Source organism: Bacteroidota bacterium, from assembly GCA_017303975.1.
Classification (GTDB): domain Bacteria; phylum Bacteroidota; class Bacteroidia; order JAFLBG01; family JAFLBG01; genus JAFLBG01.
Genome location: JAFLBG010000002.1, coordinates 1 through 57,671 on the forward strand (window position 1 = coordinate 1; position 57,671 = coordinate 57,671).

The window sequence follows — 57,671 nt, forward strand, 5'->3', positions numbered from 1 at the left end:
GGATGTATGATTACAATTTTAAAAGACCACACCAATCTCTTAATAATAAAACTCCGATGGAATTTTTACAACATATTTAAGCTAATTTTCTATTTTTGATTGGCTCATAAAACAGGGGAGCTTACAAATGGAAGTGTCTGTCATTTTTTTCTAAGCATTGCCCTTAACGTTTTGCGGGCTTGTGCAGTAGCGGATTCAAAGCGACTACTTGTCCCGAGTGATAAAGTTAAATAAATGCACCACTGTTCACAAGGCTTGCAGAAAAAAGATGCGGGGCGTCAGCCCCACATTAATCATTGCAAGCCTTACTTGCACAAAACCCGCTATTGCACAAGCCTGCTGTTATGCCTTGTTTTTATCCGGTCTGCCTTATCCAGTCTCTGATGTTCATTCCAATCCGTTCAATGTCGGCTCTTGAAACAATGCCACCATGCATTATTATATTTCTCGATCGTTCTAGTGTCCCAAGTACCGATTTCGACCATTCCATATCCGTCAATAGGTCTTCAAACAATTCCCAATTTGTGACAATAATTGATGAGAGGTCTCCAAAATCACAATACATAATTTGTTCTCCGCCTCTACTACCATGCCATCTAAACTTGAGATCATCTTCTTGCCTAGTTTTAACTTTTTTCTGTATTCTATCGGGTACTTTCTCCCACCACTTTTCTTGATACTTTTCCGCTAGTGCTGCCTTTACTAAATTTCGAACTGAATTCTCAAATGCGTGAAGAGCAATATATACAACAGACATTTTTCTGGCTTCTTGAATATTATCTTTGTCAAGCATTTCGAATGAGAGTGCCTTCATTAAGGCATACTCTTCTTCCTTTCCAAAATTGGATAGTTTTCGTCTACCAACTTTGTCGAGGCTTTCTTCAGTCAGTACACCTCTAAAAATAAAATTATATAAGTCGTCCATTATCCAAGATGATCTCTAAGACTTTTGAAAATTGCATCATAAATTGCTTGATCTCTCGTCTCGGGTAGTACAATATTAATATGGTACTGTAATCCTTGTAATTTTATTTTTTTATGAATGCCAGAACTTTGTTCCTCTGCCTTGTCTTTCAATTCGGAGTTTTGTTGTTCCTGTTCCTCTTCCTTCTCCTTTTCAACTTTCTTTCTCACTTCAGGTTTGCTAGATTCAAAATCTGCTAATTCACATAGGCCCGAAAAACTTTTAGCAATTAATTTTACTAGGTTGTCCTTCTTTGAGCCAGCATATAAAGTTCTTAGTTTATTATATGCTTCATCAGAAGTCATTTTGTTCGCATCTTTTTTTATTGCAAACAAATCTGAAAACATTTCTCGAATGCCTTCAGCTAATACCCTTGGTGCGGCAGCTTTGTCTAAATATTCGTAATATCTTTTTGTAGGAACATTGTTACTGTCTAGAAAGCCAAGCTCTCTAAGTATCCCAACTAGAGCTCTGTCATTCGTACTTTTGAACTCAAGATTCTCCAAAAATTTTACTGAAAATCTTTCAGGAGGTTCTGCGCCTTGAATGGCGTCAAAGTATGCTGCAAATGAGCCATACTTTACTGTGTAACTATCTGGTAAAGCCATTTAATTTATATTTAATTGTTAGTTTTTAATTCTTTTAAAAATAAGGCATAACTCGTTTATACCCCAGACATTACCCTGCAAATCCACCCCAATTGGGGTGGATTTGCAGGGTAATGATATTCTGTTATTTTCTAAATATACCCCAATTTCTATTCCCCAAAAATATTTTTTGCGTTTTTATTTTTCATCTAGTATATTAAACGTATGCAACAACAAAAAAAATTAACACGTATTTTAAGCCTAGATGGTGGCGGCATTCGGGGTATATTGCCCGGGCAAATTTTGGTAAGCTTAGAGAAAAAATTGCAACAAAAAACAAATAATAGCAATGCACGCCTAGCGCATTATTTCGATTTTATTGCAGGCACAAGTACCGGTGGTATTTTAACGTGTGCGTATTTGTGCCCCAACGAGGAGGATGCTACTATGCCCAAGTTTACTGCACAAGAGGCGGTTAATTTATATTTGCTAAAAGGAGGAAATATTTTTCAAACCAATGTATTTCAAAAAATAAAATCGGTCTCCGGTTTGTCGGACGAAAAGTATTCTGCCAAAGACCTGGAAGAAAGCCTGCACACTTACTTTGGCAGCAAGCGCTTGAGTCAGCTGTTAAAACCTTGTATTATTACCTCCTACAATATTTTTAGTCGTACTACGCATTTTTTCACACAACACGATGCTGTGCAAAAGGAAGGATACGATTATTATTTGCACGAAGTGGCGCGTGCTACTGCTGCGGCACCTACGTACTTCGAGCCTGCACTGGTGCATTCCATGTCGGGTGTTTCGTACCCGCTTATTGATGGTGGTATTTTTGCCAACAATCCCGGCATGGTAGCGTATGCCGAAGCTCGCCAATTGTTTGATAGCCCTGCAAAGCCTTCGGGCAAAGTAACTGCGGCCGATATGTTTATGTTGTCTATTGGCACCGGCACAGTTAAAAAACCGTACGATTACAAAAAGGCAAAAAACTGGGGTGCCATAGGCTGGGCAAGCCCAATTATAGATATGATGATGAGTGGTGTGTCCGAGACAGTCGATTTTCAATTAGGTAAATTGTTTGATGCAGATGGTGCTGCCCAAAATTATATTCGACTTACACCCGAGCTGGGAACCGCGCACAGCGAGATGGATAACGCTACCCCCGAAAACCTTCTTGCATTAAAGGAAGCAGGCATTGCTGCTGCCGAAAAATTTGATGACGAGCTGAATGTAGTTGCTGATGTGCTTATAGCCGGAGAAAGCAACAGGTCTCTTGCCTAATTTCCAACATGGTATTTATTTTTTTAAAATCCCAAATTCTTTTGCCACGTGATACGTGGAGTGAAATCCTTTATCGGTTGCAAACATCATCATTCTTCCACCCTCTTCCTCTTTGTTTCCGGGGTGTATAAGCAATCGATGTCCTAAGTTCGTTATTTGGTAAAAGCTAACTAGTTGTTCTCCTTTTGTATTTTGGTATTCTAGTCTGGTTATTTCCGGAATACCGGCAAACGACTTTTCGGTTTTATCCGGAATGGTATCGCAACCCTGTATTCCTGCCCATTGCTTGAGTAGTAGTGTTGCGTTGGAATAATTTACTATGCCATCACCGGTGCCATGGTAAATTATTAGTTTGCTGTAAGCTCCTTTGTATAAAGAGTTTTGAGATGTTACCAGTTTTACTAATTCAGTTTGTGATACTGTTTTTTTACCGCGCATTACTTTAAATCCTTCTACTACATTTTGAGCTACACCATAGGCGGTGCCAGCAAAAACAGCAGCGTTGTTGAATTTGTTTGGATGTGTGGCTGCCATTGCCACACTCATAGCAGCTCCGGCAGATAGACCTGTTATAAATATTCGCGTACTATCAATAGAATATTTTTTTTGAGCATATACAATCATCTCAAAAATAGATTGGCATTCGCCTTGGCCCTTTGTAATATCTTTCTCTTCAAACCAATTGAAACAATGGTTGGAGTTATTGATAAATTTTTGTTGAGGATACAAAACAATGAAGTTGTGCAAGTCACTCAATTTATTCCATCCTGTAAGTTCGGCTACTTCGTTGGCCGTTTGGCTGCACCCATGCAAAACAATAACCAAGGGCCTTTTAAGAGTATCTGAGTTGTTGGGTGTATGAACGAATAATTTTAGATTTCCCGGATTACTACCAAACTCAGGTATTTCAAGGAGTTTAGACTGAGCAATATTTACACTACAGTAAACAAGTAAAAAAAGGAAAACAAGCCCAAGCTGCTTACTCATCTAGAAAAAGATTAGTGATGGGCGCTACTTCTACGCCCCAAACTGCGTTAGGTGATGGTCTAAATGTTTATAAAACATATTGTTCCACTCCGCTTTATTAAGTACACCAAACGAATGAGATTCTTTCCCATCAAAATGTGCTTCACCCAATTGTTGGGTTTTAGTGATGTATTCTACTAATCGTTTTTTTTCGGTTTCAAATTCTTTCGCAGATGTAATAAGAAATTCCGGTGCCGTTGGACTTCCCTTTTTATAAGGCTTTTCGTTTACAACAATATTCTTAACAAATAGCTTTAGAATAAATTTTTTAAATCCTGTAGGCTTAGGATGTTTGTTATCGTAAACCAATTCGTATGTAACATTGCAATGAGCAAGCATTTGACTAACATTCATTTTGCCCCAAGTTGGTTTAGAAGCTGCAGTTAGTTTGTTTATACGAGCTATTAATTCGTTCGAATCGCTTAGATTAAATACGTTCTTCATCGCTTGTTTTTTATTAAATCAACATTCCGGCAATAGTAGCAGAAAGATAAGATGCCAGTGTACCACACAACAAGGCTTTCATACCTAGTTTAGCTAAATCGGTTCTGCGTTCAGGAGCCAGTGCGCCAATACCGCCAATTTGCATACCTACGCTGCTAAAGTTTGCAAAGCCGCAAATAGCAATACTTATAATTAGTAATCCTTTTTCGGTAAGCACAGGTACCGCTTTTGTTGTTAAATTTTGAAATGCAACAAATTCATTCACTGTTAATTTTTGTCCTAGTAAGGTAGCGGCACTACCCACATCTTGCAGCGGTATTCCCATTGACCAAGCAATAGGATAAAATAATTTTCCGAAAATAAAATCAAGTGTCAATTCGGGATAAATATGTCCTAATATCCAATTAATCATCGCGATTAATGCAATAAAACCAATAAGCATAGCCACCACATTCATGGCAATTTTAAATCCATCTGCAGCACCGTGGCTTATCGCATCAATCAAATTACTATAATTACTTTTTACCTCTAGCTTTACATTGCCCATGGTTTGCGACTCTTCTGTTTCGGGGAAAACAATTTTAGAAATAACCAATGCACCCGGAGCAGCCATCAAACTAGCTGCAATTAAATATTCTGCTTTGGCACCCATGTTTGCATACACAATTAAAATACCGCCTGCAATACACGCCAAACTACCGCTCATAGAAGCAAGCAGTTCGCTCTTGGTCATCGTTGGTAAATACGGGCGAATCATAACTTGTGCTTCTACTTGTCCTACAAATGCACTGGCAACATTGCTCAATGCTTCGGCACCGCTTACGCGCATTACAAAGTTCATAGCCTTAGCAATAACAGAAACAATGCGCTGCATAATACCTACATGGTAAAAAATTGCTACCAATATGCACACTAAAATAATTGTGGCGGTAATATTAAATGCAAATACAAATGTATGCGGCATAGAATAGTTTTGTACGGTGCCATCATAACTTGATGTAGCAATACCTCCGTACACAAAGTTGGCGCCTTGTTTGGCAAAGCCTTCTATTTTTTGCATACCGGTTCCTAATAACTGAAAGAAACGAGTTACGGGAGGAACTTTTAAAACCAATACCGCAATAAATAATTGTAAGCCAATGCCACTCAGTACCAATCGGTAATTAATAGCTTTGCGGTTGTTAGAGGCCAAAAAGGCTATTCCGAGTATTAGTAATACTCCAATAATTCCGATAAATCTTTCCATTAGTATGGGCTGTTAAATTGAATTAGGATTTTTTACGCTTGTTTAATTCATCGCGTATTTTCGAAGCTCGTTCGTACATTTCATCATCAATGGCAGATTGAAGCATGTCGGTTAATTCTTCTGTTGTTCTTGTTTGAAAATCAGATTCGCTTACCGCAACGGAAACTTCTTGCTCCTCTCCGCTTACCAATGCCGGATCTGCTTGTGTAGAAGGAGTTCCACCTTCTTCTAAAATTATTCCTGCTGAAGATAGTATAAACTCGTAGGTAAAAATAGGACATTGAAATCGTACCGCAAGTGCAATGGCATCAGATGTTCTTGCATCTACCTCAACTTCCTTTTCTCCGTCAGTACAAATAAGTTTGGCAAAAAATATTCCTTCTACCAAATTATATATAATTACTTCCGACACTTTAATATTAAAGGTATCGGCAAAGCTCTTAAACAAATCGTGTGTAAGTGGGCGACTTGGAGTCATTTTTTCTAACTCAATAGCAATGGCTTGAGCTTCGAAACCTCCAATAATAATAGGCAATCTGCGTTTTCCTTTTGATTCGCCAAGTACCAACGCATACGCTCCGGTTTGAGTTTGGCTATAGGATAAACCAACAATATCTAACTTAATTTTTTTCAAAATAAAATGTGCGTTATTTAATTATGACTTGCTTTAAACTTTTTTACTGCCTCTACTAATTTAGGTACAACATCAAAAGCATCTCCAACTATACCGTAATCAGCTGCTTTAAAGAAAGGAGCTTCTGCATCACTGTTAATCGCAACAATTACTTTTGACGAGCTTACGCCTGCTAAATGCTGTATAGCACCTGAAATACCAATAGCAATGTATAAATTAGGACCAATAGTTATTCCGGTTTGTCCAACGTGTTCGTGGTGTGGTCTCCAGCCGATATCCGAAACGGGCTTAGAACATGCAGTTGCAGCGCCTAATAGGTCTGCCAATTGCTCTACCATTCCCCAGTTTTCAGGACCTTTTAATCCACGACCTGCAGATACAACTAATTCGGCTTCGGTGAGTGCAATTTTTCCTGCTGTTTTTTTGGTTTCTACCGAGCTGTAAGTTCCTGCATTGGTAGCAACTGCAAAGTCTTCAATTGCAGCAGCTGCATCGGCAGCAATTACTTGAAATGCATTCGGTGTTAGGCCAATTACTTTATTCGCAGAGCTTACAACCACATCAGTTAATCCTTTTCCGGAGAAGCATTTTTTACGAACAGTAAAAGGGCTTGTACTGCTTGGAAGTTGAGTAGCACCCGCAACAAATCCGCCTTTTAAACGAACCGCCACTCGTGCAGCAATTGACTTGCCTGTATATGTTTGTGAAATTATAACGATAGATGCGCTCACTTTCTGAGCCGCTTCTGCAATGATTTGGGTATAAGCAGCAGGATTCAATTTTGCCAACGATTCATCACCTGAACGTAAAATTTTAGCTGCACCGTATTTTCCCAATGTTTTTAATTCATCATCAGCAATTTTACCAATTGCTACAGCACATACATCAGTGCCTGTTTGTTTAGCAATTTCGCTTGCATACGATACTGCTTCGTAGGTTGATTTTTTAAATTTACCATCCCAATTTTCTGCAAAAACTAATACCGACATATAGTTGATTTTATTGTGTTAGTGATTGATTTATATTAAATAACTTTTGCTTCTGTGTGTAATAGATTTACCAACTCATCTATGTTATCTGCTTTTATGTATTTACAAGCAGATTTTGCAGGAGGAAGTTCGTATCCGGCAGAAGATGTAAGCATATCTGCTCCAACAGGCTCAACAACTGTAAGCGGCTTGGTGCGAGCAGTCATAATTCCACGCATGTTTGGGATACGTGGCTCTGCCATTCCTTTTTGAGCACTTGCAACAAGAGGCAAAGACATTTTAACAACTTCTTTTCCACCATCAATTTCTCTTTCTAAAGTAGCTTCTGTACCTGCAACATCTAATTTTGTTGCAACAGAAACAGAAGGCATACCAAGTAATTCGGCAATCATACCGGCAACTTGTCCTCCATTGTAATCAATAGATTCGCGACCGGTTAAAATAATATCGTATCCATTTTTTTTAGCTACCTCAGCAATTTGGGTTGCCACAAAATAAGCATCAGTAGGCTCTGCATTTACGCGTATTGCATCATCAGCACCAATAGCTAACGCTTTACGAATATTTGGCTCTGTAGTAGCAGCGCCTACGTTGATAACGGTAACAGTTCCACCCATTGCTTCTTTCAATTCCAAGGCTCTTGTCAAGCCAATCTCATCATATGGATTGATAATAAACTGAACACCTGCTGTGTTAAAATCCTTGTTATTGTTAGCAAACGTAATCTTTGTAGTAGTATCCGGAACGTTGCTTATACAAACTAAAATTTTCATATGTAGTTGTTTAAAAGTTCGTTTAAATTGTATTTGTAGACTAGAATTAATTTAAGCCTGGCAAAGTTAATAAAATACGTTTATTATTTAGTTTAATTCATTAAAATTTGGAATAAAGAGCTACCATAGCAATTAACTGTAAATCAATAATTTAAATTGATTTAAGGGTTGATTTTGATTAGTTAAAATAGAAACAAGACGTTCTATTAATTTCTATTTAGGGGGATTTCGGACATAGAATACAAACCCATTTTTTCTACCCACTTCCTGCAATTGAGGAAAATTGTTCCTTACGTTTTCTTCGTTTGTTATTTTCGTTGAGAAATAGCACGGCTTATCAATCTCTCCATCTACCAGCCAATCCATATAAATACTCATAGGATGATCGGTTGGTTTTTTTTGAGCATAAAATAATTGAGCATAGCTTTTGTATCTCATGCTAATGGCATAGCATTCTTTATCCTTTAAGGATTTAAAGAATTCGATGGCGGCATTTTGTGAATACTGCTCAATTTTGGGCAAAACTATCAAAAACACCAAGTTAAAAGCAATCATGGTGCCAGCAAATAACAACAATATCGCCTTTTGAATTTTATTTTTACGCACATAAAACACGTACGTGATTAGGGTAGCTAGAATTAGCGCCCCAATCAACGATTCAAACCCTCTCCAGTGCACATCTGCTTGCAGATTGGCTTCGGCAAAGGGGTCCTTAATTAGTTTAGATTTAATTATCTCTTGTTTGTATTTATCAACTAAAGGAAGTACTGCAAACGATATTGTCAACAAACTACCAATAAAAACAAGTATTCCGGAAATCCACTTATTCCATTTTTTTTGTTCGTGTATAACCTGATAAATAAAATAGCTTGCTAAATAAGTAAGCGGAAAATAACAAAGAGACGAATAGTGAATAATCTTTGTTTTTACTATAGAAAACAAAATCAACACAACCCAAAACAGTATCATCATCCATATTTTAACATGTTTTTGAGTAGGAGAATTGGTCGCACTATTCTTAAATCCAAAAATTGCAAATATGGAAGCTGGAAAGCATCCAATAAATAAAATAATGAAATGGAAAAAGAATGGCCCGCCATGTCCTGCATCCTGCGTGGTAAGCAAACGAATTTGGTATTCAAAAAAGTCATAAATGATTTGTTTATTGCCGGAAAGAAGTAAGAACAAAAACCATAAACCACCTATAGATAATGCAGTAGCGAAAAACAAAACAAGATGTTGGAATTTGATATTGGTTTTAAAGCGGTTGACTACTAAGTAACACAATAGACAGGTGCAATAGATTAGTAAAGCAACGGGACCTTTGGTCATAATGGCTAATCCAATAAATAATCCGCTTAGTGTAAGTCTATAATTAGAGGGTGTTTGAGAGGTATCCGTAAAAACTAGTAGCTGATAAATACCCAAGAAAATAAACAGATTGAACCATGGGTCTATAATGCCCGATTTGAAATAGAGTTGAGGCAATAACGAACCAGCATAAACCAATACCCAAATTAATCCAAATGTAGTTGAAACTATTTTTCTGCCAATAGAAAAAAGCATTAGAAGAACAGTTACACCACAAACCGCATTGGGGAATCGAGCAGCAAACTCATTTACCCCAAACACTTTCATGCTAGCAGCTTGCAGCCAAATAAAAAGTGGAGGTTTTTCCCAAAAAGGCTTAAAATTTATTTGAACGGTTTTGTAATTATTCGTAACGAGCATCTCACGGGCGCACTCTGCAAAATTGATTTCGTCCCAATCAAATAGATGGGTGCTTCCCAAAAATGGAAATGATAGCAATGCCCCCAGCACAAACAGCAACAAATAAATTAAATAGATATTTTTCTTAAGATAATTTGTTGAAAATAACATTCTCTAATTTGCTTTTTCCAATGCAAAAAGTATGTATTTCTTTTCTTTCCCAAACATTACCGGATCTATGGATGCAATTTCTTTTGTAATTTTCTTATCTATAGATTCTCTTATATCACCCGTTAAATAATATATCCACGCCTTTTTAAATCTTAGCTTCTCGAAAGCAAAATGCTTGATAGGAAGCATAAATCGCTCTACATATAAATTAACCAAATGTAGTGTTGGCAACACATTGGGCGTGATGTCTTGTTGATGAACAATTTTCCAGTTGTTTGATTTTATTTTTTCCAAAAAATCGCTGAGCATGTGTCCCGATTTATTAATGGTATTGGTGCTTGTTCTAAAATAATCTACCACAATCCATCTACCTCCCGGCTGCAGATGCTTATCTACCAACGCAAAAGCTTCATCCAATTTTATATACTGCAGCGACTCGGAATTAATGATAGTGCCGTATGTATTTGTGGTATTAAGCTCTTCGAATTTACATTTGTAGCAGGTTAGCGTAGGATACTTTTTACTTATATGCTCTTTTTGATTTGCATTAGGAGTGAGCGCTTCCGGCTTAAATCCTTGTTGCATCAACATAGCAGATAATCCACCCATTCCACAACCTACATCTAAAATAGGTTTGTCTTTTGCCGTAACTAAATCAATAATATTTTGTGCATATTTAATTTGAGCTTCTTCCACCTTTCTAATGGAAATAGTGTCGGGAGCAATTGTTACATCTTCAAAATAGCCATAATGAAGCATGTCGTTTTTTAAAATCTTAGAGTAAAGAAACAACTCCAAATCATACGAAGATTTGGAGTATTGAGCGTTTTTTTTCTGAAAATTATAGGCTCGCACCCAATTTATAGGATTAAGCAATTTAAATATGGTTTTCTTCATCTAGGTATTGGTTAATTTTAGCTAAATGGAATGCTATTTTGAATGCAATAATACATAATCTAGCTGATTAAACAGGTTCAATAGCAGTATTTTAAGAGAAATTTATTTTAGACAAAATAGCTTGCTAATTGTGCTGTGCGTACTATATTTGTGTCAACCTCCAAAATTTAATAGGAGTTACACTTATAAACATTGTTTAAGATTAACTAATTGATATGAGAACAATTCAATTTAGAGAAGCATTGCGTGAAGCGTTAAGTGAAGAAATGCGTAAAGATGAGCGCGTATTTTTAATGGGCGAAGAAGTGGCAGAATACAATGGTGCTTACAAAGTAAGTCAAGGAATGTTGGCAGAGTTTGGACCCAAACGCGTAATTGACACCCCCATTGCAGAGCTTGGTTTTGCTGGCATAGGGGTGGGAGCAGCCATGAATGGATTGCGTCCGGTAATTGAGTTTATGACATTCAATTTTTCGTTAGTGGCTATTGATCAAGTAATCAACTCGGCCGCAAAAATGATGTCTATGTCTGGTGGGCAGTTTACTGTTCCTATTGTATTTAGAGGTCCTACAGGTTCGGCAGGCATGCTTAGCTCTCAGCATTCACAAGCATTTGACAACTGGTATGCAAATTGTCCGGGATTAAAAGTAATTGTGCCATCCAATCCATACGATGCCAAAGGCCTTTTAAAATCAGCTATTCGCGATAACGATCCAGTAATATTTATGGAAAGCGAGCAAATGTATGGCGATAAAGGAGAGGTGCCGGAAGGCGAGTATTTATTGCCTATTGGCGTTGCCGATATTAAAAAAGAAGGAACGGATGTAACCATTGTTTCGTTTGGAAAAATTATGAAAGTGGCTTTGGCTGCTGCTGCAGAGTTGGAGAAAGAAGGTATCAGCGCAGAAGTAATAGATTTACGCACTATTCGTCCGATTGATTATGCTTGCATAATTAATTCGGTTAAGAAAACGAATAGATTAGTAATAGTAGAGGAAGCGTGGCCATTGGGTTCCATCGCTACCGAAGTTGCATTTAAAGTACAACGCGAAGCTTTTGATTATTTAGATGCTCCTGTATTACGTGTTACAACTGCTGATGTACCATTGCCGTATGCACCAACTCTAATAGAGGCTTCGTTGCCAAATACAGCAAGAGTTGTAAAAGCGGTAAAGGACGTGATGTACGTGGAGAAATAAAATCGATTCCCTTGCTTTAATCTTGAATGAAGTGGCTAGCTTAGAAGAAAATAAGAAAAATAAAAAAACCTCTCAAACATATGAGGCGCGTTTCTTTTTTTTGATGCGTTTGATTCGAATTAGTAAGATGCTTAAGGGAGCTACTATTATTCCCTCTCCAAAAGACAAATGAAGCCAAGATCCATTTAATAATGAAATCGCCTCATTCAAGAATTAAGGTGGTGAATTTGTTTTAGTTGTTGATAACCTTACGCTACTTTCAACTTGTTTAAAATAGCCTTAGAAAGATTTTCCTTAATAAAGTCTAATGTAATTACAATCTCCTTGGTAGCAGGAGTAGATGGCGTTTCAAACATAGTGTCCACCATCAAAGCTTCGCAAATAGAACGTAATCCACGAGCGCCTAATTTAAATTCAACGGCTTTATCTACAATAAAATCAAGTGCTGCAGGTTCGAATGAAAGTTTTACACCATCAATTTCAAACAGCTTTGTATATTGTTTTGTAAGTGCGTTTTTAGGTTCGGTTAAAATTCTACGCAACGTTGGTGCATCTAATGGATTGAGGAAAGACAGTACCGGCAAACGACCTATCAATTCAGGTATTAACCCAAATGATTTTAAATCTTGCGGTGCAATGTATTGTAATAAATTTTGTTTGTTTACAGCTTCTCCTTCTTTGTTAGTAGAGTATCCAATGGTTTGAGCTTGCACTCTACGTGCAATAATTTTATCAACCCCGTCAAACGCGCCACCGCAAATGAATAAAATATTTCTGGTATTTATTTGAATCATTTTTTGTTCCGGATGCTTACGTCCACCTTGCGGAGGAACGTTTACCACAGAACCTTCCAATAGCTTTAATAATCCTTGTTGCACGCCCTCGCCCGATACATCGCGCGTAATAGAAGGATTATCGCCCTTGCGTGCTATTTTATCTACTTCATCAATAAAAACAATTCCTCTTTCTGCTGCTGCCACATCAAATTCGGCAGCTTGCAACAAACGAGTTAAAACACTTTCTACATCCTCGCCCACATAACCAGCCTCGGTAAGAACCGTTGCATCTGCTATACAGAACGGCACGTTCAATATTCTAGCAATAGTACGCGCCAGTAAAGTTTTTCCGGTGCCGGTTTCTCCAACTAAAACAATGTTCGATTTCTCAATCTCTACATCATCAATATCGGTAGTACTTTTCGATGTTTTTTGTAAAATACGTTTGTAATGGTTGTACACCGCTACCGACAATACTTTTTTGGCTTCATCTTGACCAATCACATATTCGTCAAGATGTTTTTTAATTTCGGTTGGCTTTAAAAGTGTAAGTGCCGAAACATAGCTAGTATTGCCCTTTTCAAGCATTTCTTCCTTTACAATTCGCTGTGCTTGTTCAATGCACTTATCGCAGATATGCCCATTGATACCCGCAATAAGTACTACTGTGTCTTGCTTATCTCTATTGCAAAAGGAGCAACGAATAGCGTCTTTTTCAGCCACTAAATTATTTATTAGTTCTAATTAAAATCTCATCAATCATTCCGTATGCTTTCGCTTCTTCGGCTGTCATCCAGTAATCACGGTCGCTATCAGCCCATACCTTATCGTATGTTTGGTTGCTGTGCTTTGCAATAATTTCATACAACTCTTTCTTTAATTTTTGAATTTCGCGAGCTGTAATTTCAATATCGGATGCTTGTCCTTCGGCACCACCAAGCGGTTGGTGAATCATGATACGCGCATGTTTTAAGCTGGTACGCTTTCCTTTTGCACCTGCACACATTAACACAGCGCCCATAGATGCTGCCATTCCGGTACAAATAGTTGCTACATCGGGTGCAATGTATTGCATCGTGTCATATATCCCCAAACCTGCATAAACAGAGCCTCCTGGAGAATTTAAATAAATTTGAATGTCTTTTTTAGCATCAACCGATTCTAAGAAAAGTAATTGAGCTTGAATAATATTAGCAACTTGGTCGTTAATACCTGTGCCCAAGAAAATAATTCTATCCATCATCAAACGAGAGAAAACGTCCATTTGGGCAACGTTTAACTGGCGCTCCTCAATGATATAGGGAGTTAAAGATGATCTGTATTTATCTAGTGTAAGGCTATTGATGCCCATATGCTTTGTAGCATATTTTTGAAATTCGTCTTTTGGAAACATAGTTGTTGTAGTTTATTTTTTATCTAATTTATAGAAATCTTCGTAAGAAACCTCTTTATTTACAATTGTAAATGATTCCTTAAATAGTTTAAGTACTTTATCGTTGTATAGCTTATCAAACACGCGTTTTACCTCCTCTTCGTTTTCCAATACACGTTTAGCAGTATTATCAATCTCTTCATCGCCCATTCCTAAATGTCCCATTTTTGCTAATTGTGCGCGAACAGCCCCTTTTACATAGTCTGTAGCTTCATCGGTAGAAACCTTAATTTGAAAATCTTTTAAAATTTTATTCTCAATCAATTGCCACTTCAAGCTTTTTGAATACATATCGTATTCCTTGCTAACCTGCTCGTACGTTAACGGCTTCTCGTTAACAGTCATTAACCATCTTTTCAAAAATTCATCCGGCAAATTAATATTTAGCTTACTTAGTAAATCTTCTGCTATGTCATTTTTTAGCTTGCGATCGCTGTCTTCGATGAAGGTTAGGGCCAGTTCCTCCCTAATTTTATTGTGAAACTCCTCTACACTAGTTACTGCACCCGGACCATACAATTTATCAAACAACTCTTGATTAGCGTCTGCCGGAAATACACGACCAATATTTTTAATCGTCAGTTGGAAATTTGCATTTATATTTTCTGCTTTTGCTTTATCTATGCCCAACATAGCGGATATGTCGGTTGTATTATTAGATAAATCTCTAACATTCGCAACCACTTTATCGTCTTTTTTAAGACCAATGAATTTAGCTTTGATTGTAGGATTAATAATTCTGTCAGTAGCAATGGATGAGGTTTTGAAAATACCTCCTGCTAAAATTTCGTTGTTTGCATCTAATTCCACAAAATCACAAACCACCAAATCTTGGTCTTCTATTTGCTCGGGGTTTTGGATATTTCCGTAACGCTTGCGAATATCTTCTGTGTATTTGCTTAATAGAGCATCGTCTATCTTAATTGTTTCGTAATTGTAGGTGTGTTTTTTAGAAATATCTACGGCAAATTGAGGAGCCAGTCCTAATTCGTATAAAAATTCAAAATCTTGCACTACATCAAAATCTTTGGGCTGCTCTTCGGCCTTAGGAAGCGGATTTCCAAGTATTTCAAGGTTGTTTTCTGAAATATATTTTTGCAGTGAATTGCTAAGAAGCTTATTTAATTCATCAGCCAAAATTGCTTTGCCATACATTTTTTTGATCATTCCTGTAGGCACTTTACCTGGTCTAAAACCGGGCATTGCAGCTTTTCTCTGATAATTCTTTATAGCTGTTTCATATTGAGGTAAGTAATCGTCCTTTGCTACTTTTACTTTAATAACCGCATTTAATGCATCTACATTTTCTTTTACAATATCCATGTGATAAATAAATTAGGCTGCAAAGATAGCTAAATACCTATATAATAGAAAATTTGGAGCTATTTGTTTTACTAAGTAAAGCGCTCCGAGACAAACACTACAATTGCGGTAACTATAATGTAATGAGGGGATTATGAAAAAAGTATGTTATTCTTTGTACGGCAGCCAAGTTTGCGTTCTATATACAAACAGCACATATCCGCGTACTTTTAAATTGCCACCTTCAAGCCATAATTTGCAATCGTAAACAGTACCATTATTCGGATCCATGATTGTTCCGTCTTCCCATTCATCACCATCTTTTTTCATATCGCGGATTATTTCCATGTTAATTATTTTTTTGTTTTTGCGGTCGTCATCGCATTTGTCGCAAATAGGGTCTTGGTCTTCTTGTGGCGTGCGAAAAAGCTTAATTATTTTGCCATACAACTTTCCATTTTTCTCAAAAATTTCAACCACTGATTTTGGTTTCCCTGTTTTGTCGTCTATTGTTTTCCATTTGCCCACCACCGATTGAGCAGACATACCTAGTGTGACAAGAACTATGATTAGTAAGGTGTGTATAAATTTCATTTTTACTTATTATTTCTGTTTATAAATGCCAAAATTATGAAATTACTAGAATTACGACAAAACATTAAATGATGTAGGAATAACGCCTAAAAAGGCACCTACTACGTAAAACATTTTTTAAAGTTACACTAAAATTGAATAACTATTTTTTTTTACAAACGTACAATTGTGTAAAAACTTCAAAACCATGATGAACCAATCTAACACAACAGATTTAGTGCATTGGCTAAGCAGTCAAATAGACAATGCAAACGAGATAATTAGCGAATCTCACAGAACTAACAACTACGGGAGAGAAGCACTCTACGAAGGCATGAAAAACGCCTATTTGAATTGCCTAAATAAATTAAAAAAGGACAATTTTGACGAAACGAACTTGGCTGCTTAGAAAATTACTACTCACCAACATTATACTTTAACAGGTCCGATTGACTTACTGATACAACTCTAAAAAAAACTACGAGCTTATTTAGGATTCGCTCAGATTTATGATTTGTTAGTCTTTCTTGTAAATAAGTCTTTCTACCCTTTCAATATTTCTCGGGCAATTACCAATTTTTGAATTTCTGATGTACCTTCTCCAATGGTGCAAAGTTTAGAATCTCTGTAATATTTTTCTGCCGGAAAGTCTTTTGTATAGCCATATCCGCCAAAAATTTGAACAGCCTCGTTAGATACCTTAACAGCTATTTCGGAAGCATAATACTTTGCAAAAGCCCCTTCTTTGGTAACTTTCATGTGCCTGTTCTTCAAATCAGCTGCCTTAAAGGTAAGCAGCTCTGCGGCTTCTATTTGAGTAGCCATATCAGCTATTTTAAATGCAATGGCTTGGAAATTGGCAATAGGTTGACCAAACTGTTCTCTCTCTTTAGCATATTTTACAGATGCTTCATACGCACCTCTTGCAATACCGCATGATAACGATGCAATAGAAATTCTACCACCATCTAATACTTTCATGGCTTGTATAAAACCATCCCCTACATTGCCCATTATTTGGCTTTTGTGAACACGGCAATTTTCAAAAATAAGCTCCGCTGTTTCGGAAGCACGCATACCCAATTTATTTTCTTTACGCCCGCTTTTAAAGCCTGGCGTGCCTTTCTCAACAATGAATGCTGTCATTCCGTGCGAATCGCCTTTTGCACCGGTACGTGCAATTACCACAGCCACACTGCCTGTTATAGCATGTGTAATAAAATTTTTAGACCCATTCAACACATAATAATCTCCATCAGGAACGGCTGTAGTAAGCATTCCTCCTGCATCAGAGCCTGTGTTTACTTCTGTTAAGCCCCAAGCACCAATCCATTCGGCACTAGCCAGCTTTGGTAAATATTTTTTCTTTTGCTCTTCGTTTCCAAATTGCAAAATATGGCCTGTACAAAGCGAGTTATGAGCCGCCATGGACAAACCAATGGAACCGCATATTTTAGATAATTCTATGATTGCTGTAACGTACTCAAAATAACCAAAACCAGAGCCTCCATATTCTGTTGGCACTAAAACTCCCATTAATCCTAGGTCGCCAAGTTTTTTAAAAACTTCGATAGGAAATTCTTGGGATTCGTCCCATTCCATTAGTTTAGGCTTAATATGTTCTTCCCCAAACTTACGAATCATATCAGCTATCATTTGCTGATTTTCGCTTAACTCAAAATTTATTCCTACAGATGTTTCGGCAATAGTACTCATGTGGTTATTTTTTTATAAAAATACGAAATCAATAATTAACTAAACTAACAATTTTCGGAGAATAGTTGTTCAATTTTTCGCGACCTTTTAAGAACCCTAATTCTATTAGGAAACAGAACCCAATTATATTTCCCTCTTGTTGATGAATAAGTTTTGCAGCTGCTTCGGCAGTACCGCCAGTGGCAAGTAAATCGTCATGAATTAAGACATTGGCTCCTTTTTTTATTTCGTCCAATTGCATTTCTACTGTTGCGCTGCCATATTCCAAATCGTACGATTGAGCAATTTTTTTATAGGGCAACTTACCCGGCTTGCGAACCATTACAAATGGCACATTGAGCAATGTTGCTAATTTAAATCCAAACAAAAAACCTCTGCTCTCGATTCCCACAACCGCATGTATAGGCTGTTCTAAAAATCTATTTTTAAGTTCGATAGTTATGTCTTCGCAAAGAACTGTATCCTTTAAGATGGGTGTAATGTCTTTAAAAATAATTCCTTCTTTTGGGAAATTAGGAATGTCTCTAATGGTTGATTTTATTCGTTTTTCAAGCATATTTAGTTTACTAGTACTGTTATTTTATCTGATTTTTTTCAGACAAATCGGGTAAAAAAAATAAAATTATCGTGGCAATGAATGGAAGCACTAGCGATATAAAAAACCAGGCTAGTGGATTTCGCCCCATTCGTTTAGCAAAAAAGTATGTCGACAAAGGAACAACCATCGCAATAAAAAGACCCATTAAAACCAATGCTCCGTGTGCCATATTTTACAAGCTAATATAAGGGGCTAATTTACTGTAAATACTGTCATTTATCACAACAATATTCTTTATATCTTCTTTTGTATGGTAGTTGCCATGTTGAGTTCTGTATAGTATGAGCAAATTTGCAAGTTTGTATTTTATGTACGGATGCTTTGCCAATGCGTCTTTTTCGGCTGTATTTATATTTAACTTGGCAAGCCCTTCAACACTTACAGTAATAGAAGGTTCTATTAGGTTATAGGTATCTGATGTGATTCCATACACTTCTTTAAGTTGTGTTTTTGTATAAAACCCACCTAATGAATTTCTGTATTTAATAATTCTGTCGGCCAATTTACTGCCAATACCTTTTAACGATTTTAATTGATTGGTATCGGCCGTATTCACATCAATTAAATTTTTAAAACTCCCCTTTTTGTCCAATGGAATTCCGGCTCTTTGCGCAGTTAATGTAGAGTCGTTTTCGATATAAATGTATGGCTCCAACTTGCAATACAGTTGTTCTGAAAACCCGTATATTTTTTTTAAATCAAGCTTATTTTTAAAACTACCTCCCGCTTGCTCGTATTTTTGAATGTTGTTTACAATGCGCTCTGAAACTCCTAATTTACGCCACTCTTCCTTGGATAGATGATTGGGATTGAATCTAAAGTAATTGTTGTTAGCTCCTTCTATAGAAGTGGAATCTGTTGGAGTGGCAGCTTCTTGCTCATCGACCAATTCTTTCGTTCTTTTAAGACTATTTATCTCGGATTGAAAGGAGGTGTCTATAAGAGTTGGATCGGATGAAGAAGAAACATAGTCAGAAAAAAAATAAATTGTTGCTATAGAAATTACGATAAGCAATGCAATCCAAATACCCCGTTTCTCTTGGTTTGTATAGCTAACGTATTTTCTAAAAAAACTTTTCATCACTTCGCACTGTGCTTAAAAAGCACATCCCATCTTTTCTTATTATTTTTTATTCCCTACTTTACTGTGTTTACGGCTATATCCAAAGTAGATTGCCATTCCAATTGCCAACCAAATAAATAGACGCATCCAATTTTCGGTACCTAATCCGTAAATCATGGCCAAACAAACCAGCACACCCAATATTGGAACAATAGGAACCAAGGGCGTTTTAAACGGACGAGGCATATCAGGGTTTGTTTTACGCATTACCAACACGCCAATACATACTAGTACAAATGCAAAGAGTGTTCCTATACTTGTCATATCTCCAACAATATCGCCCGGAACAAATGCTGCAAAAACACCTACAAACAAAAAGAACAAGAGGTTTGATTTGTGCGGTGTACGGTACTTTGGATGTAAATCAGAAAATATTTTTGGTATCAATCCATCTTTTGACATAGAGTAAAATACACGCGATTGACCTAACAACATCACTAAAATTACAGACGAAAATCCTGCCAAAATAGCTACGGTTACAGAGGTTGCCAACCAACCGTACTCGGGCATGTAAGTGTTTATAACATATGCAACAGAAGCTTCTTTTCCTGCCACTTGAAATTCTTTGTAGTTAGCAATCCCGGTAAGAACGTGCGCAAACAAAATGTACAAAACAGTACAAATGGCTAATGATACCAATATTCCTATTGGCATGTCTCTCTTAGGATTTTTTGCTTCTTGTGCAGCAGTAGAAACTGCATCAAAACCAATAAATGCAAAGAATACAATTCCTGCGGCACTCACAATTCCACTCCAGCCAAACGAACCAAAAACACCCGTATTTTCAGGTATATACGGTGTGTGGTTAGCCGGATTGATATAGCCCCAACCAAGAGCAATGAACAAAATAACAATCACCACTTTTACTATCACAATAAGGCCATTTACAAAAGCAGATTCTTTTGTACCCCTTATTAACACAAGAGAGAGCAAGAATATAATAACTAATGCAGGAATATTAATTATTCCACTTACGCCATCTAGCGATGACTGAAAAGGAGAGTGGCACCACTGATAGGGTATTGTAAAGCCAAATACATTGGTACATAAATTATTCAAATACTCTGACCACGCAATAGCCACCGTAGCCGCACCCAATGCATACTCCAACACCAAATCCCAGCCAATAATCCAAGCTACAAACTCTCCCATCGTTGCATACGAATAGGTATAAGCGCTACCTGCAATAGGAATCATTGACGCAAACTCTGCGTAGCATAATCCTGCTAGGGCACATCCTATAGCGGCTACAATAAATCCGATAGTAACTGAAGGTCCGGCATGATCTGCTGCTGCTGCTGCTGTTCTAACAAACAAACCTGCTCCTATAATAGCTCCAATACCTAAAGCCACAAGGCTTGTTGCGCTTAATGAGCGCTTTAAGCCTCCTGTTTCATCAGATGCCTCGTGGAGTAAACTCTCTATAGATTTTTTTGCAAATAATTTTGACATGTGTGAGTGTATTTTTTTTAAACCTACATGATTTTTTTTATTAACCCAAAAGTATTTTTTCCATATATTTAGCTTATGCAGATATTGCTTATATCCATATTTGTTATCGGTTATTTAGCCATTGCGCTAGAGCATACCATAAAATTAAACAAGGCCGCTAGTGCACTACTAACTGGTGTATTGTGTTGGGCTGTGTTGGCTCTAACGATGAATACGACTGAAGGCACACACGCTGCATCAGAAAAACTTGTAGAACATTTGGGCGAATTATCGGGGATTTTGTTTTTCCTGATGGGCGCTATGACTATCGTTGAATTGATAGATGCACACGATGGTTTTATGGTTATAACAGACAAAATCAAAACCGCCAATGCTCGAAAAATGCTGTGGATAATAGCTCTTGTGAGTTTTGTGCTTTCTGCAGTGTTAGACAACCTTACAACAGCCATCGTAATGGTTTCTTTATTGAAAAAATTAATTGACGATAAAAAAACACGCTTGCTTTTTGTTGGAATTGTTGTGATTGCCTGCAACTCAGGTGGGGCGTGGAGTCCTATTGGAGATGTTACCACTACAATGCTTTGGATTGGCGGGCAAATTACCAGTACCAATATTATGCTAAAACTCATTTTACCTAGTTTAGTATGTTTACTTGTACCGTTGAGCGTACTAACATTATTGATAAAAGGAAATGTAACCCGTCCGATAGCTGTATCCGGCACTAGAAGCACTTCATCAACACATAAGGAAAGAAATCTTGTTTTTTTTGCTGGCCTAGGTTCTTTATTGTTTACCCCGATTTTCAAATCGATTACTCATTTGCCTCCATTTATGGGCGTTCTGTTTGGCTTAGGTATTTTGTGGATTATTACCGAATACATTCATCATGGTAAAAATGAAGAAGACAAAGACAATTTTTCTGTAGTGCATGCTTTGCGAAAAATTGATGTCCCTAGCATCTTGTTTTTTCTAGGAATATTAATGGCAATATCGGCATTACAAACTGAAGGCATTTTGTCGGAATTGGCAATGTTTATGAATACTACAATTGGAGACAACACCGTTATTGTACTCTTAATTGGGTTATTGTCTGCTATAGTAGATAATGTTCCGTTGGTAGCTGCAACTATGGGAATGTACGATTTAGCTACATTCCCGACTGATAGTTTTATGTGGGAGTTTATAGCTTATTGTGCCGGCACAGGAGGCAGTATTTTAATTATCGGCTCTGCTGCAGGAGTTGCTGCCATGGGAATAGAGAAAATTGATTTTATGTGGTATCTAAAAAAAATAGGCTGGTTGGCAGCATTGGGTTATTTCTCGGGTGCGCTTGTGTATATTGGGCAGTCTCTATTAGGATTTTAATGCAATGCAATTACTCAACTATAAAAAACTAGGAGAAAAAGGAGAATCTGTTTTCATATTGCATGGGTTGTTTGGCTCGCTTGATAATTGGCAAACAATTGGCAAACAACTTTCCGAAAAATATACCGTTTACCTTGTAGATCAACGCAACCACGGGCATTCTTTTCATGCAAACGAATGTACCTACGAAAGCATGGCAAACGATTTGCATAATTTATCGGAACAGATTGGTTGCGCGAAAGCTTCTATTATTGGGCATTCCATGGGAGGCAAAACGGCAATGGTGTTTGCAAGAGAATATCCGCAATTGATAGAAAAACTTATCGTAGTGGATATTGCACCAAGATACTATGCTCCGCATCATACAACCATTATTGATACACTTTCGGGAGTAGATTTTTCTGTTGTGAAAACCAGAAAAGAAGTAGAAGCTGCATTGCAAGCGCGCATAACAGAACAAAGCACTATACAGTTTTTGCTAAAAAATTTATACTGGAAAGATGGCGATTCAAATGAACTTGCATGGCGATTTAATTTACCGGTGCTGCGAGAACAGATAGAACAAATTGGAAAAAAAATTGATATGGGCTATTGCTCCATTCCAACGCTTTTTTTAAGAGGCGAACACTCAAAATATATTTCTGATAGTGATTTTGCAGACATTCAAAACTCATTTGTAAATGCCGAATTGCAAACAATACCCAATGCCGGACACTGGATTCATGCTGAGCAACCACAGCTTTTTTTAGAGCACCTTTTAAATTTTTTGCGATAACTAAAAAATTAAAGTCCTCTGAAAATGTTGTTTCCAGAGGACTTTAATCAACCTTAAAACAAAACTACTTTTTTACAAATCTATTTATACGCATCTCATTGTTACTAGCTGCATATAGCTTTAAAATATATGTTCCTTTTTCTAGAGCGGAAACATTTATTGTTTCGGAACCTTTAACGGTACCAGAAGCAATTTTCTGTCCCACTACATTACTTATTTCATAGGTGTTAGCTGCTTCATCCAAGCCAACAATGGAAATATAATCTGCTGTTGGGTTTGGAGCCAATAACAAATCTGAGGAAGCAATCTCATTTACACCTAGTGCAACATTAAATTGTGGAGTGATTCCATTACCGCCAATTGGCAAGTATTGACCATTGTATCGCATAGCTTTTACGTTTCCAACACCAAAACTACTTGCTCCTGAGTTTGTAAATGCATTTGCTTTAAAAACAAGCGTTCCCAGCTTACCAATTGCATTACTACTTTGCTTGTCGGTTCTTACTAAGCACACTTCCACATATCCCGCAGATGCTCTATAAATAGCCTTTGCAAGCAAATTGCTTCCTTGAATACCCATAGCAGACGCATTAAATGAAGCTCCTACAAATTGTGAAATGTATTGTGTTGGGACGTACACTCTAAACGTAATTCCAAAAATAGAATTGGAATTTGTTGAATTAGCAGGCAAATACATATCTACCGAAAATTGCTGATTAGGTCCGATAGCCTGTGTAGAGGAAGACAATGTAATATTTCTATAATTTGAAACACTTTGCAATGTAGGGCTAGAAGGCGAATTCTTGAACACATGAGTTGATCCGCTATTCAGAAAAACAGCCAACGTATCATTCAAATCTATAACTCCATCTCCATTGCAATCTGCATGTTTGTATTCTGTTCCATACACGGTTTTCTGACCCCAATCTGCTGATGGTTCGGCATTCCAATTATTAGTTGCGCCAGTTCTTGCAGGGCCTGTAGCTCCATTTGCCCAAGCTATATAAATCAAATCGTTTAAATCTGCTGTTAAATCGTAATTCGCATCCCCCGGCCAAACGTTTGCAACATTACCGGTGCTATCCATACGTGCATCAAAATAAGCGTATCCGCTGTGTCCGTCATAAATACATCCGGCAGTTGTAACACGAACAGTTACATTTTGTCCAACATAAGCCGAAAGATCTACTGAAACAGGAGTCCACGGCTTATAATATATTCCATCCGGTGCAACTTGATATATAGATGGATAAAAGCCAGGAGTAGTACCATTATCAGACTGTATATAAATTGCAGTGCCCGGAATATCAACACCTGCAGAATCGAGCACACTAAATCTAAAATAAGCTTGTTCTCCAACAACTGCGCTATGTCCACCATCTTCTAACACCAATGCATAGGCGTAATTGAGCACCTGCTGACCTGCTGTTACATTAAATGTTTGCTCCAACACAGATGCTTCGTAATACCTGCAAAATCTACCAACGCGAGCAACATAATTCCCTCCCAATGGCGAAGCAAGAGGAATGCCTGTAAGCGGGTCGGATCCGATAGCGGGCGTCATTAACCCATGTCTCATAGATGCATCAATCATGTCACAGGTATTTGTACCCATGTAACTATAATAGGTGTCTATTTGCAACGTATCTGATAATCCAGCAACAGATGGCACTACATTACTCAATGAGCCAAAAGAGTTCATGTCGTTATCGCCTACATACAATTGCCATCCGGTATAATCTCCGGTTTCAAAATCGATGTTCGATGCCGACTGCAAGGTGTTAAAAACACCACTTCCATTTTTAAATGAAGGTTGTTGTGTAGCAGCAGGCACAAGCCCATTAGCCACTTGCCATTCTTTGTACTTATGACTTACGTATCCTGCATGGTCTGCAGGCGATAGTCCTTTTTGTTGTGCTTCCTGTAAGGCTGCCGCATTATTAAATATGGTGCTGTTTTGTGCAAAAGCTACTCCTGCAAAAAACAATGCCGGGATAAGTACTCTTTTTTTCATGATTCTCTTTATTAGTTAAACTTCGTTTTGAGTTGTATTTAGTATAACTACACTCAACATTTTAAAAAGTAACCCTCTGTTGTACTAATTTTATGTACAATTAATTTAGCCCTAACGTATAGAAGGGACAAACCCAAAAATGCGCATTATTAGAACTTGAAAACAAACATCTTTTTCAATGAATGAAACAACACATGTGGGGAAATACCAAAGAAAAGCCTAATCAAATGACTGTGAAGAGCGGGATGCCACCTCAATCATCTCTTGGTATTGGGCAGGAGAAAGATCGTTGTAGTAGAAGTTAATCGGATTAATTTTTGCTTCGTTTTTAATAATCTCGTAATGCACGTGCGGTGCGGTAGACAAGCCTGTATTTCCTACATAGCCTAATAATTGTCCTCTTTTTACAGCTTGCCCAACACGCACAGACATTTTAGTCATGTGTGCGTATAATGACTTGTATCCATAGCCATGATTCACTACTACGTGATTTCCATATCCTTGAGCCATATTATCCGCACGTTCTATCACACCATCTCCGGTAGAATAAATTTCTGTTCCTTCTGGTGCAGCAAAATCCATCCCGGCATGAAACTGAGATGTTTTATAGATTGGATGCGTTCTCCAACCAAAACCAGAAGGCGCATGACGTAATTTTTTCTGGCTAATAGGCATGATGGCCGGAATACTGGCAAACATTTTCTCTTTATTAGCCGCCATTTTTACAATATCATCAAATGATTTAGACTGAACATACAGTTGCTTTGCTAAACGGTCTATTCGCTTCGTAGTTTCAATCATCAACGTTGAATTTTCAAAACCTTCTAACTCTTTGTATCTATCTACGCCTCCGTACCCTGCCTTTCTAACAGTAGATGGAACAGGCTCTGCTTCAAAAATCATTCTGTAAATATTATCATCACGCTGTTGTAAATCGCTCAAAACAGTTGACACTTGTGCAAATCGGGTGTTTAGCAATTGATACTGGAATTTCAATGCTTCAATTTCACGCTTCTGAATTTTTTCTTTAGGAGAATCGAAATAAGTAAATGCAATTAATATAGTAACTGTTGCAAATACAGTACCCGTGGCTAAATAAGACAACAAGCGTAAAATACGCTTGCGCCAAGAAGTTTCAACCCTCTCGTAGGTTAATGATTTGGTGTTGTATCTATATTTAATTTTCGACATTTAATCAACTAAAAATCAAGTGCAAATTTAGCGTATTTACTATATTTATGCAATTTTAGAAAAAACACAGAAGTTAAACTTTGTTAAGGAACTTATATGAACTCCATCCAAATACGCGAAACATTTTTACAATTTTTCAAATCAAAGAATCATGAGATAGTGCCGTCTGCACCCTTGGTAATTAAAAATGACCCAACGCTTTTGTTTACTAATGCAGGCATGAATCAATTTAAGGATTTATTTTTAGGCAATGCAGCCATCAAACATCCGCGTATTGCAGACACACAAAAATGTTTACGTGTATCAGGCAAGCACAACGACTTAGAAGAAGTTGGTGTTGACACCTACCACCACACTATGTTTGAAATGCTTGGCAATTGGAGCTTTGGCGACTATTTTAAAAAAGACGCCATTAATTGGGCGTGGGAACTTTTAGTGGATGTTTATAAAATTCCGGTTGACAGATTATACGTAACCGTTTTTGAGGGAAGCAAAGAAGACAACCTCCCTTTTGACCAAGAGGCCTATGATTTGTGGAAACAACATATTTCAGAAGACAGAATTTTACGTGGAAATAAAAAAGATAATTTTTGGGAAATGGGTGATACCGGCCCATGCGGACCATGTACCGAAATACATGTAGATATAAGAAATGAAGACGAGCGAAAAAAAATACCTGGCAAAGAACTCGTAAATCAAAGCCATCCGCAAGTAATTGAAATATGGAACAATGTATTCATGGAATTCAATCGCTTGGCCAATGGCAGTTTACAAAAATTACCTGCACAACATGTTGATACAGGAATGGGCTTTGAGCGTTTGTGTATGGTACTACAAGGCAAACAGTCGAATTATGACACCGATGTCTTCTCTCCTATCATTAATAAAATTGAAGATTTATCGGGATTGCGTTATCGTCCAACAGAAAAAGCCCAACAGCATGAGATTGTAAATATTGCGATGCGTGTAATTGCGGATCATATTCGCGCAATTTCATTTTCTATTGCAGATGGTCAGTTGCCGTCCAATAACGGTGCGGGTTATGTAATTAGACGGATTTTAAGAAGAGCTGTTCGCTATGGGTATCAATCATTGAATTTGAAAGAACCATTTATGTGCAGACTAGTGCCCGTACTTGCAAACCAAATGGGGGATGCTTTTCCGGAGCTTCGCACTCAAAAATCATTAATTGAAAAAGTTATAAAAGAAGAAGAAACTGCATTCTTCAAAACATTGGAACAAGGCTTAAAGCGTATTGACCAAGTTTGTATAAATGCAATTACGCAAGACAAATCAAAAACTATCAGCGGAGTGTTGGTATTTGAATTATACGACACATATGGATTTCCGGTTGACTTAACATCCTTGATTGCTCGTGGGTACGGACTTAGTATCAATGAAGAAGAGTTTCAAGCAGAATTGCAAAAACAGAAGGATCGCTCTAGACAAGCAACTGCAATGGATACAGGAGACTGGGTACAAATTAGTTCAAAGTTCGAAGTTCAAAGTTTAAAGTTTGTTGGATATGATAGTTTGGAATGCCAATCAAAAATCGTACAGTATAGAAAGGTAAAAGCCAAAAATAAAGAACAGTATCAGTTAATACTTGATAAAACTCCTTTTTATGCAGAGAGTGGCGGACAAGTGGGCGATACGGGTATTTTAGAATCAAGTAATGAAAAAATTGTCATTACAGATACAAAAAAAGAAAATGGATTAATCATTCATTTTTCTGACAAACTACCCGAAAACATTACTTCTTATTTTACTGCAAAAGTAGATAGTGTAAAACGTACACTAACATGCAACAACCACAGTGCAACACATTTACTACATGCAGCACTAAGAAGTGTGCTGGGGTCTCATGTGGAGCAAAAAGGCTCGTTAGTAAATGATGACTATTTACGATTCGATTTTTCTCATTTTGCAAAGCTTACCGATGAAGAAATACAACAGTTAGAAACAATTGTAAATGAGAAAATACGTGAAAATATTTTTTCTGATATAAAAACAATGGCTATTGAAGATGCAAAGAAAACTGGCGCAATGGCTTTGTTTGGAGAGAAATATGGCGACACAGTGCGCGTAGTAACATTCGACAAGAATTATTCTATTGAATTGTGCGGGGGCACACACGTGCAATCAACAGCTCAAATTGGGCTATTTAAGATCACCTCTGAAAGCGCAGTTGCTGCTGGCATTAGAAGAATTGAAGCTATTACTTCTGTAAAAGCAATTGAATTTTTAAATGCACAGGTAGCTATTTTAGGCAACTTAAAAGAAGCCCTTAAAAACCCAAAAAACCTTGTAAAAACAGTACAATTATTGCAAGAAGAAAACACACTTCTTCAAAAACAGCTACAACAGTTTATACACGAAAAAGCGCAAGTAATAAAACAAGAATTGAAGAAAAAAGTGCAATCAAAAAATGGATTGAATTTTATTGCGGAACAAATAAATTTAGACTCGGCTGAAGCTATTAAGGATATTGCCTTTGAACTACGCAATGAGATAACAAATTTATTTTTAGTATTAGGTACAGAGATAAAAGGTAAGCCCTCATTAACAGTAGCTATTTCAGACAATCTAGTAAAAGAAAAAAACATGAATGCCGGCACAATAGTAAAAGAGCTTGCCAAAGAAATTAATGGCGGTGGTGGCGGACAAGCGTTTTATGCTACGGCAGGAGGAACAAAACTGGAAGGCTTGAAAGCAGCGGTTGAAAAGGCGAATACAATTGCAATTTAAATAGTATTGAGTACCAAATTCTCCCCTTGAGGGGAGATAAAGAGGGGTGTGAAAGATGCCCCAAAAGGAAAATTTAATTATACAACTCAAATGAAAAATTTACTGATTTCGTATGGGCAGGAAGTTTAGATTAAGCCGCAATTTTAGACTCGTCTAAAATTTAAACACACTCCAACTTTAAGTTCGTTTTTGGGGCAAGCTTACAGCATTATAGTTGCTTAGATAAAAAGTATGGAGGATAAAATTTTACATACAGTGGAATGCGGCAAATTAGTTTAATGATAGCCGAAGGAATTTAGAATTAGCTTATGATATTCCAAAGCCTACGGAAAGTCAAAAATATTTAGATCTCAACAAACCCATGGTGGAAATAGCCTTTGGAAAAGGAGGACTTCAATTGGCTCAGGTATTGAATGAAATATTTAAATAGAAAAAGGAATTCTATTTTTGATTGGCTCGAATAGAGGGGAGCTTACAATGTCGCTGTGGATTATTTTTTTGTTTGCTTGACTTTTCTGCCGTTGTTGTCTATAAATGTTGTTAAGAGATTATTAAAGTCAGTTGCTATTTTGGAGTAAAACTCGTCATCAAATTTGTCGGTATGCAAGTCATACTGGCGCCCCCAATAAAAGTAATCTCCAAATTCTGAAATTTGTAATGGATTAAAAAGTTTTCCACTTGTGCCGTCAATGAGTTTGAAGTAACCGTTATTAATTGCATAATCATCATAACCACTGTCCACCCAAGTAAATGAAGTAAGGTTAGGATTTTTTCGGTATTCGTGCTTATATTTTTCGTCCCAGAGTGGCATAAATTTTTTTTGTTCGTTTTTATTTTGATAACCTGCCAAAACAATTCCTATTTTTTTTAATAGCACATTAATAAACACAAAACCAGAATAGTCCTTGATGTGCCAATTTTTTATGTCAAATGTCCGATAGAGGCAAGGCAATGTGTCGCTGGATTCATCATCATTCTTTTCAACCAATTCACCGCATTCAAGAATTATTTTATTTTTTATTTTTTCAATGGAGTTATTGAAAATATCTTGCACGGTGTCTTGATTTGTAACTATCCCTTGATAGTTGTCAACGAAAATTTTAAGTTCTTGAGCATTCATAGTTGTATATTTACCGAGTTTGTAATGTTTTGCAAATGTTAAAAACTCCTCTACGATTATTGAATTTGAGAAGCCATGTAATTTTGTTTTGTCATTGAGAAGTTCAAGTAATTTTTTCCATGAAATAAATCCGATTTTGCCGATATTTTTTTCTTGGATTTTTTGTAATTCAGAGGGGCAATATTGATCGCCCGATAAAAATAAACACCAAACGTTGTCTATGCCGAATTCTTTTTTTGCACCTTGATAGTGTCTTGTTATCTGGTCTTTATCAAAATGGTCTGGATAAATTTTAGTTTCAAGAATTAAAAATTTGTTGGAAGAGAACTCTACCACAGCATCAGGACGACTTGATTCTAATGGATATTGGACAGTAATGTCAACAATACTGTCAACTTTTTCAATTTTTAGGTTTGCGGTCTTAATGATGTCAAATAAAATTGTTTTGGGCAACTTTTCCAAGAGGTAAACCAAAAAATTGGTGCATTGGTCTTCCGCTACTTTCGTCTTTATTATTGCGTCATATATACTTTTTATTTTTCCCATTATTGTCTGTAAATCCTTCGTTACTGTCTTCGGAGAACGGTCTTTTGGGTGTTATCGTTAAGCTTTACGCAAAAAATATTATTCTCCCCTTATTTTCTATTTATTAATATTATTTTCGAATACTTAATAATACTTAATAATACTTTTGAATATAATTAAAATTGAGGAATTTACATTTAAGAAATTGTCATGCTCCTAGGATAATAAACATCGAGGAAGTTACCTTAAGGGCAAATTCAAAAAAATAAATTATACATAACCTAGTCTTTAATAATGCCTTCAACCTATCTCATATCTAAATCTACATTTTTGAAGGGGAACCAATGCACTAAAGCCATTTATCTAAATCGCTTTCATAAGGAGCTCAGAGATGAAATGGATGAATCCCAGGAAGCAGTATTTGCCCAGGGCACTAATGTTGGACAATTAGCTCAAGGATTATTTCCAAATGGCGTTGATTGTAGCCCTGAAGACCAGACCAAATTTGATAAATCTGCAATACGAACAACAGAAGAAATTTCTAATGGGCAGAAGGTAATCTATGAAGCAACTTTTATATACGATGAAGTGTTATGCGCCTTAGATATTCTTGTGAAGGATAAAGCAGGATGGATTGGATACGAAGTCAAATCTTCAACCGAAGTAAAGGATACATATATTTTAGATTCGGCTTTGCAATATTATGTGATTACAAATTCAGGGATTAAATTAAAAGACTTTTTTATTGTTCACATCAACAACGAATATGTTAAAAGCGGAAAATTAAATATCAAGAAGCTCTTTTCCCAGAAATCTATCATTAAAGAAATTAAAGAATTGCAGCCCTTTATTGCAGAAAAAATTAGGGAGCTCAAAACGGTTATAAAAGCAAAGCAAATCCCGAAGAAGGATATTGGGCTCCATTGTAGCGACCCATACCCTTGTGATTTTTCTGGACACTGCTGGAAGCATATACCAGAGTATTCTGTTTTTGATATTGCCAATTTACGAGGTAATAAAAAGTTTGAATTATATTATCAGGGAATATTGGATATAAAGGAAATACCAAAGGATGCAAAATTGAATGAAAAGCAATGGCAACAGATAGAATGCGAGTTGGAACAAAAAGTGGTGATTGACAAACCTAAAATCAAAGCATTTATAAAGTCATTAAATTATCCCTTGCATTTTTTGGATTTTGAAACCTTTCAGCTCGCTGTTCCGATATTTGATAATAGCCGACCCTATCAACAATTAGTTTTTCAGTATTCTTTGCATACGTTGGATAAGAAAGGTACAACAAAACATTTTGAATTCTTAGCTGATGGGACCAAGGATCCTCGTATTGATTTTATCGAACAACTAATTAAAGATTGTGGAGAGGGAGGTGGTGATATTTTGGTTTACAATATTAGCTTTGAAAGAGGCAAACTAAATCAGCTTGCCGAAGATTTTCCGAAATACGAAAAACAAATTTCAAAAATTGTTGAGCGATTGAAAGACCTTATGGTTCCATTTCAGAAGAGATGGTATTATAAACCCGAATTAAGAGGGTCTTATAGTATTAAACAGGTTCTCCCTTGTCTTGTTCCCGAACTCTCTTATGACAGCCTAAATATTGCAAATGGTGGTACAGCAAGTGCAACCTTTTCAGCAATAGTTGAAGGAACATTTGAAGGTGATATCGAGGAAACTAGGAAACATCTCCTTGAATACTGCAAATTAGATACCTTGGCTATGGTAAAAATAGTAGAAGTATTAGAAAAGGTTTAGGTTTAAATAGTAGATCCTTTTTTTGAGTGGCTCAAAATAAATGAAGCTTACATTGCGTCTTACAAGATTATAAAATCTTAATTGTTGAAAACATTAAACTTCCTTTTTATCAACAGGTAACGATAAAAAGAAGGCTAATCAATATCTTTGACAAGATCCCTATTCAAATGTAAAATGGAACCCCAAAACAATAATTCAATTACAACCCTTCTCACTAAAGCCTTCAAACGAATTGATGAAGTTGGCTCAGCACCAAATGGAGTCATTGGAATTCCAAGTGGTTATAAGGAGCTTGATGCATGTACTTTGGGCTGGCAACCCTCTAATTTTGTCATCATTGCAGGTCGCCCAGCCATGGGAAAAACAGCCTTGGCACTTAACCTAGCAAGAAATGCTGCTGTAGATTATAATAAATCGGTATTATATTTTTCTATGGATGAGTCATCTGCTCATTTAACTAATCGGCTACTGTCAATTGAAACATCAATTGCTTGTGAGAAAATAAGAAAAGCTCTGTTGGAACCAATTGAGTTGAAGGATATGAATTCAAAAATTGAAGGTCTTTTGCACTCACCGCTTTTTATTGATGATACTGCATTTCTATCTGTTGAAGAATTATGTAAAAGAGCACGAGAGTTTACATATGCTCAAAATATTAAACTGATTGTTATTGATTATTTACAACTTTTAGATACAAGTTCAAATAACGAACAAGCTAAACATATTTGTGTTTCATTGAAAAAGTTGGCGAAGGAATTAAACTTACCGATAATTGCTCTTTCTCAATTACCTCGTTCTGTGGAGTTAAGAAAGAAAGATAAGCGACCACTAGTAAAAGACCTTCGTGAACTTGGAATTCCTGACCAGATTACGGATATGGTAATCTTTCTTTACAGAGCATCATACTATGGTATGGAAAAAGCAGATAATGATTTACCGGAAAACTCAGCAGAATTAAGTATTTCAAAAAATCGCAATGGCTCGTACAAATTGATTGTATTAGATTTTATCGAAAGAATAGGAAAGTTCGTTGAATTTGAGCAAAGCACTTTTAATCTACTTTATAAAGATTAAGGTTGCAAAATATTTTTTTCTTGTATGAGTTATAGTTCGTTTCAAAAGCAAAATGACCAACATTTTGAACACTATCAAAAACCCCTAGGTCACAGAGAAACCAATAGATTTTTCCATATCATTTAGTTTTTGTAAGCGTTAGTGGGGAACCCAAATACTGGTTTTCTTTTTGGTTTAACTTACTAATTGGTGAATAGAAATCTTGCCAAAGGGCAACCACTCCTTTTTGTTCAAAGCACTTTGTGAATGTATCTAAATCTTCAATAACATAACCAATAATTTTACGATTGTAATCTTTGTAATTTATATCATTTTCGCAATGTTTTTGGATTCTAGCTCGAGCAATTGTGTATGAATGCGTCTTTGTCGATAGTACTATAATGCAGCTCTTTTTAATGTTTTTTTTGTTTGAGGTTCTATCAAGTTGAATTTTGAATGTAAAAACGCATTTAGTTTTTCTCCATTTCTTTCTTTGTTCATCTATGAGATCTATTGCGTTGTTAATTTTGGAAATGGAAATCTCGTCAATTATAGGATGCTGTTGTAGTTCTAAAAAGTCTGATACCTTTGCTGTAACCTTGAAAAAATCTTTACCAAATGGCATTTCGGTATACTTAAAGGGTTTAAGTATACTAATTAATTGTTTCCTATTGTCTCTTCTAATTTCAGCTTGTTTTAGTTTATCACTTTTACTTAACTGTATATTATCATTCCTTTTGTTTTTAAATCCCTTAAAAGTAATTATTGCAACTGCTATTTGATTCTCTAGCACTATTGATTTCCTTTTAGGTTTCCAGTTACTTAAATCAATTTTATTACTTTGCTTTCTGGTCTTTCTCAATTCTAATTTCCCCATCTTTTATTGTTTTTCGTTACTTTTTTCTGAATCTTTCCTCCATTATGATACATTATTAACTCTACTGTTCTGTATTTAGTCATATTGTTGGCACGCTTTTCGAGTTTTCCTAGTTTTTCGCAAATTGATTTGTGAACATTTTCATATTCCTTTAATTGGGTTATGGAATCACAAAAAGTTAAGTAGTCTAAAAACACCTTAGCATTGCCTATTCTATTTTGGTAGGGTTCTTGGCCTTTTGTTAGATAACGATAGACCCTGCTATCCCAAATTGCAAATTTTTCAGGATTTATAAAATGAAGCAGCTTTGAAGTGCCAACGAGTGAATTGTTGAATAACTCTTTTAAAATTTCAAGCTCTTCAACTGAAGGACGTTTCCCTTCCTTTGCTCGATTAAGAATTTGAATCGCTTCCTCAAACCTATTTGAACAAAAATCGAGAATAGTTGGCATCCACCCATAGGTAAAGTTTATCCCAATAATCAAATTATGCTTGTCAATTGGTTCTGTAAGGTTCTGGAAGTATTTTATAAATTCAGGATAAGAAATGTAATATGTTTTTTTCTCCTCCACCTTGAATTCATTACAATCTTTCAAAAACTTTTGTGGCGTTATATTTTTTTTAAATTCTTCAAGCATCTTCATTTACATTTTTCCATTAACTATGCTTCTTTATAAATTCTTGTTTTTCAATATACTGAATTACTGATATATGATGTAATGCAAAATATTAACAATCCTTTTAAGATGGTGCTTTTTAAGTATTTTTACCTAATGATTTTTCAACCATGTGCTACCACTACACACTTGTAAACACCGAAAAGGAATTAATAGAACATTACGACCTTGGAAACATTTCTGTTGGGTGGGAACCTATCTTCCATGTAAATGCATTTAACTATCCTAAAATGCCTGTCATTATGGATTGCAGGCCAAAGGAACTAAGTCTAGTATCTTGGGGGCTCATCCCTTTTTGGGTGAAGGATATGGAGTCAGCAGAAATATTGCGAAAAAGAACCTTGAATGCACGAATTGAAACTGCATTTGAGAAACCAAGCTTTCGTGATGCCATCAAAAGAAGAAGATGTTTAGTTCCTGCCAGTGGTTTTTTTGAATGGAGAGAATTTAATAAGAAGAAATACCCCTATTTTATTTCGTTGAAAGAAGTACCCATTTTTTCCTTTGCAGGAATTCATGATTCTTGGGTGGATAAGTCCACAGGAGAAATTGTAAATACGTTTTCAATTTGTACCACGGAAGCCAATCCATTAATGGCTAAAATTCATAACACCAAATTGCGTATGCCTGTTATTCTGCATAGGGAGTTAGAGAAATCGTGGTTAGATGCTAGTAGTAGTAAAGAAGATATTTTGAAATTCAGTGACCCTTTTGAGGAGCAGCAAATGAAAGCGCATACGATTTCCAAACTTATTACTTCAAGAACAGAAAACTCAAATGTTCCTGAAATAATGGATGTAGTGAAGTTTGATGAGTTAGCAGAAATTTAACACCCCTAGGTTGAGTTTAATTCGAATTAAACTCCCACAATTAGTTTTACCTTGCTACCTCAATAAAATAGAGAAAATGAAAAAAAACATCTTTAAACTTTTAGCAAAATTCAATAAGATGGTTTCACCAAAATATTATAAGCGAGATTTAAAAAACTCAAGACTTGGGAAAAAGCTATCATTGGCTATAAGTATTGGGTTACACTGCGATGCTTAGATTAAGCTAAGTTGCATTTTTCCCAAAAAACACTTAGGAAAACTGTGCATTCAAAATACATTCCCAAGGATCTAGAATTCCTTGTAGGTGATAATTTAATTGTGCAATAGGATTCTTTTTACAAAACGCTCAAAGTGCGTTCGAGCCGCAGATACCTGTACATCACAATAGTAAAGCTCAATTATAAATTAGTACATTTTAGACTAGCCTAAAATTTAAACCCAAGAGTAGCCATAAAAACAGAAGCACTCATTTTATTTTTAGCAGGATTTACGGTTGTGCCTGTGTACATATAGTACGTATCTTTTTGTTGTGTTACAGAATACGCAAAATCCAGGTAATAGCTATCTTGTCGGTATCCTACACCAAATGCATAATTAGTGCGCATGCCATTATTTGCCACGGACGATTTGTACGGATTCCCAAGCAATCCATAACCGGCACGCAGGGTAATTGGGTCTAAGCGAACTTCTGCTCCTACCCTAAAATTATTTGCAGTAGTGTACATTTGCTGAATATTGGTATTCGCAGATCGAAACGAATAGCCACCCGTAACCGTAGCAAGATCCATTGAATTTAGTTTTGCCATTGAATAATCTACAAATTCGTGATCAACACTTAAAAGCGCATTCTTGAGTACTACAAACGCAAGACTTGTGTTTACTCTAAAAGGAGTTGTTAAACGATAATCAAACTCCCCTTGCGGAGACTGTGCTCTAAGAACAACACCATTATCATAAGATGCGGCCATTTCGTTGTTGTAATTATCTTTTAATCCGATATACGTTGGCGTTTGAATGGAAGCACCAATTCTTACCCAATCAGCAGGGCGATAGATAGCTCCAAACTTAGCATTAAAGCCCGTTCCGCGGGTAGATAATTCTCCACTATATACATATCCTTTAAACCCTGCGATACTATCTTTCGTGTCAGACTCTTGGTAATTAAACTCCTCTTCATACCTTACACTCACAATGTTTATAGACCCTCCAAGATATAATCTATTTGCATAGTTTGCTCCAACTGCAATGTAAAATTCGCCCATACTACCGCGTGTACTTATTAATTTAGACTGGTCTAAATTTGATTCGGATGGTATTGGTGTGTAGTAGGTATCTGTTGTGCCGGAAACAGTATCTAACAAATACGTTTCAAATGCCAAGCCTTCTGCAAAACTATTCAACCCCATAGGATTTGTGCCGTTCGCATTTTTACGCATGGCATCTAAATAGGTAGAGCCATTGCTCTCTCCAATAATAGCTGCTCTGTTGTGAAAATTATTTATTTTATTAAATCCAATGGCAAAGTTGGTGTTTACCCAATTACCTGAAATAGCAGGGTTTTTCATTCGTGCTATAGCCAAACCCAACGATGAAAAATTAAATCCCAAACGAGAATCGCTACCGGTAGAATTGTTGTAAGTGCTATTGGTGTTTCCTAAAATTAATGTAGGTGTAAAATTAAACTCCGATTTATTCATAACACCCAACCCTGCAGGATTAATTGTTATAGAAGACAAATCTGCACCTAATGCACCGAACGCTCCACCCATAGCAGTATATCGAGCCGACCCTTTATAGTTTAGCATGGAATAACGAAGTGCATCTACCTCTGTTTGTGCAACCGCTGTTATTGCAGTAGTAGTAAAAATTCCTAGAATTATTTTTTTTAGCGTATTCATGGTAATTATTTTTTAGTCTTTTTTTCGCACACAAATTCTTTAAAACATAGTGCAAACACAATGCCATAATTTTAAAAACACATTGTTCTCTGCAAATTATCTTGGGCGAGCTTGTCTTGCACCATTAGAACCGTTGCTTCTTGGAGCTTCGGAACTTCTTGAAGGTGCAGAAAACCCTCCTGATCTATTGCCTCCTCCGTTATTATTTTGTGGTGCACTAAAAGACTCTTGTCTTTTAGGTTGCGAAGGAGCCGGAGCAGGTGCCGGGCTAGGTGCATTATTTCTAGGCGCATTATTCATCTCGTTGTTACGAGGAGTATTGTCTCTTTGAGGTGTGTTCCAATTATTATTCCCTCTAGGGGTTGTAGTGTTGTTGTTTCTAGGCACATCCCATGTATTATTTGGTCTGCTATAATCATTGCTACCATTACTTCTTGGAGCTACATTTGTACCGTTCGACCTAGTTGGAGAGGAAGGTCTATCCCAATTATTATTTGGGGTTTCCCAATTTGAGTTAGGTCTGGCAGTATTGTTTTCATTACCTCTAGGTGCCACATCCCACGAATTAGATCGAGATGGATTTGTAGGCTGCTCCCAATTATTGTTTTGGGGTCTATCAAATTGTTGTTGCGAATTTGAATTACCATTTGATTTTGGAGCCGTGTACTCATTATCCCAATACTGATTTGAATTGGAATTATTTTGAGTAGGAGGTGTTTGATTTATTGTACCATTCCCTCTATCAATAGTTTGTAATGAATTGCCCGCACTGTTATTATTTATAGCATCTTGCTTTCCGCTGTAATTGCGGATATCAGGATATCCACCGGAAGTGCCGGTTGTGCTTGCAGGTCTTTCTACCGTGCTAGTACCTTGCACCGGCTTATTAGCGGAATTATCGTATTGCTTTACCCCATTGTTAGATGTATTTGTAGGCAACGAATTCCCTTTTGTAGCAGTTGATGTTGGTGCTACACTCGAAGCATTTGTAGGCTTTGTATATATTACCGGCAATCTATCATCGTTAAAGCTATTTGCATATTTAATTGTATTTCGAGTTGTATTACTTGCTGAAGCTACATCCGCTACTGCGATATCTTGATACCGTTGTCCCCAACTATTATTCGGGTTTGCAGGTCTGTTGCTTCCGCTCATACTATTGCCTCTTGGGCCGTAATGATAGCTGTAGCTGTTAAAATCTTGTCCATTAAAATAGTAGTTGTTGTATAGTCCGGCATGATATCCATCCCAATACCCATTGTTGTAGCCATTCCAATATCCATTGTTATATCCACCCCAAAAATTGTTTCCATAAAATCCGTTGTTCCAGCCATTTCCGCAGCCATAGCCCCATCCCCAATTATTGTATCCACCCCACCCGTAATAAGAATTCCATGAGTTTCCAAAACCAAATCCACCGTTCCATCCTGTCCAAGGACTCCACCCCCAGCTAAATCCACTGTTATAACCCCATGTACCTCCCCAAAAATAAGAAGGATTGTAGTTGTAAGCATAATAGGTAGGTCCCCACCAATTGTAGCCTAAGTAAATACTTACACCCCAACTAGCCGGATTATTATTGTACCAATAAGAATTGGTATAGTATGGATCGTAATAGCTAAAGCCTTGAACAGGGTTGCTAAATCTACTAATTCGAGCTGCATACGAATAATCATAGTAATCGTCCGGATTATAGCTGCTAGTAAAATTATTGGGATCAACAGGCTGATAATTCTGCTGATTAGCATTAGAGTTTTGAGCAGGTTGTTGTGCAGAAGAACCGGAAGAATAGTTTTCTACCGCTGCTGCAACAGCAGCCGTTTCTTGCATTTGAAGCTTCTTAATATCGTCAGAAGACATATACACATCGTCATAATACGCGCTTTTGCTTGCAGTGCTCTTTGAGCTTGAACAAGACGAAGCCATTAATGCAACTGCAATAATGGATGCTACATAGTTTGTGCTTTTTGTTTTCATAGTGCCCTCTCTTTCTTTACTAATCAATTTAAACATTTTTACTCGAATTAAGTTTAACATTTCAATGCTTATGCTTAAATTCACAAAATACGTGCCAAACAGTAATTTATGAGTAAAGAAGTAGTAAAAAGAGAAGACAATTATTCCGAATGGTATAATAATCTGGTAGTTAAAGCCGATTTAGCCGATCACTCTGCCGTTCGTGGGTGTATGGTTATTAAACCTTACGGATACGCCATTTGGGAGAAAATGCAGGCCACTTTAGACAAGATGTTTAAAGATACAGGTCATGTAAACGCTTATTTCCCATTATTCATACCTAAATCATTTTTTAGCAAGGAAGCGAGTCATGTGGATGGCTTTGCTAAAGAGTGTGCCGTTGTTACCCACTACCGCTTAAAAAATGCACCGGATGGTAGCGGAATTATAGTGGATGAGGATGCTAAATTGGAAGAGGAATTAATAGTTCGTCCTACCTCCGAAACTATTATTTGGAACACGTATAAAAGTTGGATACAATCGTACCGAGATTTGCCAATACTTGTAAACCAATGGGCAAATGTGGTTCGCTGGGAAATGCGTACACGTTTATTTTTACGTACTACCGAATTTTTATGGCAAGAGGGACATACCGCACACGCCACAAAAGAAGAGGCTATTATTGAAGCGGAAAAAATGTTGCATGTATATGCTGATTTTGCTGAGAACTGGCTTGCTGTGCCGGTTTTAAAAGGTGTTAAAACAGCCAACGAACGTTTTGCAGGTGCAATAGAAACGTATTGCATTGAGGCTATGATGCAAGATGGAAAGGCATTACAAGCAGGCACATCGCACTTCTTAGGACAAAATTTTGCAAAAGCTTTTGATGTGAAATTTGCCACCTCCGAAGGAAAACAAGAGTTTGTATGGGCTACATCTTGGGGCGTTTCAACTCGCTTGATGGGTGCACTGGTAATGGCACACTCCGACAACGAAGGATTGGTGTTACCTCCAAAGCTTGCTCCTATACAAGTGGCAATTGTTCCGATTTACAAAGGAGACGAGCAATTGCAGCAAATAAGCACTATTGCAAACAACCTTAAAAAAGAATTAGAAGGGAGAGGAATCTCTGTAAAGTACGATGACAGAGACAACCAACGTCCGGGCTGGAAATTTGCCGAATATGAATTAAAGGGAATACCTGTGCGTATTGCCATTGGTGGACGCGATTTAGAAAACGGCACAGCCGAAGTTGCAAGAAGAGATACGAAAGAGAAAGCCACTATCAAACAAATAGACCTTGTTGGTCATGTAGCGCAGCTGATGGAGGATATTCAAAAAAATATTTATGCCAAAGCAATAGAGAAAAGAAAAAGCCTAACGAGCGAAGCCAATAGCTATGATGAGTTTAAAAAACTATTGGACGAGAAAGGTGGATTTATTTATGCACATTGGGACGGAACAAGCGAAACAGAAGAAAAAATAAAAGAAGAAACAAAAGCTACGATTCGCTGCATTCCTTTAGATAACAAGCAAGAGAATGGAACATGCATATACTCAGGCAAACCATCTACACAAAGAGTTGTTTTTGCTCGAGCATATTAATAGTTATATTTAGTTTATTCAACAAATTACGTACATGGCAAATCCAACTCCCAAAGAGCTTATCATAAAAACACTTTCTGAGAAATCTGTAACTAAGCAAGATGTTTACAAGCAAACGTTGGAGACTTTCAAAATGTTAAAGAGTGCTTGCAAAGAGCTGTCTGAAGACTTGAAAGGAGCTACCGCTAAAATTGACAAGCGGCTAATTGTTGATTACAAAGATAAAAGCGAGTTTGAATTTGAGCTCCGCGTAGCTGGCGATGTGCTTATGTTTTACATGCACACCAACGTGTTTGAGTTTGACAAAAGTCATCCTGTTTGGAAAACATCGTACGTTAAAAAAAATGAATTCAACTCTTATTGCGGACAAATTTATATTTACAATTTTCTCTCCGACTCTTTTAAATACAACAGGTCTAGAGATGTTGGCTATCTAATTGCTCGACTATTTATAAATAAGGATGCACATTATTTTGTAGAAGGAAAAAGACAATTAGGTTTTTTGTATAACAATTTTGCAAATGCAGTAGTTGACAAAGAGCACCTTAAAAACATTGTAGAATCGGCTGTTTTGTATTGTTTAGATTTCGATTTATTTGTGCCTCCGTTTGAAAATGTAAAAGAAGTAAGTGTTATGGAAATGCAAGAAGCCAGCAACAGCATGCAAATAACAACAGGCAAGCGTCTTGGATTTAGATTCTTAGCTGACAACGACCAACTGGAATAACGTTCATAATTAAGACCTGCTAATTATTGTACGATTCAACTCACCTATAAGTAAAAGTACCACAGATAGGAAAATGATCAGACAACTCTTCTCGAACAATACTAAAATCAGTTAGCTCTAATTGCTTACTGTGTAAAATATAATCTATTCTAAAAGAAGGGAATTTTCCTGCATAACTTTTCCCAAAGCCAAATCCTTTCTCCATAAAAGCATCGTTTAGTTTTGATGAAATTTTTGAATACGCATACGAAGATGGAGTATCGTTAAAATCTCCGCAAACTATCACTTTGTAAGGACATTTGGCAATATGCGCAGCAACTGCTTCCGCTTGCAAAGCACGTTTTTTAAATGCAGATTTTAATCTACTCAAAATCTTTTTTGATTTTTCAACTTCCTCTTCTGCTTCTTTATCTGTCATTATACTCTCAACAAATTTATAATCCGAATTACTAAAATGAATAGACTGCAGGTGCATATTATAAATACGAATGGTGTCCGATTGTATTACTACATCTGTAAACATGCAAATATTATTGTTCTTAACTTCAAACGGAACTACTCCTTTACCAACAATTGGAAATTTTGAAAAAGTAGCTAATCCAATGTGCAATGTATCTCGCTTGCTTGTGTAGTTGTAGGTATACTCCTCGTGCACATATTTTGCTTTTTGAAATGCAAGCAGTGTATCACGTGTTTTAAAACCATCGGTATCGTCCTGGTAAAACTCTTGAAAGCAAATAATATCGGGAGCTTCCTCAATAAGTAAATCGAAAATTTTATTCCGCGTTTCCTTGTTCTTAGTCCAATTGTACAAATCAAACAGCCGCACATTATATGACATCAATTTAAATTCTTTTTCGGAATGATTCTTTTCGTGATTAGCTGCAGATAAATTAATCTGCACCAAAGCTGCTATGTTAGAATATCCGATGAGAATGGAAACCAATGAAATTAAAGCTAAGCGCCATTTTAAGAACAACCAAAATAAAATAAAAATAAAATTTACGAGTAGTAAAGCTGGATACCCGAGGCCGAGAAATGCAATGTACCAAAAGTTCTCGGGGCTTATGTATGGAGCCAAATAAGAAAAAAGCAACAATAAAGCTACAAGCACATTGGCAAGCAATGCAATTGTTTTTCCCCAACGTCTAATAAAACTTTTTTCTGTATTAGCTTTCATTATAATAACACCCGAATGGCAAATTGCGCATGGGTTCAATTTATAAAATTAACTTAATATTATAGGTAAAGTTGTACCTTTATTACTCAACGTATTTTAAACAATTTGGTGTTGTTATGAATTCGTAAGATAAAATAAGGTATGCCTTAAGAAAACAGAAAAACAATAAAAAAATATGAATTTAGTTTACCCAAAAAACTGGAAAGATTATGAACTACTTGATGTAGGTGACTTTTTAAAGCTAGAACGTTGGGGCGACTATATAACTATACGACCCGAACCACAAGCTGTTTGGAGTAAAGTATTTTCTATGAGAGAATGGGAACAACAAGCACACCTTCGTTTTGTACCAAAATCAAGCTCTTCGGGCAGTTGGGAAAAATTAAAAAAAACTCCCGACAACTGGAATATTTCTTACACAATTTCTCCTGAAAAAAAATTAAAATTCAAATTAGCACTTACCTCTTTTAAACATGTTGGCTTATTTCCTGAACAAGCCGACAATTGGGAATTTATTTACGATTCGATAAAAAAAATGAATATCGCCACTCCTAAAGTGTTGAATTTATTTGCCTACACAGGCGGAGCTTCTTTGGCAGCAAAGGCGGCAGGTGCAGATATTACGCATGTAGATTCTATAAAGCAAGTTGTAAGCTGGTCGAGAGAAAATATGGAACTATCCGGATTAGACAATATTAGATGGGTAGTAGAAGATGCTTTAAAGTTTGTAAAGCGCGAATTAAAACGTGGAAATAAATACAACGGAATAATACTAGACCCTCCTGCCTACGGACATGGCCCTAATGGCGAGAAGTGGAAGTTGGAAGATAACATTAATGAAATGATGAAGGGGGTATTGGATTTACTGGATGAAGAAAACCACTTCCTAATTTTAAATGCGTATTCGCTCGGATTCTCTTCTCTTATTATTGAAAATTTATTGAAAGCAAAAAAATCAAAAACACTAACTACCGGAGAATTGTATTTACCCTCAAAATCCGGAATGAAATTACCATTGGGTGTATTTGGAAGGTTAAGTACAGTTTAAGAACTTACCCTTTACTGTTTTCGTATTCTACGTCAATCTTCAAATCCCTTCCTAATGCAGCCTCTACGGCTAGTTCATCGCATCTGTTATTTTCCGGATTATCCGCATGCCCTTTTACCCAGACAAATTTCACTTTGTGCTTTGGATAAATTTTCAAAAAACGTTTCCACAAATCTGCATTCATTTTTTTTTTGAATCCGATTTTTTCCCAACCAAACACCCATTTTTTTTCTACTGAATCAACTACATATTTTGAATCGGAGTATACAGTAATACTAGCATTAGCAGCCTTTACGGTTTCTAAAGCAACAATAACACTTAATAATTCCATTCGATTATTTGTAGTTATTCTAAACCCTTCAGACAATTCTTTTCGATGACTACCCGACATCATAATAATGCCATATCCTCCGGGCCCTGGATTGCCTCGAGAAGCACCATCTGTATATATTTTTATTTCTGCCATTTGCTTTTCCTTTGCATCAAGTTCGCTATTTCTCTAGCCCCCACATCATTCTCATTTGACAAGTGAGTTGTTATTTGTTGCTTATCTACTTCAGTTCTGTTTTGAGATAATTTATTTTTCGCCAATATTTTCTCAACAGTTACTTCAAATGCTACAATCTCTTTTAAATACGCATCGTACATCTCATTGCTAATAGAAGACAAATGAAATCTATTTTCTCTTCCATGCTCATATTTTTCAACCATTTGAGCTAACAAATCTTTTGTTTCTTCTCTAGACAATTCTCTCAAACGACCTTGCACATGCACGGCTACATAATTCCAGGTAGGTACATTTACTGTTGAATACCATGACGAAGAAACATATGCATGCGGCCCTTGAAATATACACAATACATTTTCCTGATTTAAAACTGCTTGCAGTTGATTATTTTTCCTAGCAATGTGAGCTGTTAATTTTAGTTCGTTAGCAGCGTTTGTAGTAATATGAAAAGGAATATGCGTTGCTTCTAATAAAGAATCAATTTTAGTAACAAGTATTCCAAAACTATTAGCTTGCAGAAATGCTGTTATTTCCTCGTAATTTGTATTTTGAAAATAAGAAGGGATGTACATAAACTTTATGTGTTACCACTTGTTAAAGTAATAAGATTAATTGGGGAACTAAAATGAATTCCAAAAAAATAGTTATTGCAGGCGGAAGCGGAACTTTAGGCAGATTAATTGCTGCGCATTTCTCTGAAAAAGGATTTGCGGTTATTGTTTTAACAAGAACATCTGCTAAAGAAGATGGGGTAGTTAAATATATTCATTGGGATGCAAAAACGCACGTTGATGATTGGGTTCAACATCTTGATGGTGCCGAAGCCGTTATTAATCTAACCGGCAGTTCTATCAATGTTCGCTTTACAGACAAGAACAAAAAAACAATTTTGGCTTCGAGAATAAATGCAACAAATGCATTAGGCTATGCAATCCAACGCTTAAAGAATCCACCTAAAACATGGATGAATGCTAGTGCAGTAGGCATTTACAAAAAGCACGAACATCCTCAAACAGAAGAATCAACTCCGGCAACCGATTTTATGGGAACGGTTTGTGCAGAATGGGAAAAGAGTTTTTTTTTACACACTACAACTTCTACAAGAAAAATTGCACTACGAATTGGTATCATGCTTACTCCAACCGGTGGAATTCTAGAACCGTTGCTTAAAATCACAAAATTGGGATTGGGCGGAAAAGCAGGAACAGGAAAGCAATACATAAGTTGGCTGCACTATAAAGATTTAATTGGTATAATTGATTTTATGCTACAAAAAGAAACTATTGAAGGAGTAGTAAATTGCACATCGCCCAATCCTGTCACAAATAAAGCGTTCATGGAGTCGCTAAGAGCAAGTTTGCAAATACCTTTTGGATTGCCAAATCCAACACTAGCATTAAAAATAGGCTCTTGGCTTATGAATACAGAAGCGGACTTGGTGTTAAAAGGAAGTAATATTATTCCGCAAGTACTTTTAAACAATAATTTTCAATTCCGGTTTGCATCATTACTGAATGCTTTAAAAGATTTAAAAAAACAAACTCCCTCCTAAACACCCTTGCAAGTCAAGCATTTAGACCAAACAAGCCAACTAGAAAAAATGGCTTGTACAGACGAATCCTTTTTAATACATTTGCACAACTTAACCAAACAAGCACATGAAAACAAAAACACTAGCGGTAGCCGCCCTACTGGGTATTTCGGCTATTTCAAGCAATCAATTATTTTCTCAAGCAACAATTGGCTGGAAACAGCAGTTTAACGGAATGGTTCTTCACGAATCAGACGAGAATTACGCCAGCATCATGTCAACATTTGACACGCTATCAAGCACTATTTATTACAGAACCTCTATTGCAGCCGAGACAACAGAAGATTTTGATCCAAGTTCGGCAAAGGCGCTAGTAAAAGGAGGTTCAAACTTTGACGATTACTTTGCTGAAGGAGAATTGCAAATGGGAAGAGACATTGGACTTCCGGTTATATCTGCATATAATACGACTACCGGAAAATACAGATGGGCAAATAAGTTCGAGCCCATTGGAATAAATAGTTATGTTGATTTAACAAATATAGAGGCGATAGGAAAAGCATCGGGTTTATATGCTGCAATTTCGTTTAAGGGAAAAGTAAAATACAAGACAGCTACCTTTACCTCTATTACCAAGCCTGATAGCACAAACAACAACGACATCCTATTAGCAAGAATAGACCAAAACGGGAATTTTGTAAAAGGTGCTCGAATTGTACCTGTTGATGCTTCTTTTAAAGAAGGAAGTATTTACACCTCAAAAATGGCTGTAAATACAAATGGCGATTTAATTGCTGCGGTTCAGTATTATGGCGACAATACCAATCTACCACAAGGAGTAGCATATAAAATTGTTACATCAAACATAACACATACTGTTATTTTAGACAAAGGCGATATTGTGTTATTGCGCTTAGATGGTAGCATGAAATACCTTGCACACACCGTAATAAAAGCAAATGGAAACGACCTTTCCATAATCGACATGAAAGCAGATGCATCTAAAAACATATTGGTAGGTTTTGATTTGTATCGTTTTAACACAAAAACTATACATGTAAGTACCGGTGCAAATGGAATGACAATTGGATCTAACGACCCAGTAAATTCTTTCAAAAAATTCTTAGTTAAATTTCAACCTATGCTCAACACTACCAGCATAGCTACGTATGTTGAAATGCCTCATTTTACAATAGAAACAGACAAAATGGGAAATATTCTTCTAACATCAATTATTGATGAAAACGAAGATGCTAAAGCCGGAATATATACCATAAAGCCAAGTGTGAATAATAGCATACAGCTAATTACAAAATATGATAAGTTTGGCACATACCTAACTCACTCTGCAATTACAAGACAACAATCAAGCTATATAGATGGATGGGATACATACCTGGATGAGAACAACAACCTATATGTTTCTTACGGAATAAATGTTACTACTACCGGAGAGTGGAAATACGAAAGACAATTTATGTCTAAAGTAAGAACAACAGGTGCAACAATGACAGAAGTTTGGAAAAACAGCATCATGGCAGTAGGGTCTGGATACCATGCAAGTGCAAGCTCTATCTATGCTCACAAAAACAAAGTATTATTTACTGCCCTATTGGATCCACACACAAGCAATTATAAAATTTTGGTGAGCAATCCTTTACAACAAATAAAAGTAAATGGAGATCGATCTGTAAGTTGTATGATTCAATACAACTTGAGTGGAGCAGCATTATCACCAGAAGAACAAACCGAAGACAACAACAATATAGCCTACAAAACATCCTTTGATGACGTTAGCTCTAGCTTAGTAGTGTATCCAAATCCTTCTAAAGATGAGGTTAATGTACAAATTACACTAAGTGAAAACGAACAAGCTACTATTACACTTTTCAACTACAACGGAGTAGCTGTGAAAAATGTAGTTACTACTGAGGTAGAAACAAAACTAAACATTGCTGAACTACCTGCAGGAATGTACTTTGTGGAAGTTGTTTCTAACAATGGAAAAGAAGTTAGAAAATTGATAAAAGAATAAATCCCTTAATCATAAAACAAAAAACGGGCTAGATAATCTAGCCCGTTTTTTGTTTTATATAGCTTACAACCAAAAAAATCGCGTACACCAGAAATCTATTCTATTCAAAAAACATTTAGCATCAACGAATTTCTATCCTTCATCTACAACTTAAGTTGTTCATAAACAAGGCCCATTCGCCCAAATCAGCCTATTTCTAAAGGTTCAAATGAACCTATTTTGTTTTTTGTTGCCCTAGTGCGTTTTATACTTTTGCGAAGTATTAAAAACTTAAACCCAAACCATGAAGACACAAAAATTACTAACTGCATTGGCTATTACGGCTGGCAGCTTTATTTCAGAAATTAATGCACAAGCTACGGTAGCGTGGAAACAACAATTTAGTGGTGCAGCTTTGCATGACATTAGTGAGGAGGAAGACGGTTATCCCAACCTAAGATCATCTGCGTTTGACACCTTAAGTAATAGTTTGTATTACTTATCCTCTGCTCCTAAATCAAGCTCAGTAGATTTCGATCCAAACCCATCGATTAAAGCCAGTATTAAAGGTGGAAGTAACGTATACAAGCATTATAACAATGGAGAAATTTACCAGGAAATAGATTTAGGAACTCCTGTTATTTCTGCTTTTAACAGCACAAATGGGAAATACAGATGGGCAAATAAATTCGAGCCTATTGGAGCTAATAGCTATATAAATCCTACCAAAATTGAAGCAATAGGTAAAGCATCCGGCCTATATTTCTCTGCACAATTCAAAGGTAAAGCAAAATATAAATCAAATACATTTACATCAGTTTCAAATGCCACAAATTCGAACAGCTGTGATGTGCTTTTCGGTCGTTTAGATCAAAATGGAAACATTCTAAAAAGCGCTTCTATTGTACCCGTTAATCCATCAAACAAAAATGGAACTATTTACACGGAAGAAATGACAGTAAATAATAGCGGAGACTTAATAGCTGCAATAAGTTATAGAAATTACGATAACAACATTGGTTCAAGCTTTAAAATTGTTGGAACAAACATGACTAAAACAATTACTATGGCAGAAGGAGATATTGCCTTAGTAAGATTTGACGGTAGCTTAAAATACATTACACATACTATTATTAAGCCTTCGGGAAATTACATTTGGATTAATGATTTAAAATCTGATGCTTCCAAAAATATACTAGTTGGTTTACATACTTATAGACACAACAACAACTCCTTGACTCTAAGTTCCGGACAGATAGTTACATCTCCTAGCACTTCTGACTCAGTAGGCTCTCAAAAAAATTATATTGTTAAATTACCCGCAATGCTTACTAACATTAATCTAGTTAAGGAAATTGATAAGGAAGCCTTCACCATTGAGACAGATAAACTTGGCAATATACTTGTAACATCAATCCTTGGTGCTGGCGATAAATGGGAAATACAAAATAATACTATACAAGCAGACACCAATGAAGTAGTACAAGTGGTTGTGAAATATGACAAAAATGGTAATTACAAAAATCATCTTGCTATAGCAAGACAACAATCACGCTATGTAGATGCTTGGGACACTTATATGGATGGGAACAACAACTTATATATTTCTTACGGAATTAATGTGGCTGCAGGCGATTTCTGGCTTTATGAAAGACAATTTATGTCCAAAATAAGAACAAGTGGAACTACTATGACTGAGATTTGGAAGAACAGCATTATGGCTAACGGAAACTATTACCATGTAACCGCAAGCTCAATCTATGGTCATAAAAATGCAGTGTTTCTAACAACACTTTTACAACCACATGCTAACAGCTATAAAATTTTAGTGAGCAATCCATTACAACAAATCAAGGTAAATGGAGATAAATCCGTGAGTTGTATGATTCAATACAATTTGAGTGGAGCTGCATTATCACCGGAAGAACAAACAGAAGAAAACAACAGTAATGCTTACAAAACTTCTTTTGAGGAAGTAAGTTCTAGCTTAGTGGTATATCCAAATCCAACTAAAGATGATGTTAATGTACAAATTACACTAAGTGAAAACGAACAAGCTACTATTACACTTTTCAACTACAACGGAGTAGCTGTGAAAAATGTAGTTACTACTGAAGTAGAAACAAAACTAAACATTGCTGAACTACCTGCAGGAATGTACTTTGTGGAAGTTATTTCTAACAGCGGAAAAGAAGTGAAAAAATTAATTAAGCAGTAAAATTCAATCGTGTATTTCCGACTTAGTAAGTTTTACTAAAATATAATTTTATCAAAAAGGGAAAGCCTTGTTTTATAAAACAAGGCTTTCCCTTTTTGATTTCTATCTTAACATGTATTTTACAATAGTAGCATCAATTCCTTTTATCTAAACCCCAATTAAGCTTATTGCGTATGGTGGTAAAGAAACTTTGATTTTCGAAACGAATCAAGTTAAATTTAAAATCAGCCTTATGTATCACCAACTCAAAAGAGCTATCTATAGAGGCAGAACGAGAATCTAATGTTACCAAAAACTCTTTGCTGCGCCCTTCTATTTTCAATGTTAATACTTTGTCGTCAGGAATAATAAGAGGACGCACCGTTAGGTTGTGCGGTGCAATTGGCGTTATAACAAAGCTTTTGGCATCGGGTACCATTAGCGGACCACCACAGCTCAACGAATAAGCGGTAGATCCGGTAGGTGTTGCAACTATTAAACCATCAGCCCAATAAGAGTTTAAAAATTCGCCATCTAAAAAAGCATGAATAGTCATCATGGTAGAATCTTTTTTAGTAATCGTTATCTCATTGAGCGCATAATTGATGTCGCCAAACAAATTATTCTTTGTATTTAATTGAAGTAAGGATCTTTTTTCGAACGAAAAATTCTTTGTCAGTAAATAACCTATTGCATTATTAATTTCATCTTTTGAAACATTTGCCAAAAAGCCTAATCTGCCCGTATTTATACCTAACACAGGCACTCCTGAATTGCGCACCATGGCAATTGTTTCCAGCAAAGTACCATCTCCCCCTATACTTAGCATATAGTCGAGCTGTGCTACTTCTGTATAATCAGAAAATGTTTTGTAGTCGGAACCTACCGATGAATTTGATTGGAGGAAAGTGTAAAATTTATCGTAAATAAAAACTTCATTGCTAGCATTCTTTAGTTGTGTCAACATGTTTACAACAGAGGCACTTGTATTGTCAATTACCGGGCGCGCATATACAGCTATTCTCATGAAAAAAAATTATTCTTCAAATTTAGGGATTATCTGAGTATTTACGCAATTCACAAATTGCATTTATGGCTATTACTTTACCCACATAAATAGTTTATCGTTATTCTCAAACCTACTCAAATCCTTGCTTGTGGCAATTACTACAAAATCTATCATAGGTAATATCCCAAAACATCCGCCTAATGTAGCAATATAAACAACCGGAATGTATGGTTTAGCACCTAAGTAAATTCTATGCGCGCCTATAATACCAACCGGAAATGGCAACGCAAGCAATAGTGCTACAAGTTTCTGTTTCTCGTCTTGTTGGGTTAATACATATGAAACTGCATTCTCTCCGGCAAAAGCGCTGTCTGTTACAAACGATATAGTGTTCTCTTCTTGGGTATTAGCAGCAATTAGTTTTTGTACAAGCAACTCCTTTAGGGTATGTTTATTCAAAGAGTTTTCAACACTTAGATGCCCTTGAGAATAGCTATAATAGCTAAAACCAACAAGAAGAATACCTATCGCTATATATGCACGAAGCGTTTGCATGCAATATCTATTTCTTAAACTCTATTTTACGAATACAGTTGTTGTAGGTGTCCGCAACAAATAAATTACCTGCATTATCAAATGCAAGCCCTTTAGGAGCATTGAATAAAGAAGCTTCTAGAGCACCGTCTCTATAACCGGACGAATCTTGAGCTGTACCTGCCACCAAATGAATAATGCCATTACTATCAATCTTCCGGATAGCATGACTACCCACAGCAGTAAAATAAATATCATTTTTATAAATTAACAACAACTCCGGATTCGCTAACGCTGCATCTATTGCATTGCCTCCATGCCCCCATTTCTGCGTATCAGGATTTCCGGCATATGTGGTTATTACCCCGCCTTTATCAATTTTTCGAATTCGCTTATTCCACGAATCGGCTATATAAATAGTTCCATCTGTAGAAGTCGCAACGCCTCCAGGAGAAAACAATCTTGAAATAGCAGCAGGACCGCCATCTCCTGCAAACGACTGTTCACCGTCTCCGGCAAGAGTTGTTATAACACCTTGTGTATCCACCTTTCTTACTCTATTATTTACGTTCTCAGCAATGTATAAATTTCCGACTGCATCTAGCGCAATACCCACAGGCACATCTAGGCTTGCCTTAACAGACAACCCTCCATCTCCCGAATAACCTCTATTGCCGCTACCCGCAACAGTTGTTATTATTCCTTTAGCATCGATCTTTCTAACCACATGATTTGAGCCGTCTGCAAAATAAATATTGTCCTGTGCATCAATCGCAATGGCTCTTGGCCCCCATATTTCAGCCTTTTCGGCCAATCCTCCATCTCCAGAATAGCCACCATGCCCTGTTCCTGCAACCGTTACAATTTTCTGATCTGTTGTTATTTTTCTAATTCTATTATTGTCCTTATCGGCAATAAAAAGCTCTCCCTTCGAATTAAAGGCAATACCGTATGGTTGATTGAACTGTGCGCTCTTTGCAGGACCGCCATCTCCAAAATAATCACCTTTTTCTGTCCCGGCAATGGTTGTAACCACTCCATTTAAAAAGGAATTTGCATTGGTTTCTTTTCCAGCATTTTTGTTTTCAGTCGAATTTTGTTGGCAAGAACCCAAAAAAATTGTAGTTAATGCTCCTAAACAAATACGACCAAGGCTTATTGATTTTATCATAATGCAACAATTTAGCACTTTTTTCTTATATCTAATTTTAATATAGGAATATAAGATAAATTAAATATAAACACTTTATATATTGAATAGTTAATTACAAATTATATTTTAGGAATATTATAACTAAATAAAAAAGGGTTGACGTTAGATTATTCCACAGGTAGTTTTGATGCATCACACTAAAACCAAACAAATATGAAAACAGTTATCCCCCAAAACCAATTCTTGAATTTAAGAATAGTAGTAATTGCATTTGTATTACTATCAAATACCGTTGCCGCACAAAAGCGAAACAAAAACTTAATCTCGCACTACTCTTATGAGCAAAATGCCACTGCTGTTGATTCAGAAGGGAACACGTATAAGCTAGGAAATATAAGTAATCAGATTGCTATAACGAAAAAGGACAAAAAGAGCGAAAACTTAATAGATATTGTTTTGGAAAAATTTAACGTATTGGATGAATTAGTTTGGAGAAAAACAATTGGAGGAAATGGTATCGAAATGGGCTATTCTCTTGCTATTGACAACACTAATGCAATATACATTACAGGGTATTTTACAGAAATTACCGACTTAGACCCAAGTGAAAATGTTTTTGCTTTGAATACAGATCATTCTAGCGCCACTATTTTTGTTTCAAAATATGAGAGTAACGGCAATTTTGTATGGGCCATTAATATGGGCGTTGGTAGTGGCTATGCAATAGATACAGACAAAGAAGGAGCAGTTTATGTAACCGGAGGAAAAGTAGCTGAGTCATTATCCTCCCAAAATACTATAGATGGAGGATACAGCGACATTTTTATTTGCAAACTAGATAAAAATGGCAACTCTATATGGAATCACACTCTAGGCGGGAATGGCAACGATATTGGGTACAAATTGTTTGTTGAAAGCTCTACAATTAGCATATGCGGGGTATTTTCCGGTGAAAATATAGATTTTGATCCAAGCTCAAACACATATGTACTTTCTGCAGATAGTCGTTCAGAAAGAAATAGATTTATTCAACGATTAGATTTAGATGGGAATTTTATTTCCGCTGTAAATACCGATAAAATAGGTGGTGGTTTATCAACTAGTGGCTTGAAAAGAAACATTGACGAACTTAATGAACAGTTAAATTTTTATTCTCCCAAAGAAATAATTGAGTAAGGCGAGCCATATCCGAAAAGCTCGAAAATAGTAGAAAAAAAATGAATGATTGTTTTCGTGTGGTTTACCCAAAGGGGGTGTGCTGTTGGTTGCACGCCCCCTTTACCTTTTTAACCGCAATTAGGCTGTAGAAGCTTTTGAAAAAAGCCCACTATCAGTCTTAGTACGGGTAACCCCAACTAAATATTAGTACGGAAACCTTACTAATATTTAGTTGTAGGCAGTTGTATTTTCCAACTGCGTATTTAGGGTTTAATTATTACAAAAACTCATTGGCCAAATTAGCCAACTCAGAGCGCTCTCCTCTTTCTAGAGTAATATGTGCATATACTGATTGTCCCTTTAAACGGTCTATTAAATAAGACAATCCATTACTTTGCGTATCTAAATAAGGCGTGTCAATTTGATATATATCTCCGGTAAAAACAATCTTGGTATTCTCTCCGGCTCTGGTAATAATCGTTTTAACTTCGTGCGGAGTAAGATTTTGAGCTTCATCCACAATAAAGAACACGTTTGATAAGCTTCGCCCCCTAATGTATGCCAATGGGCAAACAATCAACTTTTCACTTTCTACCATTTCGTTAATTTGCTTGTACTCTTTATCTTTTTCATTAAACTGGTTCTTAATGTACTTCAAGTTGTCCCAAAGTGGCTCCATGTAAGGATTTACCTTTGATTTGATATCTCCAGGCAAATAGCCAATATCTTTATTGCTAAGTGGTACAATAGGTCTGGCCAAATAAATTTGATGGTAATTTCTTTTTTGCTCTAATGCGCCTGCTAAAGACAGCAATGTTTTTCCCGTACCTGCCACTCCTTGAATAGTGACCAAAGAGATATTAGGATTCATTATTGCATCCATTGCAAAAGCCTGTTCGGCATTTCGGGGCTCTATACCCAAAGTAGCATGCTTTTTAACTCGTTCCATCTGTTCGCTAATAGGGTTGTAATGAGCTAAAACAGACTTTTGTCCGTTTTTTAAAACATAATAATGATTTGCGGATGGAATTTGTTTCTTTAACAACTCTGTAGTAGTGCAAAAACCTTTTTCGTATAAGGAGTCTATAGCTTCTATTGGAGCTTTTTCAAGAGTGGTTTTGCCGGTATATAAATTTTCGTCCTCAATTTTACCTGTTTCGTAATCTTCGGCTGTAATATTAAGCGATTTGGCTTTCAACCGTAAATTAATGTCTTTGGTAACCAAAATAACCTTTCTGTTTGGGTACTCTTGCGCCATGTGTAGCGCACAATTAATTATTTTGTGATCGGGTTTTCTTTCTCCAAAAACCTTCTCCGCATCTATTTTAGCCGATTGGCTCATTTCAATTTTAAATTTTCCTCGCCCCTTTCCATCCAAGCTTATCCAGTCTTGCAGGGTATTGTTGCCCGAAAGCTTATCAATAAAGCGAATAAATTCACGGGCAGAGTAATTCTTCGTATCATTTCCTTTTTTAAAATTATCTAACTCCTCCAAAACAGTTATCGGAATTACCACGTCATGGTGTTTAAAATTTTTTATGGCTGTATGGTCATATATAATAACAGACGTGTCTAACACAAAAATCTTGTTATCTTTTTCTAAAACTGATTTGGTCATGTTATTTTTTGTTGATGTAATTAAAGCTAATTAATACTTTAAATAATATGTTTAACACACATTTTTTTAATTAACATTGCAATGTTGATGGTAGAAAACAATATTTTTGAAGAAGATTTAACCATTTTAATTTTTTTAGCGCATGAATTCCGACAACTCTATTAATTCAAGCAAGGCTCCCGAGCCTGTTGGCTTATATCCGCATGCAAAGAAAGTCGGCAATCTTCTTTTCTTGTCGGGAGTTGGCCCAAGAGAGCGTGGAACAAAGAAAATACCGGGTGTAGAACTAGATGCGGCAGGAAACATCATGTCTTATGATATAGCCTTACAATGCCATAGTGTGTTTAAAAATGTGAAGGCTATTTTAGAGGAAGCTGGCAGTTCTTGGGGCAATATAGTAGATGTGACGGTGTTTTTAACTAATATGAAGGACGACTTTGCAACATACAACAGGCTGTGGGCTGAATATTTTAAGGAAAATGCTCCCTGCAGAACAACTATTGAAATAAATTGTCTGCCCACTCCTATTGCAATAGAATTAAAAGTAATTGCGACAATTAATTAATGTAAAAATTTTTTTAATTGAAACTTTTTTTTAGAAATTTGCACCAGTCGTTAAAGCAACAAAAGTAATAATCGGCAAAAATGAAAAAGGCATCAAAAAAAGAAACTAAAGAGAAAGCACCTAAGGCTAAAGCGGCAGGTGCAAAAAAAACTACATCTGCTAAAGCAGATAAGAAAGCTACTAAAACCAAAAAAAGCGCCATTGCTGAAGATGACGAAGAGTTTGGAATTGGCGATGATGTTACTGCCATTAAAATTGAAGATTTGAACACCAATCTTTATGACGATGACGATGACGAAGAGTTTTTTGATGATGGATTTTAATTTATAACCAAAAATATTTCTTTACTATAAAGCCAGTTGCAGGTTGCTGCAACTGGCTTTATATGTTTATATCACTCCATAAATCCTAATCCAAGTATAAAAAAAAGAGGCTTGCTAAAGTTTTAGCAAGCCTCTTTTGTAGCCCATAGGGGAATCGAACCCCTGTTTACAGAATGAAAATCTGCTGTCCTAACCCCTAGACGAATGGGCCTTATGGTAAATAAGGTTGCAAATATACACAACTATTTATTTTTATCAAAATCTCATGCTGTTTTCTTTTTATATTTTTTAGTTTGGCTTGTGTATAAATGTTGTAATATTGCCACGCAATTAACAAAAACCTTTTAAAAATGAAAAAACAAGTAATTATTTTATTAACGGCTGTACTAGCTAGCACAATGCTATTCGATAGCTGTAAAAAAGGAGAAAACGATCCGTTTTTATCTTTACGTTCACGCAAAGCGCGCTTAGTTGGCGAATGGAAGTTGACTGCTGGCGAAGAAACATATACTTCTTCCAACTCGGTTTCGTCTACAACAACAAGCAGAACATACGATGGCTCTAACAGAACAAGCACCACAAACGGAAGTTCTTCTACTACAGCATATGTAGAATCATGGACATTTGAGAAAGATGGAACCTACAAAATGTCGGCAAACGGAGGCTCTGGTGCTGGCGTTTGGACAATAGAAGAATCCGGCACTTGGAATTTTATGGGTGGTGTAGGCGAAGAGAAGAAAAAATCTCAAATTATTCTTTATACTCTTTCATATAAAGAAACATCCGGAACAAGCGCCAATAAT

The 57,671-nt window shown here is 36.4% G+C and carries 52 protein-coding genes and 1 tRNA gene (1 of these 53 running past the window's edge); 19 read left to right on the top strand and 34 right to left on the bottom strand.

Annotated features, from left to right (window positions below):
- Positions 1–355: 355 nt before the first annotated feature.
- The gene (locus J0M08_01010) at positions 356–925 is read right to left on the bottom strand and encodes a hypothetical protein (GenBank protein MBN8701619.1); all 570 of its coding nucleotides are present in this window, start codon (positions 923–925) and stop codon (positions 356–358) included.
- Positions 925–1,572: a DUF5343 domain-containing protein gene (locus J0M08_01015; protein ID MBN8701620.1), complete on the bottom strand. Its 648-nt coding sequence runs from the start codon at positions 1,570–1,572 to the stop codon at positions 925–927. The genes J0M08_01010 and J0M08_01015 overlap by 1 nt, the downstream gene beginning before the upstream one ends.
- Positions 1,573–1,776: 204 nt before the next feature.
- Here J0M08_01015 and J0M08_01020 point away from each other — a divergent pair, with 204 nt between their 5' ends.
- Complete coding sequence (locus J0M08_01020; protein ID MBN8701621.1) at positions 1,777–2,835, top strand: patatin-like phospholipase family protein; 1,059 nt, start codon at positions 1,777–1,779, stop codon at positions 2,833–2,835.
- Positions 2,836–2,850: 15 nt separating this feature from the next.
- Here J0M08_01020 and J0M08_01025 read toward each other — a convergent pair whose 3' ends face one another.
- The 8 genes from J0M08_01025 to J0M08_01060 form a co-directional block, all read right to left on the bottom strand.
- The gene (locus J0M08_01025) at positions 2,851–3,822 is read right to left on the bottom strand and encodes a PHB depolymerase family esterase (protein MBN8701622.1); all 972 of its coding nucleotides are present in this window, start codon (positions 3,820–3,822) and stop codon (positions 2,851–2,853) included.
- 30 nt (positions 3,823–3,852) lie between these two features.
- On the bottom strand, positions 3,853–4,305 hold the full coding sequence (locus J0M08_01030; GenBank protein ID MBN8701623.1) for a DUF1569 domain-containing protein: 453 nt from the start codon (positions 4,303–4,305) through the stop codon (positions 3,853–3,855).
- A gap of 13 nt (positions 4,306–4,318) precedes the next feature.
- Positions 4,319–5,551: a NupC/NupG family nucleoside CNT transporter gene (locus tag J0M08_01035; GenBank protein ID MBN8701624.1), complete on the bottom strand. Its 1,233-nt coding sequence runs from the start codon at positions 5,549–5,551 to the stop codon at positions 4,319–4,321.
- A 22-nt stretch (positions 5,552–5,573) separates the two neighbouring features.
- Positions 5,574–6,185 (bottom strand): bifunctional nuclease family protein, encoded by a 612-nt coding sequence (locus J0M08_01040; GenBank protein ID MBN8701625.1) that lies wholly within the window; start codon positions 6,183–6,185, stop codon positions 5,574–5,576.
- A gap of 17 nt (positions 6,186–6,202) precedes the next feature.
- On the bottom strand, positions 6,203–7,174 hold the full coding sequence (locus J0M08_01045; protein ID MBN8701626.1) for an electron transfer flavoprotein subunit alpha/FixB family protein: 972 nt from the start codon (positions 7,172–7,174) through the stop codon (positions 6,203–6,205).
- A gap of 35 nt (positions 7,175–7,209) precedes the next feature.
- Positions 7,210–7,947 (bottom strand): electron transfer flavoprotein subunit beta/FixA family protein, encoded by a 738-nt coding sequence (locus tag J0M08_01050; protein MBN8701627.1) that lies wholly within the window; start codon positions 7,945–7,947, stop codon positions 7,210–7,212.
- A gap of 213 nt (positions 7,948–8,160) precedes the next feature.
- Positions 8,161–9,828, bottom strand: coding sequence for a glycosyltransferase family 39 protein (locus tag J0M08_01055; GenBank protein ID MBN8701628.1), 1,668 nt, complete (start codon positions 9,826–9,828; stop codon positions 8,161–8,163).
- 3 nt (positions 9,829–9,831) lie between these two features.
- Entirely contained in the window at positions 9,832–10,725 is an 894-nt protein-coding gene (locus J0M08_01060; GenBank protein ID MBN8701629.1) for a class I SAM-dependent methyltransferase, read from the bottom strand.
- A gap of 215 nt (positions 10,726–10,940) precedes the next feature.
- Between J0M08_01060 and J0M08_01065 the strand changes: the two genes are divergently transcribed.
- Positions 10,941–11,924 (top strand): pyruvate dehydrogenase complex E1 component subunit beta, encoded by a 984-nt coding sequence (locus J0M08_01065; GenBank protein MBN8701630.1) that lies wholly within the window; start codon positions 10,941–10,943, stop codon positions 11,922–11,924.
- Positions 11,925–12,172: 248 nt separating this feature from the next.
- Here J0M08_01065 and clpX read toward each other — a convergent pair whose 3' ends face one another.
- The 4 genes from clpX to J0M08_01085 all read right to left on the bottom strand — a co-directional run bounded on the left by clpX (position 12,173) and on the right by J0M08_01085 (position 16,028).
- Positions 12,173–13,423, bottom strand: a complete 1,251-nt coding sequence (clpX, locus tag J0M08_01070) for an ATP-dependent Clp protease ATP-binding subunit ClpX (GenBank protein MBN8701631.1) — start codon at positions 13,421–13,423, stop codon at positions 12,173–12,175.
- A gap of 4 nt (positions 13,424–13,427) precedes the next feature.
- Positions 13,428–14,093, bottom strand: a complete 666-nt coding sequence (gene clpP, locus J0M08_01075; protein ID MBN8701632.1) for an ATP-dependent Clp endopeptidase proteolytic subunit ClpP — start codon at positions 14,091–14,093, stop codon at positions 13,428–13,430.
- 12 nt (positions 14,094–14,105) lie between these two features.
- A complete protein-coding gene (gene tig / locus J0M08_01080; protein MBN8701633.1) occupies positions 14,106–15,455 on the bottom strand; it encodes a trigger factor in 1,350 nt (449 codons plus the stop codon).
- 147 nt (positions 15,456–15,602) lie between these two features.
- Positions 15,603–16,028 carry a DUF2147 domain-containing protein gene (locus tag J0M08_01085; GenBank protein MBN8701634.1) on the bottom strand — a complete coding sequence of 142 codons (426 nt, stop codon included), beginning with the start codon at positions 16,026–16,028 and terminating at the stop codon, positions 15,603–15,605.
- 187 nt (positions 16,029–16,215) lie between these two features.
- Here J0M08_01085 and J0M08_01090 point away from each other — a divergent pair, with 187 nt between their 5' ends.
- Positions 16,216–16,416 carry a hypothetical protein gene (locus J0M08_01090; protein ID MBN8701635.1) on the top strand — a complete coding sequence of 67 codons (201 nt, stop codon included), beginning with the start codon at positions 16,216–16,218 and terminating at the stop codon, positions 16,414–16,416.
- 134 nt (positions 16,417–16,550) lie between these two features.
- On the opposite strand, the gene J0M08_01095 is transcribed toward J0M08_01090, so the two are convergent.
- The 5 genes from J0M08_01095 to J0M08_01115 are packed head-to-tail and all read right to left on the bottom strand — an operon-like array spanning position 16,551 to position 20,896.
- Entirely contained in the window at positions 16,551–17,693 is a 1,143-nt protein-coding gene (locus tag J0M08_01095) for an acyl-CoA dehydrogenase family protein (GenBank protein MBN8701636.1), read from the bottom strand.
- Positions 17,694–17,751: 58 nt separating this feature from the next.
- A complete protein-coding gene (locus J0M08_01100) occupies positions 17,752–18,279 on the bottom strand; it encodes an adenine phosphoribosyltransferase (GenBank protein ID MBN8701637.1) in 528 nt (175 codons plus the stop codon).
- Between the two features lie 19 nt (positions 18,280–18,298).
- Entirely contained in the window at positions 18,299–18,490 is a 192-nt protein-coding gene (locus tag J0M08_01105; protein MBN8701638.1) for a hypothetical protein, read from the bottom strand.
- 3 nt (positions 18,491–18,493) lie between these two features.
- Positions 18,494–19,402, bottom strand: coding sequence for a helix-hairpin-helix domain-containing protein (locus J0M08_01110; protein MBN8701639.1), 909 nt, complete (start codon positions 19,400–19,402; stop codon positions 18,494–18,496).
- A gap of 42 nt (positions 19,403–19,444) precedes the next feature.
- A complete protein-coding gene (locus J0M08_01115; protein ID MBN8701640.1) occupies positions 19,445–20,896 on the bottom strand; it encodes an amino acid permease in 1,452 nt (483 codons plus the stop codon).
- A 75-nt stretch (positions 20,897–20,971) separates the two neighbouring features.
- Here J0M08_01115 and nhaD point away from each other — a divergent pair, with 75 nt between their 5' ends.
- Together nhaD and J0M08_01125 are read left to right on the top strand one after the other, a co-directional pair.
- Positions 20,972–22,261, top strand: a complete 1,290-nt coding sequence (gene nhaD, locus J0M08_01120; protein ID MBN8701641.1) for a sodium:proton antiporter NhaD — start codon at positions 20,972–20,974, stop codon at positions 22,259–22,261.
- A 4-nt stretch (positions 22,262–22,265) separates the two neighbouring features.
- A complete protein-coding gene (locus tag J0M08_01125; GenBank protein ID MBN8701642.1) occupies positions 22,266–23,036 on the top strand; it encodes an alpha/beta fold hydrolase in 771 nt (256 codons plus the stop codon).
- A 64-nt stretch (positions 23,037–23,100) separates the two neighbouring features.
- Here J0M08_01125 and J0M08_01130 read toward each other — a convergent pair whose 3' ends face one another.
- Both J0M08_01130 and J0M08_01135 read right to left on the bottom strand, forming a co-directional pair.
- Entirely contained in the window at positions 23,101–25,050 is a 1,950-nt protein-coding gene (locus tag J0M08_01130; GenBank protein MBN8701643.1) for a T9SS type A sorting domain-containing protein, read from the bottom strand.
- A gap of 219 nt (positions 25,051–25,269) precedes the next feature.
- Positions 25,270–26,241, bottom strand: coding sequence for a M23 family metallopeptidase (locus J0M08_01135; GenBank protein MBN8701644.1), 972 nt, complete (start codon positions 26,239–26,241; stop codon positions 25,270–25,272).
- A 96-nt stretch (positions 26,242–26,337) separates the two neighbouring features.
- Here J0M08_01135 and alaS point away from each other — a divergent pair, with 96 nt between their 5' ends.
- Positions 26,338–28,989: an alanine--tRNA ligase gene (gene alaS / locus J0M08_01140; protein MBN8701645.1), complete on the top strand. Its 2,652-nt coding sequence runs from the start codon at positions 26,338–26,340 to the stop codon at positions 28,987–28,989.
- Positions 28,990–29,479: 490 nt separating this feature from the next.
- On the opposite strand, the gene J0M08_01145 is transcribed toward alaS, so the two are convergent.
- The gene (locus tag J0M08_01145; GenBank protein MBN8701646.1) at positions 29,480–30,655 is read right to left on the bottom strand and encodes a hypothetical protein; all 1,176 of its coding nucleotides are present in this window, start codon (positions 30,653–30,655) and stop codon (positions 29,480–29,482) included.
- 273 nt (positions 30,656–30,928) lie between these two features.
- On the opposite strand from J0M08_01145, the gene J0M08_01150 reads away from it, so the two are divergent.
- Together J0M08_01150 and J0M08_01155 are read left to right on the top strand one after the other, a co-directional pair.
- Positions 30,929–32,407 carry a DUF2779 domain-containing protein gene (locus J0M08_01150; GenBank protein MBN8701647.1) on the top strand — a complete coding sequence of 493 codons (1,479 nt, stop codon included), beginning with the start codon at positions 30,929–30,931 and terminating at the stop codon, positions 32,405–32,407.
- A 174-nt stretch (positions 32,408–32,581) separates the two neighbouring features.
- Positions 32,582–33,481: a DnaB-like helicase C-terminal domain-containing protein gene (locus tag J0M08_01155; GenBank protein ID MBN8701648.1), complete on the top strand. Its 900-nt coding sequence runs from the start codon at positions 32,582–32,584 to the stop codon at positions 33,479–33,481.
- A 118-nt stretch (positions 33,482–33,599) separates the two neighbouring features.
- Here the strand turns inward: J0M08_01155 and J0M08_01160 are convergent, their stop codons facing one another.
- Entirely contained in the window at positions 33,600–34,337 is a 738-nt protein-coding gene (locus J0M08_01160) for a hypothetical protein (GenBank protein ID MBN8701649.1), read from the bottom strand.
- Positions 34,325–34,981, bottom strand: coding sequence for a hypothetical protein (locus J0M08_01165; GenBank protein MBN8701650.1), 657 nt, complete (start codon positions 34,979–34,981; stop codon positions 34,325–34,327). The genes J0M08_01160 and J0M08_01165 overlap by 13 nt, the downstream gene beginning before the upstream one ends.
- A 143-nt stretch (positions 34,982–35,124) precedes the next feature.
- On the opposite strand from J0M08_01165, the gene J0M08_01170 reads away from it, so the two are divergent.
- Positions 35,125–35,844, top strand: a complete 720-nt coding sequence (locus tag J0M08_01170) for an SOS response-associated peptidase (protein ID MBN8701651.1) — start codon at positions 35,125–35,127, stop codon at positions 35,842–35,844.
- Positions 35,845–36,269: 425 nt separating this feature from the next.
- Here the strand turns inward: J0M08_01170 and J0M08_01175 are convergent, their stop codons facing one another.
- Entirely contained in the window at positions 36,270–37,742 is a 1,473-nt protein-coding gene (locus J0M08_01175; GenBank protein ID MBN8701652.1) for a hypothetical protein, read from the bottom strand.
- A gap of 96 nt (positions 37,743–37,838) precedes the next feature.
- Positions 37,839–39,719, bottom strand: a complete 1,881-nt coding sequence (locus tag J0M08_01180; GenBank protein MBN8701653.1) for a hypothetical protein — start codon at positions 39,717–39,719, stop codon at positions 37,839–37,841.
- Between the two features lie 108 nt (positions 39,720–39,827).
- On the opposite strand from J0M08_01180, the gene J0M08_01185 reads away from it, so the two are divergent.
- Both J0M08_01185 and J0M08_01190 read left to right on the top strand, forming a co-directional pair.
- Positions 39,828–41,303, top strand: a complete 1,476-nt coding sequence (locus tag J0M08_01185) for a proline--tRNA ligase (protein ID MBN8701654.1) — start codon at positions 39,828–39,830, stop codon at positions 41,301–41,303.
- A gap of 34 nt (positions 41,304–41,337) precedes the next feature.
- Complete coding sequence (locus J0M08_01190; protein ID MBN8701655.1) at positions 41,338–42,030, top strand: hypothetical protein; 693 nt, start codon at positions 41,338–41,340, stop codon at positions 42,028–42,030.
- A gap of 40 nt (positions 42,031–42,070) precedes the next feature.
- Here J0M08_01190 and J0M08_01195 read toward each other — a convergent pair whose 3' ends face one another.
- On the bottom strand, positions 42,071–43,210 hold the full coding sequence (locus J0M08_01195) for an endonuclease/exonuclease/phosphatase family protein (protein ID MBN8701656.1): 1,140 nt from the start codon (positions 43,208–43,210) through the stop codon (positions 42,071–42,073).
- A 175-nt stretch (positions 43,211–43,385) separates the two neighbouring features.
- Here J0M08_01195 and J0M08_01200 point away from each other — a divergent pair, with 175 nt between their 5' ends.
- Positions 43,386–44,258 carry a class I SAM-dependent methyltransferase gene (locus J0M08_01200; GenBank protein MBN8701657.1) on the top strand — a complete coding sequence of 291 codons (873 nt, stop codon included), beginning with the start codon at positions 43,386–43,388 and terminating at the stop codon, positions 44,256–44,258.
- A 4-nt stretch (positions 44,259–44,262) separates the two neighbouring features.
- On the opposite strand, the gene rnhA is transcribed toward J0M08_01200, so the two are convergent.
- Positions 44,263–44,724 carry a ribonuclease HI gene (gene rnhA, locus J0M08_01205; GenBank protein MBN8701658.1) on the bottom strand — a complete coding sequence of 154 codons (462 nt, stop codon included), beginning with the start codon at positions 44,722–44,724 and terminating at the stop codon, positions 44,263–44,265.
- Positions 44,712–45,338 carry an FMN-binding negative transcriptional regulator gene (locus J0M08_01210; GenBank protein ID MBN8701659.1) on the bottom strand — a complete coding sequence of 209 codons (627 nt, stop codon included), beginning with the start codon at positions 45,336–45,338 and terminating at the stop codon, positions 44,712–44,714. The genes rnhA and J0M08_01210 overlap by 13 nt, the downstream gene beginning before the upstream one ends.
- Positions 45,339–45,391: 53 nt before the next feature.
- Here J0M08_01210 and J0M08_01215 point away from each other — a divergent pair, with 53 nt between their 5' ends.
- From J0M08_01215 to J0M08_01225, 3 genes are all read left to right on the top strand, one after another.
- On the top strand, positions 45,392–46,318 hold the full coding sequence (locus J0M08_01215) for a TIGR01777 family oxidoreductase (GenBank protein ID MBN8701660.1): 927 nt from the start codon (positions 45,392–45,394) through the stop codon (positions 46,316–46,318).
- Positions 46,319–46,424: 106 nt separating this feature from the next.
- A complete protein-coding gene (locus tag J0M08_01220; GenBank protein ID MBN8701661.1) occupies positions 46,425–48,332 on the top strand; it encodes a T9SS type A sorting domain-containing protein in 1,908 nt (635 codons plus the stop codon).
- 283 nt (positions 48,333–48,615) lie between these two features.
- Positions 48,616–50,529, top strand: a complete 1,914-nt coding sequence (locus J0M08_01225; GenBank protein ID MBN8701662.1) for a T9SS type A sorting domain-containing protein — start codon at positions 48,616–48,618, stop codon at positions 50,527–50,529.
- Positions 50,530–50,662: 133 nt separating this feature from the next.
- On the opposite strand, the gene J0M08_01230 is transcribed toward J0M08_01225, so the two are convergent.
- The 3 genes from J0M08_01230 to J0M08_01240 all read right to left on the bottom strand — a co-directional run bounded on the left by J0M08_01230 (position 50,663) and on the right by J0M08_01240 (position 53,222).
- On the bottom strand, positions 50,663–51,535 hold the full coding sequence (locus J0M08_01230; GenBank protein MBN8701663.1) for an NAD kinase: 873 nt from the start codon (positions 51,533–51,535) through the stop codon (positions 50,663–50,665).
- A 72-nt stretch (positions 51,536–51,607) separates the two neighbouring features.
- The gene (locus tag J0M08_01235) at positions 51,608–52,072 is read right to left on the bottom strand and encodes a TM2 domain-containing protein (protein MBN8701664.1); all 465 of its coding nucleotides are present in this window, start codon (positions 52,070–52,072) and stop codon (positions 51,608–51,610) included.
- 7 nt (positions 52,073–52,079) lie between these two features.
- Positions 52,080–53,222: a hypothetical protein gene (locus tag J0M08_01240; protein MBN8701665.1), complete on the bottom strand. Its 1,143-nt coding sequence runs from the start codon at positions 53,220–53,222 to the stop codon at positions 52,080–52,082.
- Positions 53,223–53,417: 195 nt separating this feature from the next.
- Here J0M08_01240 and J0M08_01245 point away from each other — a divergent pair, with 195 nt between their 5' ends.
- Complete coding sequence (locus tag J0M08_01245; GenBank protein ID MBN8701666.1) at positions 53,418–54,380, top strand: hypothetical protein; 963 nt, start codon at positions 53,418–53,420, stop codon at positions 54,378–54,380.
- Positions 54,381–54,639: 259 nt separating this feature from the next.
- Here J0M08_01245 and J0M08_01250 read toward each other — a convergent pair whose 3' ends face one another.
- On the bottom strand, positions 54,640–55,980 hold the full coding sequence (locus J0M08_01250) for a PhoH family protein (protein ID MBN8701667.1): 1,341 nt from the start codon (positions 55,978–55,980) through the stop codon (positions 54,640–54,642).
- 142 nt (positions 55,981–56,122) lie between these two features.
- Here J0M08_01250 and J0M08_01255 point away from each other — a divergent pair, with 142 nt between their 5' ends.
- Positions 56,123–56,545: a RidA family protein gene (locus tag J0M08_01255; protein ID MBN8701668.1), complete on the top strand. Its 423-nt coding sequence runs from the start codon at positions 56,123–56,125 to the stop codon at positions 56,543–56,545.
- Between the two features lie 80 nt (positions 56,546–56,625).
- The gene (locus J0M08_01260; protein ID MBN8701669.1) at positions 56,626–56,868 is read left to right on the top strand and encodes a hypothetical protein; all 243 of its coding nucleotides are present in this window, start codon (positions 56,626–56,628) and stop codon (positions 56,866–56,868) included.
- A gap of 139 nt (positions 56,869–57,007) precedes the next feature.
- Here J0M08_01260 and J0M08_01265 read toward each other — a convergent pair.
- A tRNA-Glu gene (locus J0M08_01265) sits at positions 57,008–57,079 on the bottom strand.
- Between the two features lie 139 nt (positions 57,080–57,218).
- Between J0M08_01265 and J0M08_01270 the strand changes: the two genes are divergently transcribed.
- A protein-coding gene (locus tag J0M08_01270) for a hypothetical protein (protein MBN8701670.1) crosses the window boundary here: on the top strand, positions 57,219–57,671 show its 5' portion. It continues 162 nt past the right edge of the window; the window shows 453 of its 615 coding nt (coding positions 1–453); the start codon lies at positions 57,219–57,221; the stop codon falls past the right edge of the window.

Bases quoted from the DNA above. Each gene is read 5' to 3' on its own strand.
- J0M08_01010 (MBN8701619.1), bottom strand. From the start codon at position 925: ATGGACGACTTATATAATTTTATTTTTAGAGGTGTACTGACTGAAGAA.
- J0M08_01015 (MBN8701620.1), bottom strand. From the start codon at position 1,572: ATGGCTTTACCAGATAGTTACACAGTAAAGTATGGCTCATTTGCAGCA.
- J0M08_01020 (MBN8701621.1), top strand. From the start codon at position 1,777: ATGCAACAACAAAAAAAATTAACACGTATTTTAAGCCTAGATGGTGGC.
- J0M08_01025 (MBN8701622.1), bottom strand. From the start codon at position 3,822: ATGAGTAAGCAGCTTGGGCTTGTTTTCCTTTTTTTACTTGTTTACTGT.
- J0M08_01030 (MBN8701623.1), bottom strand. From the start codon at position 4,305: ATGAAGAACGTATTTAATCTAAGCGATTCGAACGAATTAATAGCTCGT.
- J0M08_01035 (MBN8701624.1), bottom strand. From the start codon at position 5,551: ATGGAAAGATTTATCGGAATTATTGGAGTATTACTAATACTCGGAATA.
- J0M08_01045 (MBN8701626.1), bottom strand. From the start codon at position 7,174: ATGTCGGTATTAGTTTTTGCAGAAAATTGGGATGGTAAATTTAAAAAA.
- J0M08_01050 (MBN8701627.1), bottom strand. From the start codon at position 7,947: ATGAAAATTTTAGTTTGTATAAGCAACGTTCCGGATACTACTACAAAG.
- J0M08_01055 (MBN8701628.1), bottom strand. From the start codon at position 9,828: ATGTTATTTTCAACAAATTATCTTAAGAAAAATATCTATTTAATTTAT.
- J0M08_01060 (MBN8701629.1), bottom strand. From the start codon at position 10,725: ATGAAGAAAACCATATTTAAATTGCTTAATCCTATAAATTGGGTGCGA.
- J0M08_01065 (MBN8701630.1), top strand. From the start codon at position 10,941: ATGAGAACAATTCAATTTAGAGAAGCATTGCGTGAAGCGTTAAGTGAA.
- clpP (MBN8701632.1), bottom strand. From the start codon at position 14,093: ATGTTTCCAAAAGACGAATTTCAAAAATATGCTACAAAGCATATGGGC.
- tig (MBN8701633.1), bottom strand. From the start codon at position 15,455: ATGGATATTGTAAAAGAAAATGTAGATGCATTAAATGCGGTTATTAAA.
- J0M08_01085 (MBN8701634.1), bottom strand. From the start codon at position 16,028: ATGAAATTTATACACACCTTACTAATCATAGTTCTTGTCACACTAGGT.
- J0M08_01090 (MBN8701635.1), top strand. From the start codon at position 16,216: ATGATGAACCAATCTAACACAACAGATTTAGTGCATTGGCTAAGCAGT.
- J0M08_01100 (MBN8701637.1), bottom strand. From the start codon at position 18,279: ATGCTTGAAAAACGAATAAAATCAACCATTAGAGACATTCCTAATTTC.
- J0M08_01105 (MBN8701638.1), bottom strand. From the start codon at position 18,490: ATGGCACACGGAGCATTGGTTTTAATGGGTCTTTTTATTGCGATGGTT.
- J0M08_01110 (MBN8701639.1), bottom strand. From the start codon at position 19,402: ATGAAAAGTTTTTTTAGAAAATACGTTAGCTATACAAACCAAGAGAAA.
- J0M08_01115 (MBN8701640.1), bottom strand. From the start codon at position 20,896: ATGTCAAAATTATTTGCAAAAAAATCTATAGAGAGTTTACTCCACGAG.
- nhaD (MBN8701641.1), top strand. From the start codon at position 20,972: ATGCAGATATTGCTTATATCCATATTTGTTATCGGTTATTTAGCCATT.
- J0M08_01125 (MBN8701642.1), top strand. From the start codon at position 22,266: ATGCAATTACTCAACTATAAAAAACTAGGAGAAAAAGGAGAATCTGTT.
- J0M08_01130 (MBN8701643.1), bottom strand. From the start codon at position 25,050: ATGAAAAAAAGAGTACTTATCCCGGCATTGTTTTTTGCAGGAGTAGCT.
- J0M08_01135 (MBN8701644.1), bottom strand. From the start codon at position 26,241: ATGTCGAAAATTAAATATAGATACAACACCAAATCATTAACCTACGAG.
- alaS (MBN8701645.1), top strand. From the start codon at position 26,338: ATGAACTCCATCCAAATACGCGAAACATTTTTACAATTTTTCAAATCA.
- J0M08_01145 (MBN8701646.1), bottom strand. From the start codon at position 30,655: ATGGGAAAAATAAAAAGTATATATGACGCAATAATAAAGACGAAAGTA.
- J0M08_01150 (MBN8701647.1), top strand. From the start codon at position 30,929: ATGCCTTCAACCTATCTCATATCTAAATCTACATTTTTGAAGGGGAAC.
- J0M08_01155 (MBN8701648.1), top strand. From the start codon at position 32,582: ATGGAACCCCAAAACAATAATTCAATTACAACCCTTCTCACTAAAGCC.
- J0M08_01160 (MBN8701649.1), bottom strand. From the start codon at position 34,337: ATGGGGAAATTAGAATTGAGAAAGACCAGAAAGCAAAGTAATAAAATT.
- J0M08_01165 (MBN8701650.1), bottom strand. From the start codon at position 34,981: ATGAAGATGCTTGAAGAATTTAAAAAAAATATAACGCCACAAAAGTTT.
- J0M08_01170 (MBN8701651.1), top strand. From the start codon at position 35,125: ATGTGCTACCACTACACACTTGTAAACACCGAAAAGGAATTAATAGAA.
- J0M08_01175 (MBN8701652.1), bottom strand. From the start codon at position 37,742: ATGAATACGCTAAAAAAAATAATTCTAGGAATTTTTACTACTACTGCA.
- J0M08_01180 (MBN8701653.1), bottom strand. From the start codon at position 39,719: ATGAAAACAAAAAGCACAAACTATGTAGCATCCATTATTGCAGTTGCA.
- J0M08_01185 (MBN8701654.1), top strand. From the start codon at position 39,828: ATGAGTAAAGAAGTAGTAAAAAGAGAAGACAATTATTCCGAATGGTAT.
- J0M08_01190 (MBN8701655.1), top strand. From the start codon at position 41,338: ATGGCAAATCCAACTCCCAAAGAGCTTATCATAAAAACACTTTCTGAG.
- J0M08_01195 (MBN8701656.1), bottom strand. From the start codon at position 43,210: ATGAAAGCTAATACAGAAAAAAGTTTTATTAGACGTTGGGGAAAAACA.
- J0M08_01200 (MBN8701657.1), top strand. From the start codon at position 43,386: ATGAATTTAGTTTACCCAAAAAACTGGAAAGATTATGAACTACTTGAT.
- rnhA (MBN8701658.1), bottom strand. From the start codon at position 44,724: ATGGCAGAAATAAAAATATATACAGATGGTGCTTCTCGAGGCAATCCA.
- J0M08_01210 (MBN8701659.1), bottom strand. From the start codon at position 45,338: ATGTACATCCCTTCTTATTTTCAAAATACAAATTACGAGGAAATAACA.
- J0M08_01215 (MBN8701660.1), top strand. From the start codon at position 45,392: ATGAATTCCAAAAAAATAGTTATTGCAGGCGGAAGCGGAACTTTAGGC.
- J0M08_01220 (MBN8701661.1), top strand. From the start codon at position 46,425: ATGAAAACAAAAACACTAGCGGTAGCCGCCCTACTGGGTATTTCGGCT.
- J0M08_01225 (MBN8701662.1), top strand. From the start codon at position 48,616: ATGAAGACACAAAAATTACTAACTGCATTGGCTATTACGGCTGGCAGC.
- J0M08_01230 (MBN8701663.1), bottom strand. From the start codon at position 51,535: ATGAGAATAGCTGTATATGCGCGCCCGGTAATTGACAATACAAGTGCC.
- J0M08_01235 (MBN8701664.1), bottom strand. From the start codon at position 52,072: ATGCAAACGCTTCGTGCATATATAGCGATAGGTATTCTTCTTGTTGGT.
- J0M08_01240 (MBN8701665.1), bottom strand. From the start codon at position 53,222: ATGATAAAATCAATAAGCCTTGGTCGTATTTGTTTAGGAGCATTAACT.
- J0M08_01245 (MBN8701666.1), top strand. From the start codon at position 53,418: ATGAAAACAGTTATCCCCCAAAACCAATTCTTGAATTTAAGAATAGTA.
- J0M08_01250 (MBN8701667.1), bottom strand. From the start codon at position 55,980: ATGACCAAATCAGTTTTAGAAAAAGATAACAAGATTTTTGTGTTAGAC.
- J0M08_01255 (MBN8701668.1), top strand. From the start codon at position 56,123: ATGAATTCCGACAACTCTATTAATTCAAGCAAGGCTCCCGAGCCTGTT.
- J0M08_01260 (MBN8701669.1), top strand. From the start codon at position 56,626: ATGAAAAAGGCATCAAAAAAAGAAACTAAAGAGAAAGCACCTAAGGCT.